At 61.7% G+C, this 56,192-nt stretch carries 55 protein-coding genes and 2 pseudogenes (1 of these 57 running past the window's edge); 24 read left to right on the top strand and 33 right to left on the bottom strand.

The genetic code is table 11. From position 1 onward, the window contains the following. The 9 genes and pseudogenes from rimM to HB675_RS00245 all read left to right on the top strand — a co-directional run. Window positions 1-125: the end of a ribosome maturation factor RimM gene (rimM, locus tag HB675_RS00285; protein ID WP_213875089.1), read on the top strand. Its footprint begins 415 nt before the window's first position; 125 of the gene's 540 nt are visible here — the last part of the coding sequence; its start codon lies off the left edge, out of view; the stop codon is at window positions 123-125. Between the two features lie 3 nt (window positions 126-128). Beyond that, complete coding sequence (gene trmD, locus HB675_RS00280) at window positions 129-881, top strand: tRNA (guanosine(37)-N1)-methyltransferase TrmD (protein ID WP_213875088.1); 753 nt, start codon at window positions 129-131, stop codon at window positions 879-881. 42 nt (window positions 882-923) lie between these two features. Further along, entirely contained in the window at window positions 924-1,274 is a 351-nt protein-coding gene (gene rplS / locus HB675_RS00275) for a 50S ribosomal protein L19 (protein WP_166568940.1), read from the top strand. Window positions 1,275-1,488: 214 nt separating this feature from the next. Continuing rightward, window positions 1,489-2,385: a site-specific tyrosine recombinase XerD gene (gene xerD, locus HB675_RS00270; RefSeq protein WP_213875087.1), complete on the top strand. Its 897-nt coding sequence runs from the start codon at window positions 1,489-1,491 to the stop codon at window positions 2,383-2,385. 116 nt (window positions 2,386-2,501) lie between these two features. Next, window positions 2,502-3,233, top strand: a complete 732-nt coding sequence (gene dsbC, locus HB675_RS00265; protein ID WP_213875086.1) for a bifunctional protein-disulfide isomerase/oxidoreductase DsbC — start codon at window positions 2,502-2,504, stop codon at window positions 3,231-3,233. Window positions 3,234-3,347: 114 nt separating this feature from the next. Then, on the top strand, window positions 3,348-4,652 hold the full coding sequence (locus HB675_RS00260) for a homoserine dehydrogenase (protein WP_213875085.1): 1,305 nt from the start codon (window positions 3,348-3,350) through the stop codon (window positions 4,650-4,652). 25 nt (window positions 4,653-4,677) lie between these two features. After that, window positions 4,678-6,087 carry a threonine synthase gene (gene thrC / locus HB675_RS00255; protein ID WP_213875084.1) on the top strand — a complete coding sequence of 470 codons (1,410 nt, stop codon included), beginning with the start codon at window positions 4,678-4,680 and terminating at the stop codon, window positions 6,085-6,087. A 108-nt stretch (window positions 6,088-6,195) separates the two neighbouring features. After that, window positions 6,196-6,927: a response regulator gene (locus tag HB675_RS00250; protein WP_213875083.1), complete on the top strand. Its 732-nt coding sequence runs from the start codon at window positions 6,196-6,198 to the stop codon at window positions 6,925-6,927. A gap of 70 nt (window positions 6,928-6,997) precedes the next feature. Then, window positions 6,998-7,372: pseudogene (locus HB675_RS00245) on the top strand (response regulator); the annotation flags it as partial. Between the two features lie 85 nt (window positions 7,373-7,457). Here HB675_RS00245 and HB675_RS00240 read toward each other — a convergent pair. Beyond that, window positions 7,458-8,117, bottom strand: coding sequence for a response regulator transcription factor (locus tag HB675_RS00240; RefSeq protein WP_256737438.1), 660 nt, complete (start codon window positions 8,115-8,117; stop codon window positions 7,458-7,460). 210 nt (window positions 8,118-8,327) lie between these two features. Here HB675_RS00240 and HB675_RS00235 point away from each other — a divergent pair, with 210 nt between their 5' ends. The 4 genes from HB675_RS00235 to HB675_RS00220 all read left to right on the top strand — a co-directional run bounded on the left by HB675_RS00235 (window position 8,328) and on the right by HB675_RS00220 (window position 12,316). Next, a complete protein-coding gene (locus HB675_RS00235) occupies window positions 8,328-8,615 on the top strand; it encodes a DUF3509 domain-containing protein (RefSeq protein WP_213875685.1) in 288 nt (95 codons plus the stop codon). Between the two features lie 214 nt (window positions 8,616-8,829). Continuing rightward, window positions 8,830-9,372 carry a YaeQ family protein gene (locus HB675_RS00230; RefSeq protein ID WP_213875081.1) on the top strand — a complete coding sequence of 181 codons (543 nt, stop codon included), beginning with the start codon at window positions 8,830-8,832 and terminating at the stop codon, window positions 9,370-9,372. A 55-nt stretch (window positions 9,373-9,427) separates the two neighbouring features. After that, window positions 9,428-11,137, top strand: a complete 1,710-nt coding sequence (gene recJ, locus HB675_RS00225; protein ID WP_213875080.1) for a single-stranded-DNA-specific exonuclease RecJ — start codon at window positions 9,428-9,430, stop codon at window positions 11,135-11,137. A gap of 72 nt (window positions 11,138-11,209) precedes the next feature. Further along, window positions 11,210-12,316 carry an NADH:flavin oxidoreductase/NADH oxidase gene (locus HB675_RS00220; RefSeq protein WP_213875079.1) on the top strand — a complete coding sequence of 369 codons (1,107 nt, stop codon included), beginning with the start codon at window positions 11,210-11,212 and terminating at the stop codon, window positions 12,314-12,316. A gap of 142 nt (window positions 12,317-12,458) precedes the next feature. Here the strand turns inward: HB675_RS00220 and metR are convergent, their stop codons facing one another. The 10 genes from metR to HB675_RS00170 all read right to left on the bottom strand — a co-directional run bounded on the left by metR (window position 12,459) and on the right by HB675_RS00170 (window position 25,331). Continuing rightward, the gene (metR, locus tag HB675_RS00215) at window positions 12,459-13,376 is read right to left on the bottom strand and encodes a LysR family transcriptional regulator (RefSeq protein WP_213875078.1); all 918 of its coding nucleotides are present in this window, start codon (window positions 13,374-13,376) and stop codon (window positions 12,459-12,461) included. A gap of 108 nt (window positions 13,377-13,484) precedes the next feature. Further along, on the bottom strand, window positions 13,485-14,810 hold the full coding sequence (locus HB675_RS00210) for a sigma-54 dependent transcriptional regulator (protein ID WP_213875077.1): 1,326 nt from the start codon (window positions 14,808-14,810) through the stop codon (window positions 13,485-13,487). Further along, window positions 14,807-16,684 carry an ATP-binding protein gene (locus tag HB675_RS00205; RefSeq protein WP_213875076.1) on the bottom strand — a complete coding sequence of 626 codons (1,878 nt, stop codon included), beginning with the start codon at window positions 16,682-16,684 and terminating at the stop codon, window positions 14,807-14,809. Before HB675_RS00205 ends, HB675_RS00210 begins: the two co-directional genes overlap by 4 nt. A gap of 60 nt (window positions 16,685-16,744) precedes the next feature. Then, on the bottom strand, window positions 16,745-17,479 hold the full coding sequence (locus HB675_RS00200; RefSeq protein ID WP_213875075.1) for an amino acid ABC transporter ATP-binding protein: 735 nt from the start codon (window positions 17,477-17,479) through the stop codon (window positions 16,745-16,747). Next, a complete protein-coding gene (locus tag HB675_RS00195) occupies window positions 17,476-18,144 on the bottom strand; it encodes an ABC transporter permease subunit (RefSeq protein ID WP_213875074.1) in 669 nt (222 codons plus the stop codon). Before HB675_RS00195 ends, HB675_RS00200 begins: the two co-directional genes overlap by 4 nt. Then, window positions 18,141-18,887 (bottom strand): amino acid ABC transporter permease, encoded by a 747-nt coding sequence (locus HB675_RS00190; RefSeq protein ID WP_213875073.1) that lies wholly within the window; start codon window positions 18,885-18,887, stop codon window positions 18,141-18,143. Before HB675_RS00190 ends, HB675_RS00195 begins: the two co-directional genes overlap by 4 nt. Window positions 18,888-18,967: 80 nt before the next feature. Next, window positions 18,968-19,882: a glutamate/aspartate ABC transporter substrate-binding protein gene (locus tag HB675_RS00185; RefSeq protein WP_213875684.1), complete on the bottom strand. Its 915-nt coding sequence runs from the start codon at window positions 19,880-19,882 to the stop codon at window positions 18,968-18,970. A gap of 269 nt (window positions 19,883-20,151) precedes the next feature. After that, complete coding sequence (glpD, locus tag HB675_RS00180) at window positions 20,152-21,690, bottom strand: glycerol-3-phosphate dehydrogenase (protein ID WP_213875072.1); 1,539 nt, start codon at window positions 21,688-21,690, stop codon at window positions 20,152-20,154. A gap of 329 nt (window positions 21,691-22,019) precedes the next feature. After that, entirely contained in the window at window positions 22,020-22,775 is a 756-nt protein-coding gene (locus tag HB675_RS00175; protein ID WP_213875071.1) for a DeoR family transcriptional regulator, read from the bottom strand. Window positions 22,776-22,910: 135 nt separating this feature from the next. After that, on the bottom strand, window positions 22,911-25,331 hold the full coding sequence (locus HB675_RS00170; protein WP_213875070.1) for a glucose/quinate/shikimate family membrane-bound PQQ-dependent dehydrogenase: 2,421 nt from the start codon (window positions 25,329-25,331) through the stop codon (window positions 22,911-22,913). A gap of 436 nt (window positions 25,332-25,767) precedes the next feature. Between HB675_RS00170 and HB675_RS00165 the strand changes: the two genes are divergently transcribed. Both HB675_RS00165 and HB675_RS00160 read left to right on the top strand, forming a co-directional pair. Next, window positions 25,768-25,992, top strand: coding sequence for a VF530 family DNA-binding protein (locus HB675_RS00165; protein ID WP_213875069.1), 225 nt, complete (start codon window positions 25,768-25,770; stop codon window positions 25,990-25,992). A gap of 36 nt (window positions 25,993-26,028) precedes the next feature. Continuing rightward, window positions 26,029-26,670, top strand: coding sequence for a Pr6Pr family membrane protein (locus HB675_RS00160; RefSeq protein WP_213875068.1), 642 nt, complete (start codon window positions 26,029-26,031; stop codon window positions 26,668-26,670). A gap of 72 nt (window positions 26,671-26,742) precedes the next feature. Here the strand turns inward: HB675_RS00160 and glpK are convergent, their stop codons facing one another. Continuing rightward, a complete protein-coding gene (glpK, locus tag HB675_RS00155) occupies window positions 26,743-28,248 on the bottom strand; it encodes a glycerol kinase GlpK (protein WP_213875067.1) in 1,506 nt (501 codons plus the stop codon). Window positions 28,249-28,302: 54 nt separating this feature from the next. Next, window positions 28,303-29,163: an MIP/aquaporin family protein gene (locus HB675_RS00150; protein ID WP_213875066.1), complete on the bottom strand. Its 861-nt coding sequence runs from the start codon at window positions 29,161-29,163 to the stop codon at window positions 28,303-28,305. Between the two features lie 313 nt (window positions 29,164-29,476). Between HB675_RS00150 and ybaK the strand changes: the two genes are divergently transcribed. Continuing rightward, window positions 29,477-29,947: a Cys-tRNA(Pro) deacylase gene (ybaK, locus tag HB675_RS00145; protein WP_213875065.1), complete on the top strand. Its 471-nt coding sequence runs from the start codon at window positions 29,477-29,479 to the stop codon at window positions 29,945-29,947. A gap of 22 nt (window positions 29,948-29,969) precedes the next feature. On the opposite strand, the gene argF is transcribed toward ybaK, so the two are convergent. Further along, window positions 29,970-30,890 (bottom strand): ornithine carbamoyltransferase, encoded by a 921-nt coding sequence (gene argF, locus HB675_RS00140; protein ID WP_213875064.1) that lies wholly within the window; start codon window positions 30,888-30,890, stop codon window positions 29,970-29,972. Between the two features lie 413 nt (window positions 30,891-31,303). On the opposite strand from argF, the gene HB675_RS00135 reads away from it, so the two are divergent. Further along, complete coding sequence (locus HB675_RS00135; protein ID WP_213875063.1) at window positions 31,304-31,597, top strand: hypothetical protein; 294 nt, start codon at window positions 31,304-31,306, stop codon at window positions 31,595-31,597. 121 nt (window positions 31,598-31,718) lie between these two features. Next, window positions 31,719-32,060 carry a Grx4 family monothiol glutaredoxin gene (gene grxD, locus HB675_RS00130; protein WP_213875062.1) on the top strand — a complete coding sequence of 114 codons (342 nt, stop codon included), beginning with the start codon at window positions 31,719-31,721 and terminating at the stop codon, window positions 32,058-32,060. Window positions 32,061-32,147: 87 nt separating this feature from the next. Here grxD and bfr read toward each other — a convergent pair whose 3' ends face one another. From bfr to pyrC, 4 genes are all read right to left on the bottom strand, one after another. Further along, entirely contained in the window at window positions 32,148-32,624 is a 477-nt protein-coding gene (gene bfr, locus HB675_RS00125) for a bacterioferritin (RefSeq protein WP_213875061.1), read from the bottom strand. Window positions 32,625-32,840: 216 nt separating this feature from the next. Then, window positions 32,841-33,059 (bottom strand): bacterioferritin-associated ferredoxin, encoded by a 219-nt coding sequence (locus HB675_RS00120; protein WP_213875060.1) that lies wholly within the window; start codon window positions 33,057-33,059, stop codon window positions 32,841-32,843. 111 nt (window positions 33,060-33,170) lie between these two features. Then, a complete protein-coding gene (rnt, locus tag HB675_RS00115) occupies window positions 33,171-33,851 on the bottom strand; it encodes a ribonuclease T (RefSeq protein WP_213875059.1) in 681 nt (226 codons plus the stop codon). Continuing rightward, entirely contained in the window at window positions 33,848-34,894 is a 1,047-nt protein-coding gene (pyrC, locus tag HB675_RS00110) for a dihydroorotase (protein ID WP_213875058.1), read from the bottom strand. The genes rnt and pyrC overlap by 4 nt, the downstream gene beginning before the upstream one ends. Before the next feature lie 129 nt (window positions 34,895-35,023). Between pyrC and HB675_RS00105 the strand changes: the two genes are divergently transcribed. Both HB675_RS00105 and HB675_RS00100 read left to right on the top strand, forming a co-directional pair. Continuing rightward, entirely contained in the window at window positions 35,024-36,025 is a 1,002-nt protein-coding gene (locus tag HB675_RS00105; RefSeq protein WP_213875057.1) for an OmpA family protein, read from the top strand. A 130-nt stretch (window positions 36,026-36,155) separates the two neighbouring features. After that, window positions 36,156-37,373 carry an argininosuccinate synthase gene (locus tag HB675_RS00100; RefSeq protein ID WP_213875056.1) on the top strand — a complete coding sequence of 406 codons (1,218 nt, stop codon included), beginning with the start codon at window positions 36,156-36,158 and terminating at the stop codon, window positions 37,371-37,373. 70 nt (window positions 37,374-37,443) lie between these two features. Here the strand turns inward: HB675_RS00100 and HB675_RS25760 are convergent, their stop codons facing one another. Continuing rightward, window positions 37,444-37,902: a hypothetical protein gene (locus HB675_RS25760; RefSeq protein ID WP_256737437.1), complete on the bottom strand. Its 459-nt coding sequence runs from the start codon at window positions 37,900-37,902 to the stop codon at window positions 37,444-37,446. A 435-nt stretch (window positions 37,903-38,337) separates the two neighbouring features. Here HB675_RS25760 and HB675_RS00090 point away from each other — a divergent pair, with 435 nt between their 5' ends. After that, window positions 38,338-38,961, top strand: a complete 624-nt coding sequence (locus tag HB675_RS00090; protein WP_213875055.1) for a response regulator transcription factor — start codon at window positions 38,338-38,340, stop codon at window positions 38,959-38,961. A gap of 23 nt (window positions 38,962-38,984) precedes the next feature. On the opposite strand, the gene HB675_RS00085 is transcribed toward HB675_RS00090, so the two are convergent. The 4 genes and pseudogenes from HB675_RS00085 to metG all read right to left on the bottom strand — a co-directional run bounded on the left by HB675_RS00085 (window position 38,985) and on the right by metG (window position 42,833). Continuing rightward, entirely contained in the window at window positions 38,985-39,164 is a 180-nt protein-coding gene (locus HB675_RS00085) for a hypothetical protein (protein ID WP_213875054.1), read from the bottom strand. Window positions 39,165-39,284: 120 nt separating this feature from the next. Next, entirely contained in the window at window positions 39,285-39,923 is a 639-nt protein-coding gene (gene nth / locus HB675_RS00080) for an endonuclease III (protein ID WP_213875053.1), read from the bottom strand. A gap of 24 nt (window positions 39,924-39,947) precedes the next feature. Then, a pseudogene (locus tag HB675_RS00075) lies at window positions 39,948-40,738 on the bottom strand (RnfABCDGE type electron transport complex subunit B); the annotation flags it as partial. A gap of 52 nt (window positions 40,739-40,790) precedes the next feature. Beyond that, window positions 40,791-42,833: a methionine--tRNA ligase gene (gene metG / locus HB675_RS00070; protein WP_213875051.1), complete on the bottom strand. Its 2,043-nt coding sequence runs from the start codon at window positions 42,831-42,833 to the stop codon at window positions 40,791-40,793. Between the two features lie 188 nt (window positions 42,834-43,021). On the opposite strand from metG, the gene apbC reads away from it, so the two are divergent. Next, a complete protein-coding gene (gene apbC / locus HB675_RS00065; RefSeq protein ID WP_213875050.1) occupies window positions 43,022-44,116 on the top strand; it encodes an iron-sulfur cluster carrier protein ApbC in 1,095 nt (364 codons plus the stop codon). Window positions 44,117-44,248: 132 nt separating this feature from the next. On the opposite strand, the gene HB675_RS00060 is transcribed toward apbC, so the two are convergent. After that, window positions 44,249-44,458 carry a cold-shock protein gene (locus HB675_RS00060; protein WP_213875049.1) on the bottom strand — a complete coding sequence of 70 codons (210 nt, stop codon included), beginning with the start codon at window positions 44,456-44,458 and terminating at the stop codon, window positions 44,249-44,251. Between the two features lie 325 nt (window positions 44,459-44,783). On the opposite strand from HB675_RS00060, the gene dcd reads away from it, so the two are divergent. Continuing rightward, on the top strand, window positions 44,784-45,350 hold the full coding sequence (gene dcd, locus HB675_RS00055) for a dCTP deaminase (protein ID WP_213875048.1): 567 nt from the start codon (window positions 44,784-44,786) through the stop codon (window positions 45,348-45,350). Between the two features lie 107 nt (window positions 45,351-45,457). Further along, on the top strand, window positions 45,458-45,670 hold the full coding sequence (locus HB675_RS00050; RefSeq protein WP_213875047.1) for a hypothetical protein: 213 nt from the start codon (window positions 45,458-45,460) through the stop codon (window positions 45,668-45,670). Window positions 45,671-45,679: 9 nt separating this feature from the next. On the opposite strand, the gene pdeM is transcribed toward HB675_RS00050, so the two are convergent. The 9 genes from pdeM to HB675_RS00005 form a co-directional block, all read right to left on the bottom strand. Then, a complete protein-coding gene (gene pdeM / locus HB675_RS00045) occupies window positions 45,680-46,342 on the bottom strand; it encodes a ligase-associated DNA damage response endonuclease PdeM (protein ID WP_213875046.1) in 663 nt (220 codons plus the stop codon). After that, a complete protein-coding gene (locus tag HB675_RS00040; protein WP_213875045.1) occupies window positions 46,339-48,822 on the bottom strand; it encodes a ligase-associated DNA damage response DEXH box helicase in 2,484 nt (827 codons plus the stop codon). The genes pdeM and HB675_RS00040 overlap by 4 nt, the downstream gene beginning before the upstream one ends. 109 nt (window positions 48,823-48,931) lie before the next feature. Further along, window positions 48,932-49,696, bottom strand: a complete 765-nt coding sequence (locus HB675_RS00035; protein ID WP_213875044.1) for an ATP-binding cassette domain-containing protein — start codon at window positions 49,694-49,696, stop codon at window positions 48,932-48,934. 13 nt (window positions 49,697-49,709) lie between these two features. After that, window positions 49,710-50,828 (bottom strand): succinylglutamate desuccinylase/aspartoacylase family protein, encoded by a 1,119-nt coding sequence (locus HB675_RS00030; protein ID WP_213875043.1) that lies wholly within the window; start codon window positions 50,826-50,828, stop codon window positions 49,710-49,712. Between the two features lie 7 nt (window positions 50,829-50,835). Next, window positions 50,836-51,546 carry an ABC transporter permease gene (locus tag HB675_RS00025; protein ID WP_213875042.1) on the bottom strand — a complete coding sequence of 237 codons (711 nt, stop codon included), beginning with the start codon at window positions 51,544-51,546 and terminating at the stop codon, window positions 50,836-50,838. Then, complete coding sequence (locus HB675_RS00020) at window positions 51,543-52,271, bottom strand: ABC transporter permease (RefSeq protein WP_213875041.1); 729 nt, start codon at window positions 52,269-52,271, stop codon at window positions 51,543-51,545. Before HB675_RS00020 ends, HB675_RS00025 begins: the two co-directional genes overlap by 4 nt. 67 nt (window positions 52,272-52,338) lie before the next feature. Next, a complete protein-coding gene (locus tag HB675_RS00015; RefSeq protein WP_213875040.1) occupies window positions 52,339-53,121 on the bottom strand; it encodes a transporter substrate-binding domain-containing protein in 783 nt (260 codons plus the stop codon). Between the two features lie 195 nt (window positions 53,122-53,316). Continuing rightward, window positions 53,317-54,975 carry an ATP-dependent DNA ligase gene (locus HB675_RS00010; RefSeq protein WP_213875039.1) on the bottom strand — a complete coding sequence of 553 codons (1,659 nt, stop codon included), beginning with the start codon at window positions 54,973-54,975 and terminating at the stop codon, window positions 53,317-53,319. Further along, entirely contained in the window at window positions 54,972-55,991 is a 1,020-nt protein-coding gene (locus HB675_RS00005) for a ligase-associated DNA damage response exonuclease (protein WP_213875038.1), read from the bottom strand. Before HB675_RS00005 ends, HB675_RS00010 begins: the two co-directional genes overlap by 4 nt. Between the last annotated feature and the right edge of the window lie 201 nt (window positions 55,992-56,192).

Raw genomic sequence — 56,192 nt, 5'->3', positions numbered from 1 at the left:
TGGTAAAGCCCTGCGTGGGCAGTCTGGATGACCGTGAACGCCTGTTGCCCTATACCGGGCAGTGCGTGTTGAAAGTCGACCTGGGTGCCGGCGAAATGAGGGTGGATTGGGACGCGGACTTCTAAGCGATGGCGAGCCTTCGCGTAGACGTGATCACCTTGTTCCCCGAGATGTTTTCGGCCATCAGCGAGTACGGCATTACCAGCCGCGCGGTGAAACAGGGGTTGTTGCAACTGACCTGCTGGAACCCGCGAGACTACACCAGCGATCGACACCATACGGTGGACGACCGGCCTTTTGGTGGTGGTCCCGGCATGGTCATGAAGATCAAGCCCCTGGAGGATGCTCTGGTTCAGGCCAGGCAGGCAGCAGGGGATGCGGCGAAGGTAATCTACCTGTCGCCACAAGGCCGCAAGCTGACTCAGCAGGCGGTGCAGCAACTGGCGAAGCAGGAGTCTCTGATTCTGATCGCCGGGCGCTATGAAGGCGTCGACGAGCGGTTCATTCAGGCTCATGTCGATGAAGAGTGGTCGATAGGTGACTATGTACTGTCTGGCGGCGAGCTGCCGGCAATGGTCCTGATCGATGCGGTTACACGACTGCTGCCCGGAGCGCTAGGGCATGCGGACTCCGCGGAGGAAGATTCCTTCACGGATGGGCTGCTGGATTGCCCGCATTACACCCGACCGGAGGTATATGCGGATCAGCGTGTTCCCGACGTGTTGCTAAGTGGCAATCACGCACACATCCGGCGATGGCGTTTGCAGCAGTCCCTTGGGCGGACCTACGAACGACGCGCCGATCTTCTGGAAGGCCGCTCGCTTTCTGGAGAAGAGAAAAAGCTGCTGGCCGACTACCTCGGGCAGCGGGACGATAGTTAACGTATCGATGGTAGATCAGACGATTTACCTTAGGAGCACAGCATGACCAACAAAATCATTCTGCAACTCGAAGCCGAGCAGATGACCAAAGAGATCCCGACCTTTGCCCCGGGCGACACCATTGTCGTTCAGGTGAAAGTGAAGGAAGGCGATCGTAGCCGTCTGCAGGCGTTCGAAGGCGTTGTCATCGCCAAGCGCAACCGTGGTATCAACAGTGCTTTCACTGTTCGCAAGATCTCCAACGGTGTTGGCGTCGAGCGTACCTTCCAGACCTACAGCCCGCAAATCGACAGCCTGGCCGTGAAACGTCGTGGTGACGTGCGTAAAGCCAAGCTGTACTACCTGCGTGACCTGTCCGGTAAAGCAGCACGTATCAAGGAAAAACTGGCCTGAGGCTAGTTTGACCGGCGATCACGGGGTCGCCATGCGTGATAAAAAGCAGCCTTCGGGCTGCTTTTTTGTGCCTGCCATTCAGGTTGGACAGACGTCGTGATTCTGCGGTGTGTGACAACCCCGCAGGACCGAGCTTTCTCGAGAACAGACACCGCGGCGCCTGCTTCCCGAGCGAGCTGCCGCTTTGCAACGCCACTGACAGGGGAGCCCTCCAATGCCCGCCAGCCCTCACCCCCTCATCGACCAGTTCCTTGACGCCCTCTGGCTGGAAAAAGGCCTGGCCGACAACAGTCGCGAGTCCTACCGCAGTGACCTGGAGTTGTTCAACGGCTGGCTGGGCGAGCGGGGCGGGGATCTGCCCAGTATTGGCCGAGAGGCCATCCTCGATCACTTGGCCTGGCGCGTCGATCAAGCCTACAAGCCCCGTTCGACGGCGCGTTTCCTGTCCGGTGCACGTGGTTTCTATCGCTATCTGCTCAGGGAAAAGCTCATCGGTGTCGACCCGACCCTACAGGTGGACATGCCGCAATTGGGCAGGCCGCTGCCCAAATCGCTGTCCGAGGCCGATGTCGAAGCCTTGCTGGACGCGCCCGACCTCGGCGAGCCTATCGGTCAGCGCGACCGTGCGATGCTTGAAGTGCTGTACGCCTGCGGTCTGCGGGTCACCGAGCTGGTCAGCCTGACGCTGGACCAGGTCAACCTGCGCCAGGGCGTGCTGCGGGTGATGGGCAAGGGCAGCAAGGAACGCCTGGTGCCGATGGGGCAAGAGGCCATCGTCTGGGTCGAACGATTTGTCCGCGATGGCCGCGACACGCTGTTGAATGGCCGGCCCAGCGATGTGCTGTTCCCCAGCCAGCGAGGAGAGCAGATGACCCGGCAGACGTTCTGGCACCGGATCAAGCATCAAGCCCAGGTGGCCGGCGTCCACAGTTCGTTATCGCCCCATACCTTGCGTCATGCCTTTGCCACGCACCTGCTCAACCATGGCGCCGATCTGCGCGTGGTGCAGATGCTGCTGGGCCACAGTGATCTTTCCACCACGCAGATCTACACTCACGTGGCGCGCGCCCGGCTCCAGGAGCTGCACGAGCGTCATCATCCGCGCGGATGAAAGTGGACAACTGGTGTAACGCTTCCCTGAGCCCAAAGGTCGGATGAGCAGGGCTGATGTGTTAGGCTTGCCCGATTTCTTTCCGTGTTTTTACCACGTCGCCCCCAGGAGTTCCCATGCGTGTGACCCGAATCCTCGTCGCTGCCGCCTTAGCGTTGGCCAGCACTTTTGCCATGGCCGATGATGCCGCCGAGCAGGCCATTCGCAAGACCCTTGCCACCCTCCAGCTCGACGTGCCGGTGGAAAGCATCGCCAGCAGCGAGCTCAACGGCCTCTACGAGGTCAAGCTCAAGGGCGGTCGTGTGCTGTACGCCAGCCCCGATGGCCAGTTCGTGATGCAGGGCTACCTGTTCCAGATCAAGGACGGCAAACCGGTCAACCTGACCGAAAAGGTCGAGCGCCAGTCCGTGGCCCAGACCATCAACGGCGTGCCGGCCGCCCAGATGGTGATCTTCCCTGCGGTGGGCGAAACCAAGTCGCACATCACTGTGTTCACCGACACCACCTGCCCGTACTGCCAGAAGTTGCACGGCGAAGTGGCCGAGCTGAACCGCATGGGTATCGAGGTGCGCTACCTGGCGTTCCCGCGTCAGGGCCTGGACTCGCCGGGTGACAAGGAACTCCAGGCAGTGTGGTGTTCCAAGGACCGCCGCAAGACTTTCGAAAGCATGATGTCCGGCAAGGATGTTGCCGCCGCCAAGTGCGACAACCCGGTCAACAGCCAGTTCGAACTGGGCCAGTCAATCGGCGTCAGCGGCACTCCGGCCATCGTTCTGCAGGATGGCCAGATGATTCCGGGTTACCAGCCTGCGCCACAAATTGCAAAACTGGCGCTCGCCGCTCAGTAATTTCGGTAAGATTGTCTGGCGGGCCAGGTGCCTGCCGTCAAAACGAAGCCGCAAGCTCATTTGCGGCTTTTTTCACGGCCGACTTCGCGTCGGCCGTTTCATGGGGAGTTCAGTGTGAAACCGGTCAAAGTAGGCATCTGTGGGTTGGGTACCGTCGGTGGTGGCACCTTTAACGTTCTGCAGCGCAACGCCGAGGAGATTGCCCGCCGTGCCGGGCGCGGAATCGAAGTGGCACAGATTGCGGTGCGCACGCCAAAGCCTCAGTTTGCAACGACCGGTATCAGCATTACCCACGATGTTTTCGCCGTGGCCAGCAACCCCGAGATCGAGATCGTCATCGAGTTGATGGGTGGCTACACCGTCGCGCGCGAGCTGGTGCTCAAGGCGATCGAGAATGGCAAGCACGTGGTCACCGCCAACAAGGCACTGATCGCCGTGCACGGCAACGAGATCTTCGCCAAGGCGCGGGAAAAGGGCGTGATCGTGGCGTTCGAAGCGGCCGTCGCCGGTGGCATTCCGGTGATCAAGGCCATCCGTGAGGGCCTGTCCGCCAACCGCATCAACTGGGTGGCCGGGATCATCAACGGCACCGGCAACTTCATCCTCACCGAGATGCGCGAGAAAGGCCGAACCTTCGAAGACGTCCTTGCCGAAGCCCAGGCGCTCGGTTATGCCGAAGCCGACCCGACCTTCGACGTCGAGGGTATCGACGCCGCGCACAAACTGACCATTCTGGCGTCGATCGCCTTTGGCATTCCGTTGCAGTTCGACAAGGCTTATACCGAAGGCATCACCAAACTGACCACTGCCGACGTCAACTATGCCGAAGCGCTGGGCTATCGTATCAAGCACCTGGGGGTGGCACGCAGCACGGCCCACGGCATCGAGCTGCGGGTACACCCGACGCTGATCCCGGCCGACCGCCTGATCGCCAACGTCAACGGCGTCATGAACGCGGTGATGGTCAACGGCGATGCTGCCGGTTCCACCCTGTTCTACGGCGCCGGCGCCGGCATGGAACCCACCGCCTCGTCCGTGGTGGCCGATCTGGTGGACGTGGTGCGGGCGATGACCTCCGACCCGGAAAACCGTGTCCCACACTTGGCGTTCCAGCCGGACTCGCTGTCGGCTCATCCGATTCTGCCGATCGAGCAGTGTGAAAGCGCCTACTACCTGCGCATCCAGGCCAAAGACCACCCGGGCGTCCTGGCCCAGGTGGCCAGCATCCTGTCCGAGCGCGGCATCAATATCGAGTCGATCATGCAGAAGGAAGTGGAGGAGCAGGACGGACTGGTGCCGCTGATTCTCCTGACGCACCGCGTGGTGGAAAAGCGCATGAACGATGCAATCACTGCCCTCGAAGCGCTCGAGGGCGTGGCAGGCAGCGTCGTGCGTATCCGCGTCGAACAACTGAACTGATCGGCCTGAGCCTGAGGAGTTAGCAATGCGTTATATCAGTACTCGCGGCCAGGCACCGGCCCTCGACTTCGAAGAAGTCCTGCTGGCCGGCCTGGCCAGCGATGGCGGCCTTTACGTGCCGGAAAACCTGCCACGTTTCACCCAGGAAGAGATTGCTTCCTGGGCCGGTCTGCCCTATCACGAGCTGGCCTTTCGGGTCATGCGTCCCTTCGTCACCGGCAGCATCCCGGACGCCGACTTCAAGAAGATCCTCGAAGAGACCTACGGTGTATTCGCCCACGCCTCGATCGCCCCGTTGCGCCAGCTCGACGGCAACGAGTGGGTGCTGGAGCTGTTTCATGGCCCGACCCTGGCGTTCAAGGATTTCGCTCTGCAATTGCTCGGCCGCCTGCTCGACTACGTGCTGGCCAAGCGCAAGCAGCGGGTGGTCATCATCGGTGCCACCAGCGGCGACACCGGTTCGGCCGCCATCGAAGGCTGCAAGCACTGCGACAACGTCGACATTTTCATCCTTCATCCACATAAGCGCGTCTCCGAAGTGCAACGCCGGCAGATGACCACCGTGACCGGTGCCAACGTGCATAACCTGGCCATCGAAGGCAACTTCGACGACTGCCAGGAAATGGTCAAGAACAGCTTTGCAGACCAGTCGTTCCTCAAGGGCACGCCACTGGTGGCGGTCAACTCGATCAACTGGGCGCGGATCATGGCCCAGATCGTCTACTATTTTCACGCTTCGCTGCAGCTGGGTGGCCCGGCCCGTTCGGTGTCTTTCTCGGTGCCCACCGGCAACTTCGGCGACATCTTCGCCGGTTACCTGGCGCGCAACATGGGCCTGCCGATCAATCAGCTGATTGTCGCCACCAACCGCAACGATATCCTGCATCGCTTCATGAGCGGCAACCAGTACGTGAAGGAAACCCTGCACGCCACCCTGTCGCCCTCCATGGACATCATGGTCTCGTCGAATTTCGAGCGCCTGTTGTTCGACCTGCACGGTCGCAATGGCGCAGCGATCGCCGGGCTTATGGCCGACTTCAAGCGCGGGGGCCGTTTCAGCGTCGAACAGGAGCGCTGGACCGAAGCGCGCAAGCTGTTCGACTCGCTGGCCGTCGACGACGAGCAGACGTGTGCGACCATCGCCCAAGTGTTCGAGCAGACTGGTGAAGTGCTCGACCCTCATACCGCCATCGGCGTACGTGCAGCCCGTGAATGCCGCCGCAGCCTGGACATTCCCATGGTGATTCTGGGGACCGCGCACCCGGTCAAGTTCCCTGACGCGGTCATCAAGGCCGGGGTAGGCAAAGCGCTGGACCTGCCGCCACACCTGACCGACCTGTTCGAGCGGGAAGAGAAATGCACGGTATTGCCCAACGACCTGAGCGCCATGCAGGCTTTCGTCGCACAGCACGGTAATCGTGGCGCTGCGCTCTGATCGTCATTTTCCTACAGAATACCAGCCCGTCATCCGACGGGCTTTTTTTGGCCTGCGTGACACACTTGTGCGCTCTTGATCCGAGGGCGGGGATGGCGCAATGGCCAGATGAACAGTGACCATGGCAATCGCCGTCAACGCCCGTTGCGCATACTGATCGTCGATGAGGTCGCTATCCAGCGCTCCGTGCTGGCCCGTCGTCTTGACTGCCTGGGCGGTGAAACCGTGGCCGTCGGCAGTGGAGCTGCGGCATTGCGGGCCTGGGCGGACGCTTCATTCGAGCTGTTGATCACCGATTGTCGTATGCCATTGATGGACGGCTATGCGTTGAGCGCCCTGCTGAGGCAGTTGGAGGCACGCCAGCAGCGAGCGCCGATGACGGTCCTGGGCTGCTCGGCCTGCTGGACCCCCGCAGACGAAGCGCTGGCTGCGCAGGCAGGCATGAACCGTCTGCTGCGCAAGCCGCTGGCTCCTCAGGTATTAGAGGCCATCACGGAGCCGAGTCTGGACCGCAACCGGCTGCGGCAGTTTAGCCGTGGCGATGCCCGCTTGCTGCGGCGACTGGAGGAGGAACTGGTGGCGGACCTGCGTCGAGAGTGGCGCTGTTTGCAGTCGCTGGCCGAGGAGGACCAGACGGCCTTGAGCGGCAGCTGTCACCGACTCAAGGGGATTGCCAGCCTGGTCGACGCCATGCCGCTGGCCAGAGCCTGTGCCCAGCCCGGGATGGATCAGGTCCCCCGAATGCGATTGGCCATCGAGCAGTTGCTGCTGGAATTGGCCAGGCACCATGTAGGAAACGCCCTTCAGTTCTTTCGGAAATTTCCTATTCCCGCGCCCTAGGTGGTTTATCTACAGTGTGCGCCACGCATGGCGTCCGGCTGTGCCCCCCCCTTTTCCGGAGGAACCGCCCATGCGCTCATTGAAAGTGCTGGTGCTCGAAGACAGTCCGTTTCAATTGATGGCTATCCACCAGATGCTCAATGCCAGCGGCGTTTTTGACGTGTTGACCGCAGAGAGCCTGGAAGCGGCCGAGGCCTCGCTGGCCAGTCGCGGGCCAGTGGACATCGCCATCTGTGACCTGCAGCTGGACCAGGGCGACGGCGTCGACCTGATCAACCACCTGGCAGGGCAAAAGCTCGCCCATGCCTTGATCGTTCTCAGCAGCACCGCGCGGCCGCGGCTGGATCAGGCGGCTCAATGCGCCCGGCAACAAGGGTTGCATGTGCTGGCGGCGCTGCAAAAACCGGCTTCGGCCAGCGTGCTGCACTGTCTATTGCAAGCCTATGTGGACACCGCCTGCCTGCCACGCGAGGCGCTGCCACTGGCCGAGGTCCGGGAGCTGGAGGACAGCCAGGCGTGGCGTTCGGCGCTCAAGTCTCGTGGTGCTCCTGGAGATAGATGAACAGTGCGGCATCGCTGGGGACGCCAAGCTTGCGCATGGCCGTGACTTTCTGAGCGCTGACCGTCTGTTTGCTACGATTGATGGCGGCCGCTATCTGTCCGACAGACAGGCCTGCGGCAAATAGTCGAGTGACTTCCAGCTCACGGGGCGACAGGGGCTCCTGTTCAAAGAGCCGGTTGATGCGGTTCTCGCCCGATGCCATCAAGACGTGGGTCACGGATCGGGCAATGAACAACTTGTTGCGCCGCAATTGATTGACGGCCATGGGCAGCTCTTCCACCAGACTGCCCTTGCCGATCAAGCCTCTCACGCCCGTATTGAGCATGGCACGGAAAAGGCCCGGGTTGAGCAACGAGGTCACCACCAGAATCGGCAGCCTTGGCCAGTAGCGTTGCACGTATTCCAATAGGCGCAGCCCGTCCGCCTGATTGGCCACGGGCATCATGAAGTCGGTCACCAGCAGGTCGCAGGGATGGCTGTGCAGCCATTCAGTGAGCTCCAGGGGGCCGCCGACCTCACCGGCGATCAGCAACTCGGGATCCTGTTCGATCAGGCTGCGCAGGCCCATACGAAAGATGGGGTGGTCATCAGCCAGGAGGATACGTACGGCGGGGCAGTCAGCAGTCAAGTTCGTGCTCGGCGATAGCGGGCGGGCAGCAATTTTCCGTTATCGAGCCCGATCCATCCATTGCAAACGCCATGACGTGGTGTAGTCCTTTTCGGCAAACTCAGGCATAAAAGGCGCTGAGGCACCTAGGCGTTCCTCAGGCGTCAGAACTTTTGGCAATCATCAAGGGTCATTGTCATGCACCTTTGAATTCGCAGAGTGGTGATCATGATGGAAAGCCTCAACCTGTTGCTCAGTCAAGCACTGACCCCATATGACGTCCACGTGAGCGCGGCCGCCGCCGATGGCAAATGCCTGGTGACGTTATGCAACGCCGCTGGCAGCCAGGTGCTGCAGCGTGCTTTCCACCAGAGTCAATTCAGCGACACGCGCGCCCTGATCGACGTTGCCGATGGCCTGCATCGGGATCTGCGCGTCGCCGAAGGCCGTCTTGAACCCTGCATGATTGCCGCGATGCGGAGCGTCAGTCAGAGCCCGACGTTTACCGCCGCCCTGTGATAACAGGGAACCATTGCCGAGGGAGGAGTTCTTAATCTGTAATGGCTGCGCGTGAACATTGTGCTCCGGTGTTCGTCGCCAGCCGTGCGGGCCCGCAGGGGCCTGGTTAACCCCGAGCGGACTCCCCACCGCTCGGGGTTTCTTTTTGTCTGCTATTGGCTCGCTCGTGCATCGGGTAGACTGTGCGACTTTCCTCGTTTCAAGAAGCCCGTCCATGGCCCAGCCGTCCACTACCTATAAATTCGAATTGAACCTGACCGATCTGGACCGTGGGGTATACGAAAGCGTCAAGCAGACGATCGCCCGCCACCCCTCGGAAACCGAAGAGCGCATGACCGTGCGTCTGCTGGCCTATGCCTTCTGGTACAACGAGCATCTGTCGTTCGGTCGCGGCCTCTCCGACGTCGACGAACCGGCCCTGTGGGAAAAAAGCCTGGATGACCGGGTGCTGCACTGGATCGAGGTCGGCCAGCCCGATGCCGATCGCCTGACCTGGTGTTCGCGTCGCACCGAGCGCACCAGCCTGCTGGCCTATGGCAGCTTGCGGGTCTGGCAGACCAAGGTGGTGGACGCCGTCAAGAACCTCAAGAACGTCAACATCGCCGCCGTGCCCCAAGAGGTCCTCGAGACCCTGGCCAAGGACATGCCGCGGGTGATCAAGTGGGACGTGATGGTCAGTGAAGGAACGATCTTCGTCACCGATGACCGTGGCCAGCACGAAGTCCAGCTCGAGTGGTTGCTGGGCGAACGCGGTTGAGCATCGCCGTCCTCGCCGCTTGAGCCTTTTCCCTCCAGGAGTCTGACCTCGCCCCATGCGTATCGAACCGCGTCCATTGCCCGATATCCTGCCGTTTCTCGGCGACATGCCACCTTTGCTGACGCGGCTGTATGCCGCCCGTGGTGTGGCCAGTGTCGTTGAACTGGACAAAAGCCTGGCGCGGTTGATCCCGTTTCGGCAGCTCAAGGGGATCGAGCAGGCGGTGGATCTGCTGGTACAGGCCATTGATCAGCGTCAACGTATCCTCATTGTCGGTGACTTCGATGCCGACGGCGCCACGGCCAGCACCGTCGGTGTGCTGGGCTTGCGGCTGCTGGGCGCGGCCCATGTGGATTACCTGGTGCCCAACCGGTTTGAATACGGCTACGGCCTGACGCCGGAAATCGTCGCGGTGGCCTTGCAGCGCGAGCCGCAGCTGTTGATGACGGTGGACAATGGCATTTCCAGCGTCGAAGGCGTCGCCGCAGCCAAGGCAGCCGGGCTCAAGGTGTTGGTCACCGACCACCACCTGCCGGGTCACGAGCTGCCTGCTGCCGACGCGATCGTCAACCCCAACCAGCCAGGCTGTGCTTTTCCGAGCAAGGCCCTGGCCGGGGTCGGCGTGATCTTCTACGTGCTGATGGCCCTGCGTGCGCGCCTGCGGGAGATGGGCCGTTATGCCCAGACGCCGCAGCCCAACATTGGTGAGCTGCTGGACCTCGTTGCCCTGGGCAGCGTGGCAGACGTGGTGCCACTGGATGCCAATAACCGCATCCTTGTCCATCAGGGCCTGGAGCGGATCCGGGCGGGCCGGGCCCGCCCGGGTATACGCGCGATCCTTGAAGTCGCCCGCCGTGAGGCCGCGCGGGTGACATCCACCGACCTGGGTTTCATCGTCGGTCCGCGGCTGAACGCCGCCGGGCGTCTGGACGACATGAGCCTGGGCATCGAATGCCTGTTGTGCACCGATGCGGCAATGGCACGGGACATGGCCGAGCAGCTCGACGGCCTGAACCAGGACCGCAAGTCCATCGAGCAAGGCATGCAGCGCGAAGCCCTGGCGCAGTTGAAAGACTTGTCGCTGGAGGCGATGCCCTTCGGTTTGTGCCTGTTCGATGCCGATTGGCATCAAGGGGTAATCGGGATTCTCGCGTCGCGGCTCAAGGAGCGCTATCACCGGCCCACCATCGCCTTCGCCGACGCCGGGGAGGGGATGCTCAAGGGCTCGGCCCGTTCGGTTCCCGGCTTTCATATTCGCGATGCCCTGGATGCAGTGGCGGCCCGGCACCCACAATTGATCAGCAAGTTCGGCGGTCACGCCATGGCGGCGGGGCTGTCGCTGCCCGAGGCCAACTTTCCGGCGTTTGCCGCGGCCTTCGATGAGGAAGTGCGTCGCCAGCTGCGTGAAGAAGACCTCACGGGGCGATTGCTCTCTGATGGTAGTCTGGCCATTGAGGAATTCCACCTTGAACTGGCCCGCGCCTTGCGCCACGCCGGGCCATGGGGCCAGCACTTTCCCGAGCCCCTGTTCCATGGCGTGTTCCAGCTGGTGGAACAGCGGGTGGTGGGCGAGCGCCACCTCAAGGTGGTGCTCAAGAGCGAGTGTGGTTCCATCAAGCTCGACGGCATCGCCTTTGGCGTAGACCGCGAGGTCTGGCCCGACCCCGGTGTGCGGTGGGTGGAGCTGGCCTACAAACTGGATCTCAATGAATTTCGCGGTCAAGAGACCGTGCAGTTGCTCATTGCCCACATCGAGGCGCGTTAGCGGGAACACCGCTCGGAGGCGCGCTGTCGACTAGGCTGTATTCACTGTCGTACACGCCCCAAGAGGTGCCCCATGAGTCTGTTGCTTGAACCTTACACCCTGCGCCAGCTGACCGTGCGCAACCGTATTGCCGTCTCGCCCATGTGCCAGTACTCAGCCGAAAACGGGCTGGCCAACGACTGGCACCTGGTGCATCTGGGCAGCCGCGCGGTTGGGGGAGCGGGGCTGGTGTTCACCGAGGCCGTCGCGGTCACCGCCGAAGGCCGTATCACTCCGCAAGACCTGGGGCTGTGGAGCGATGAGCAGATCGAACCGCTGCAGCGCATTACCCGCTTCATCACCGCCCAGGGCGCCGTGCCGGCCATTCAACTGGCCCACGCCGGCCGCAAGGGCAGTGCCTGGCGGCCGTGGTTGGGCAAGAGCGGTGCGATCCCCGTCAGCGAAGGGGGTTGGGTGCCGGTCGGCCCCTCGAAAATTGCGTTCGACCCTCATTACACTGTGCCTGCCGAACTGAGCGAAGCGCAGATCCAGGAAGTCATCCTGGCCTTTGTCGAGGCCGCACGGCGTGCCCTGACCGCCAACTTCAAGGTGGCCGAAGTCCACGCGGCCCACGGGTACCTGCTGCATCAGTTCCTGTCGCCCATCAGCAACCAGCGCCGCGATCAATACGGTGGCTCGTTCGAGAACCGCATTCGCCTGACGCTGCAAGTCAGCGAGGCCATCCGGACCGTTTGGCCGGAAGAACTGCCGGTGTTCGTGCGGGTATCGGCCACCGATTGGGTCGAAGACGGCTGGAACCCGGATGAAACCGTCGAGTTGGCCCGCCGCTTGAAAGCGTTGGGTATCGACCTGATCGACGTCTCGTCGGGCGGTACCGCTGCCCATGCCGAGATTCCCACCGGGCCTGGCTATCAGACGCGCTTTGCCGAGCGCGTGCGAAAAGAGTCGGGTATCGCCGCCGGCACCGTAGGGATGATCACCGATCCGGCTCAGGCCGAGCACATCCTGCGCACGGGTCAGGCGGATATCATCCTGCTGGCCCGCGAACTGTTGCGCGACCCGTACTGGCCGCTGCATGCGGATGACGACCTGGGCGGCCGTCTGGCGACCTGGCCGGCGCAGTACCAGCGCGCGACCCACCGTGATCAGCCGATTCATGAGTCCGATTTGCGCGATTGAGGCGCGGCAGATAATCGCCTGACGCTCCTCTGAAGTTCGCCCTGCGTGGGACTCCCAGGTCGCGTACCTGCGCTTCGTCCCGCCCCGCGCCCTGTAGGAGCAGGGCTTGCCCGTGATGGTCGTTACGCGGTGCCAAGGTTGTTCAGCGCACCGCGCTCACCCCATCCAGGGTCGAAAACGACGTGTCCTTGGCCGTCAGCAGAAAATCACGCATGTAGGGCGCATCCAGCATGTCCGTCCGCACGCCCGCGTAGAGCGTCGCAAACAGGCCTTTCTCCCCCAGGCGCTTGCCCTTCACGTAACCCCGGGCGCTGTACTCGTGCAGTGCCCAATGCGGCATGCCGCAGACGCCGCGGCCGCTTGCCACCAACTGCATCATCATCACCGTCAGCTCCGAGGTACGCACCTGCGCGGGCTCGATATCGGCCGGCTCCAGAAAGCGGGTGAAGATGTCCAGCCGATCCCGCTCCACCGGATAGGTGATCAGGGTTTCGCCAAGCAGGTCCTCGGGCACGATGAACGGCTTGTTGGCCAAGGCATGCTGATTGGCGACCGCCAGCATCGCTTCGTAGGTGAACAGGGGCACGTAGGTGATCCCCGCCAGCTCCAGTGGGTCGGACGTCACCACTAGGTCCAGGTCGCCGCGGGCCAAGGCCGGCAAGGGGGCGAAGGAGAAGCCCGAGGCCAGGTCCAGCTCCACTTCCGGCCAGGCGTCGCGGAACAGGTCGATGGTCGGCATCAGCCACTGAAAGCAGCTGTGGCACTCGATGGCCATGTGCAGCCGACCCGCAGTGCCGCCTGCCAGACGCGTGATGTCGCGCTCGGCACCTCGCAGCAGCGGCAAGGTGGCGTCGGCCAACTGCAGCAGGCGCAGGCCGGCACTGGTGAATCGAATGGGTTTAGTCTTGCGGATGAACAACGGCATGCCCAGTCGCTCTTCCAGTTCCTTGAACTGGTGGGACAGCGCCGATTGGGTCAGGTGCAGCCGCTCGGCAGCCTCCACCAGGCTATCGGCCTCGCGCAAGGCGTTGAGGGTTTTGAGGTGGCGAATTTCCAGCAAGTGAGTGCTCCCGCAGCCTTGGCCTAGGGCAACCAAGGTGAAAATATCTTGTGAAGAGTTTCAATGGCGTGAGTTTGTCTCATGTTGTGTGGGTTGTCGATATCGACATCAGGCCAGCCCGAATTTCTTCACCTTGTCGAACAGCGTGGTCTTGGCCATGCCCAGCTCCAGGCAGGCGCGACTCAGGTTGCCGTCGTTGCGTTGCAGTGCCTCGTTCAGCAGGTTGCGCTCGAAGGCCTCCACCGCTTCGGCGAAACCCAGGCTTTGGGCCGTCGCTGTGCCGCTGTGCTTGAATGCCGGCAAACCCAAGGCATGGCGCTCGGCGACGTTGCGCAGTTCGCGCACGTTGCCGGGCCAGTCGTGGCTCATCAGACGCGACAAGGTCTGGCTATCCAACATGGGCGTTTCGCGATCGAAACGCAGGGCCGCCAGCTGCAGGAAGTGTTGGAACAACTGCACGATGTCCTCACGCCGCTCGCGCAAGGGCGGCAGCTCCAAGGTCACCACGTTCAGGCGGTAATACAGGTCGCTGCGAAACTGGCCGTCGTGGCTGGACTGTTCCAGGTCGGCCTTGGTCGCCGCAATCACCCGGCAATCCACTTCGATGGACTGGTTGGAGCCCAGCCGTTCCAGGGTGCGCTCCTGAAGCACCCGCAGCAGTTTGATCTGCAGGTTCTGCGGCATGCTCTCCACTTCATCGAGGAACAGGGTGCCACGGTGAGCGTGCTCGATCTTGCCGACACGGCGCTTGCCTGCGCCGGTAAAAGCGTTGGCCTCATGGCCGAAGATTTCGCTTTCGAACAGGCTCTCCGGCAGGCCGCCGCAGTTGAGCGCCACGAAGGGATTGGGCTGGCGCCGGCTGAAGTCATGCAGGCAGCGGGCAACCAGCTCCTTGCCGGTCCCGGTTTCGCCTTCGATCAGCACGTTGGCCGAGGTGTCGGCGACGTTGGCGATCAACTCGCGCAAGTCCTGCACCGCTTGGGAGCGGCCGATGATGCGTTGTTCGAGGGACTGGCGCCCCGCCAGTTGCTGGCGCAGGGCGCTGACCTCAAGGGCCAGGGCTCGCTGCGCCAGGGCCCTGCGCACCACCTCGACCAAGCGCTCCGGGGCGAAGGGTTTTTCCATGAAATCATAGGCGCCGCTGCGCATGGCGCCGACTGCCATGGAGATGTCACCGTGCCCGGTGATCAGCACCACCGGCAACACCGGGTCGAGGGTCTTGAGCCGGGCCAGCAGTTGCAAGCCGTCCATGCCGGGCAGGCGGATGTCGCTGACGATGATGCCGGCAAAGTCGACGCCCACGCGCTGCAATGCCTGTTCGGCGCTCGCCACCCCCTCGCTGGCGATATCCTCCAGCGCCAATGCCTGTTGGCAACCCAGCAGAACATGGGGGTCGTCTTCGACGATCAGAACGGTCAATGCAGTGTTGTTCATGGCGTCTCGCGGGTCGCAGGTGGCAGGTTAAGGACAAACACGGTACCGCCGCCCTCGGGATGGTCGACAGTCAGTCGGCCACCCGCCGCTGCCGCGAGGCTGGCAGACAGTGTCAGGCCCAGCCCCAGCCCCTGATTGCCGGGTTTGGTGGTGAAAAAAGGTTCGAACAAATGCTGGCGCGCCTGGGGCTCGACGCCATGGCCGTTGTCCTCGACCCACACCTGGCTAACCTGGCTGTCTTGCCGAGCGCCGATCACGATCAGCGGCCGGGCCTGGTTCTGGACGGCATCCAGGGCATTGCCCAGCAGGTTGATGAGGATCTGTTCCAGACGTGTCGGGTCCATGGGCAGGCACAGGTCGGGGCAGTCACGTTGCAATTTCACTTTGGTCTCCAGTCGCGGCCCCAGTACCTGCAGGGTGGCCTCGATGGCACTGGTCAAGGAAGCCTGTCCCCGGTCCTCGCCGCGCCGGGCAAACGCGCGCAGGCTGGCGGTGATACGCCCCATGCGGTCAATCAGTTCGTTCATGGCCTGCAGGTTGGTGCTGGCGGTTTCCAGCGCGCCCCGCTCCAGAAAGCGCACCGTGTTGCCGGACAAGGTGCGCAAGGCGGCGAGCGGCTGGTTAAGCTCGTGCGCCACGCTGGTGGACATCTGTCCGATGGCTGCCAGCTTGCCCGCCTGAACCAGTTCGTCCTGGGTCCGGTGCAAGGTGTCTTCGGCCTGGCGGCGCTCGCGGATCTCTCCACGCAGGCGTTCGTTGCTGGCCCGCAGGTCGGCGGTGCGCTCGCCGATCCTGCGCTCGAGCTGATTGTTGGCCAGCTCCAAGGCCTCGCGGGCAGCCAGGCGTGTGGAAAGGACCTTGCGGCGTTCGTTCCAGGCGATCAGCCCGATGGCCAGCAAGGCGAAAGCCACAGTCGCCAGCACACCCTCGATGATCGATTCGCGGCGCAGGTCGGCCAAGGGCGTGAGCAAGGTCAAGTGCCAAGGGGTTTCCAGCAGAGGGCGGCTCTGGGACAGATAGCTCACGGCGGGAGTCCCAGGGCCTCCCGGCAGCGTCAGCGTCTCGACGCCTTCGGCCACCGGGCTGCGCGCCTCCGATGGCAGCTCGCTGAGGGGCGCCCAGTGATATTGCAGGCTGCGGGCCAGGCGCTCCTTGGTCTCTGCGCTCAGGGGCTGGGTCGATTTGAGGCGCCGCGCCGGGTCACTGGACAGGATGATGATACCGTTCTCGTCGCTGACGTAGGCCTCCAGACGGGCCTTTTGCCAGCGCTCTTCCAGAGCCTCCAGACGCACCTTGATCACTGCCACACCAATGACCCGGCCGTGCTCTTCCAGGCCGTGGGCCAGATAGTAGCCTGGCTCGCCGGTGGTGCTGCCGATGCCGTAGAAGCGTCCGGGCAGCCCGCGCACGGCGGCCTGGAAATAGGCACGGAAAGACAGGTCCTCGCCCAGGTAGCTGTCCTTGTCGCGCCAGTTGCTGGTGGCCAGAACGCGGCCCTCGGTGTCCAGCAGGTAAATGGCGCGGCTGCGGCTGCGGCGGTTGAGACCGTCGAGGTAATCGTTGACGGCCTGGCGATGGTCGTTGTCAGGGTGATGCAGCAACGCGGCCACCGAGCTTTCCAGCTCCAGCAGGCTGGGCAGATAGGTGAAGCGGTTGAGTTCGCTTTCCACCGCACGGGCATGCAGTTCGAGCTGGCGTTCCCCAGTCTCGGCCAGGGTGTGCAGGCCACTGCGCTCGCTGAGGACAAAGCCGACATAGCCCAGGCCCAGCATCAACAGGAGGATCAGCGGTGGCAGCGAAAGCTGGCGAATCAGGCGGGGTTTCACGTAGAGGGCCGGTGACTGCATGGGGTGGCGATCGGGCAGGCATTTCATCACACAGGCCTTGGTCGAGCCAGCGTACCGCGCCCAACGGGCGGGTACGCGGGACGGCTGTCAGTGCTGGAGGATGCGGGCCAGAAACTGCTGGGCACGCTCGGAGCGCGCGGTCACGTCACCGAAGAAGTCTTCCTTGGCGCAATCTTCGACAATGCGTCCCTGGTCCATGAAGATCACCCGGTCGGCGACCTTGCGCGCAAAACCCATCTCATGGGTGACGCACATCATGGTCATGCCCTCGTGCGCCAGTTGCACCATGACGTCCAGCACCTCGTTGACCATTTCCGGGTCCAGCGCCGAGGTCGGTTCGTCGAACAGCATCACCACCGGGTCCATGGCCAGCGCGCGGGCAATCGCCACCCGTTGCTGCTGGCCGCCGGACAGTTGGCCCGGATGCTTGTGGGCATGGGCGGCGAGGCCAACGCGGTCAAGCAGCTTCAAGCCTTTTTCGGTGGCTTCGGCCTTGCCCCGCCCCAGCACCTTGATCTGCGCGATGGTCAGGTTCTCGGTGATGGTCAGGTGGGGAAACAGCTCGAAGTGCTGAAACACCATGCCGACCCGCGAGCGTAATCTGGGCAGGTGGGTCTTGGGATCGGCGAGGGCGGTGCCGTCCACCACGATGTCGCCTTTCTGGAACGGTTCCAGCGCATTGACGCACTTGATCAGGGTCGACTTGCCCGAGCCGGACGGTCCGCAGACCACTACCACCTCGCCTTTGCGCACGTGGGTGCTGCATTCAGTCAACACCTGGAAGTCGCCATACCATTTGCTGATGTTTTTGATGGAGATCATAGGGCAAACCTTGTTTGCAGGTGCTTGACCAGCCGGGTGGCGGAGAAGCTGATGACGAAGTAGACCACCCCGGCAAACACCAGAAACTCGTTGGCCTGGCCAATGATGTCGCCGTTGGCGCGGGCGGAGTTGAGGAAGTCGACCAGGCCGACGGTGTACACCAGCGAGGTGTCCTGGAACAGGATGATGCTTTGCTGCAGCAGCAGCGGGGTCATCTTGCGAAACGCCTGGGGCAGGATGATCAGGCGCATGCTTTGGGCGTAGCTCATGCCCAGCGCCTGGGACGCACCCATCTGCCCGCGGGGGATGGATTGCACCCCGGCGCGCACGATTTCGCAGAAGTACGCGGCCTCGAACATCATGAAGGCCACCAGGCAGGAGGTGAATGCACCTACCGGGGTGTCCTGGCCGGTGGCCCAGCGCAGCACGAACGGCACCGCCAGGTAGAACCAGGTGATCACCAGCAGCAACGGAATGGAACGGAAGTAATTGACGTAGGCCCCGGCCAGGCGCGCCATCCATCGGCGGGAGGACAGGCGCATCAGCGCCAGCATGGTGCCCAGTGCCAGGCCGCCGAGCACCCCGAGCACCATGAGCTGCAAGGTGAGTTTCATGCCGTTCCACAGCGCGGGCAGCGCCGGGACAATGGAGCTGAAGTCCATCATTTACCCCCCGCGGACATCAGTCCGGGCACGGCGACTTTTTTCTCGACGATGCGCATCAACAGCATCAGGCTCATGTTCAAGGTGAAGTAGATCAGCGTGGCCAGGGTGAAGGCTTCGAACAGGTTGGCGGAGAATTCGGCGGTCTGTTTAGTCTGGGCCAGCAGCTCCATCAGGCCGATCAGCGAGGCCACCGAGGAGTTCTTGAAGACGTTGAGAAACTCCGAGGTCAGCGGCGGGATGACGACACGAAAGGCCTGTGGCAACAGGACGTGGCCATAGGTTTGCCAGAGGCCGAAGCCCATGGCCCGGGCGGCCGACTCCTGCCCACGGGGCAGGGCCTCGATGCCCGTGCGCACTTGCTCGCAGACCCGCGCGGCGGTAAACAGGCCCAGGCACACCACCACGCTGAGGAAGGCCGAGGTGGTGGGGTTGAGGTCCTGCTTGTACCACTCCTGGAGGTTGTCCGGCAGCAGGTCGGGCACCAGGAAGTACCAGATGAACAGTTGCACCAGCAGCGGTACGTTGCGAAAGATTTCCACATAGACGCTGGCAATCGCCGACAGCCAGCGGTTGGGCAGGGTGCGCATGACACCCAGCAACGAGCCCAGCAGCAGGGCAATGATCCAGGCGACGAGGGCAATGGCCACGGTCCAGCCCAGGCCACTGAGGTACCAGTCCAGGTAGATTTCGTTGCCGACGCCGGTGGACTTGAAGAAGACGCTCCAGTCCCAGTTGTAATTCATCGGGGCTTGCTCCGAACAGAGGTTCACAGACACGGGAAGCCACCCGGCGGCCATCAGGCGCCGGGTGGAAGGGACGGTGATCAGGACTTCTTGTCGGCGGCCGGCTGATCGCTCGGGGTGGCGATCAGGGCCTTGAATTCGCTGCTCATGGGGAACTGCAGGTTCAGGCCCTTGGGCGGGATAGGTTGCTGGAACCATTTGCCGTAGATCGTGTTGATCTGGCCGGAGGCAAAGGTGGCCTTGATGGCCTCGTCCACCGCCTGCTTGAACGGAGCATCCCCCTTGCGCACCATGCAGCCGTAGATTTCATAAGACTGCGGCGTGCCGGTCACCGCCCAGTCGCCAGGCTTCTTGGCCTTGGCCATTTCCCCGGCCAACAGGGCGTCGTCCATCATGAAGGCAACCGCGCGACCGCTCTCCAGCATCTGGAATGACTCGCCGTGGTCCTTGGCCGAGATGACGTTCATGCCCATCTTCTGGTCGGCATTCATGGACTTGAGCAGGCGTTCGGAGGTGGTGCCGGCGGTCGTCACGACGTTCTTGCCTTTGAGGTCGGCAAAGTCCTTGTAGGGGGAATCCTTTTTCGCCAGCAGCCGGGTGCCGATCTCGAAGATGCCCACCGAGAAGTCCACTTGCTGCTGACGCTCGGCGTTGTTAGTGGTGGAGCCGCACTCGAGGTCGACGGTACCGTTCTGCACCAGCGGGATACGGGTCTGGGAGGTGACCAGGTTGTATTTGACCCTGAGGTCGGGCAGGTCCAGGTCCTTTTTCAGGGCTTCGACAATCTGCAGTTGCAGGTCGTGGGAGTAGCCCACCGGTATGCCGCTGGCATCGGCCATGTAGGAGAACGGAATCGAGGCATCGCGATGGCCCAGGGTGATAACCCCGGAGTCCTTGATCTTTTTCAGGGTGCCGGTGAGTTCGGTGGCCAGTGCCGGTGTGGCGAACAGGGCGCTGGTGACGGCCACGGTCAACAGGGAGGAAAGAAAGCGCATCATGAAACCTCGTCATTGTTTTTTTTATCGAGCCCGAGTGGCTCTTGCACGTTGCTGTCAGCAGAGACAGCATGACCCGTGCCAACCCCTGATGATGCAGGTAACCGTCTGATTTTATTGACTAATTACTGGTCGGTTCGAGGGCGCGTTGCTCGTGCGTATTCGGTTTTCCGAATCGAAGAGGTCCATGCGTTCGGAAAACCGACCGCCCGCAACCAAGCAGCCCCCGAACGCTTTCGCGGTCGGGGGCTGTCGGCTATGCGCAGCGGTCAGGCCGCTTCAGTCTTGCTGCGGTCGCGGGCCTTGGTCTGCAAGTACTGCTCAAGGCGCAACTGCTCGGCCTCGGTGCTGAACAGCCCCAGCTTGGTCCGACGCCAGAGGATGTCTGTCGCCGTGCGCGCCCACTCCTGATCCCACAGGTAGTCAACCTCACGGGCATAAAGACCGGCGCCGATCATCTCGCCCAGGCCTTCAAGGCCGCTCACGCCTTCCAGCAATTTCCAGCTGCGGTTGCCGTAAGTGATGGACCAACGATCCGCCACCTCGGCAGGCAACCAGCTGTTGCGGCTGCGCAATTTCTCACTGAGCGAGCGCGGCGTGGTCATCTCTTCGCCGCCGGGCAGGGTGGCCGTGGCGGTCCAGCTGCCTTTCATGTTCGGGAAGAACGGCGCGAGTTGGGCCATGGCCGATTCGGCGAGCTTGCGGTAGGTGGTGAGCTTGCCGCCGAACACCGACAAAATAGGCGCCTCGCCCTGGCCGGCCGATAGCGACAGCGTGTAGTCACGGGTAATGGCCGACGGGTTGTCCGACTCGTCGTTGCACAGCGGGCGCACACCCGAATAGGTGCGCACCACGTCTTCACGGCCCAGCTGTTTCTTGAAGTGAGCGTTGACCACCTTGAGGATGTAGTCGGTTTCCCCTTCGGTAATTTCCACCTTGTTCGGGTCGCCTTTGTATTCGCGATCGGTGGTGCCGAGAATGGTGAAGCGATCCAGATACGGAATGGTGAACACGATACGCTGGTCTTCATTCTGCAGAATGTGCGCTTGCGGGCCCTCGTAAAGCTTGGGCACGATCAGATGGCTGCCCTGGATCAAGCGGATGCCGTAGGGCGAATCCAGCTTGAGGTCGTCACGAATGAATTTGGCCACCCACGGCCCGGCCGCATTGACCAACGCCTTGGCCTGGATCGAAAACAGCGTGCCGTCGGCGCGCTCCAGCTGCACCTGCCACTGGCCTTTGACCCGCTGAGCGTTGACGCAGCGAGTCAGGGTGTGGATGTGCGCACCGTGCTCGCGGGCTGACATGGCGTTGAGCACGACGAGGCGGGCGTCGTCCACCCAGCAGTCGGAGTATTCGAAACCACGGGTGATCTCGTTTTTCAGCGGGCTTTGCGGACCGAACTTGAGGCTGCGCGAGCCTGGCAGCTTTTCGCGCTTGCCCAGATGGTCATAGAGGAAGAGACCCGCGCGAATCATCCACGCCGGGCGCAGATGTGGCCGGTGAGGAAGGATGAAGCGCATGGGCTTGACGATGTGAGGTGCCTTGGCGAGGAGCACTTCGCGCTCGGCCAGCGCTTCACGCACCAGGCGAAACTCTTTGTGTTCGAGGTACCGCAGGCCGCCGTGGATCAGCTTGCTACTGTTGGAGGAGGTGTGGCTGGCCAGGTCATCCTTTTCGCAAAGGAACACCGACAGACCGCGCCCGGCCGCGTCCGCCGCAATGCCCACGCCATTGATACCACCGCCAATTACGGCAACGTCATAGACCTCGGCGAGTGGTGGGGTGGAACCGGTGGAATGGGGCATGTTGCCCTCCTGATCTTATAATCGATTACGAACATGAATGTTCACTTGCGAAAATAGTAGCGCATGAAAGCGCGCACGACCAGCCTCGGACGATTGAAAATACTCATCAGCCGACGAAATGTGAACATTAGCGAACATGAAAGCGCGCATAGCGGGTAACCAGCGGCGCCTGGGACGCGACCCGCGACCCCCAGGTGGGCGTCATGACTAAGCTTACTCTGCGAGAGCGAGCTTGCTCGGGATAAATGCGGCACGGTGTCTGTTCCCGAGCAAGCTCGGTTCTGCAGGGGCTTGCTCCAGGCCGAGGTCGCTCTATGGGCGCTGTCCTGCTAGACCACTTCCAGGCGGATCTTGTGCTGCACCAGCAACTGGCCCAGCGCTGCCACTGGGGCCTGATCGGTCACCAGGCAGTCGATCAGGGTGATGGGGCCCAGGCGGACCATGGCATTACGGCCGAATTTGCTGGAGTCAGCTGCGAGGATCACCTGCCGGGCATTGGCAATGATCGCCTGGGATACCCGCACTTCCTGGTAGTCGAAATCCAGCAGGCTGCCGTCTTCATCGATGCCGCTGATACCCACCAGGGCGAAGTCGACCTTGAACTGGGTGATGAAGTCGATACTGGCCTGGCCGACCACGCCACCGTCACGGCGCACGGTGCCGCCGGCCAGTTGTACATCGAAGTCATCCTTGCCGCTGAGGATCGACGCCACATGCAGGTTGTTGGTGATGATCTTCAGGTGATTATGGTTGAGCAGGGCACGGGCAATGGATTCGGTGGTGGTGCCTATATTAATGAAGAGCGAAGCGTGGTCGGGGATCTGCGCCGCCACTGCTTCGGCAATGCGTTGCTTTTCATCGCGCATCTGGTCGGCGCGCATCGCGTAGGCGGTGTTCTCGATGCTCGAGTCATAGGCTGCCCCGCCGTGGTAGCGACGCAGCAGGTTGGCTTCGGCCAACTGGTTGATGTCGCGGCGAATGGTCTGCGGGGTGACGACGAACAGCGTGGCCATCTCCTCGATACTGACGTACCCGCGTTCGCGGACCAGTTCGAGAATCTGTTGCTGGCGGGGAGGCAGGTTCATTGAAATTCCTTCGGGCTGCCAGGAGCAAATGCCCATCATGCCTGTGTTTGTCGAGATGTCCAATATGGCCGGTAGCGGCCATCCTGGGCACCAAAAAAAACGGCGCCCGAAGGCGCCGTTCCTCATTTCAACTCATCATTTGTCGAGCTTGTAGGCAATGATGTAGTCGCCCATCTTGGTACCCAACGAGCCGTGGCCGCCAGCGGTGACCAGCAGGTACTGCTGGCCATCCTTGCCGGTGTAGGTCATCGGGGTCGCCTGGCCGCCTGCTGGCAGACGGCTGGACCAGAGGATCTTGCCGTTCTTGACGTCGTAGGCACGCACGTACTGGTCGAGGGTACCGCTGAGGAAGCCAACGCCGCCCGCCGTTACCATGGAACCACCCATGCTCGGCACGCCGAGGTTCACACCGATCGGAATGGGCGAGCTGTCGCGGCTGGTGCCGTTCTTGTGCTTGTACAGGATCTTGCCCGTGGTCAAATCGACCGCCGACACATAACCCCAGGCTGGCGCCTGGCAAGGTACGCCGAATGGCGACATCAGAGGGTGCATGATCACGGCATACGGAGCGCCTTTGTTTGGTTGCACACCGCTGGTTTCGCTTTCACGCTTGCTGCCCGCAGCCACTTGGGCCTGTGGCACCAGCTTGGAGACAAAGGCCATGTAGTTCGGGCTGCTGAACAGGATTTGACGAACCGGGTCGACGGACACGGCGCCCCAGTTGAACACACCTACGTTACCCGGGTAGATGATGCTGCCCTGGGTCGACGGAGGGGTGTACTGGCCTTCATAACGCAGCGACTTGAACTGGATACGGCACAGCAGTTCGTCGACCGGAGTCACACCCCACATGGCTTTTTCGTTCAGTTCCGGCGGCAGCATGTTCAGGCGCGAACGGGCCTGGGTCGGCGCGCTGTGGTCGCCTTCAACAGCACCACCCGGCACCTTGACTTCGTCGATCGGGATGATCGGCGCGCCAGTGCGACGGTCCAGTACGTAGAGGCTGCCTTGCTTGGTCGGTTGAATCAGCGCTGGCTTGATGCCGTCAGCGGTCTTCATATCGATCAACGTCGGCTGGGCCGGTACGTCCATATCCCACAGGTCGTGGTGAGTGAACTGGTAGTTCCAGCGGACTTTACCGGTGTCGATGTCCAAGGCCACGGTGCCGGCGCTGAACTTCTCGGAACCGGGAGTACGGTCGGCGCCCCACTGATCAGGCATCTGGTTGCCGATTGGCAGGTAGACCATGCCCAGTTTCTCGTCGACGCTGGCCAGGGACCACATGTTCGGCGAGTTGCGGGTGTACAGCTTGCCGGCTGGCAATGGAGTGGTTTCGTCGGGGTTGCCGGCGTCCCAGTTCCAGACCAGGTGGCCGTCGTGGACATCGAATGCACGGATCACGCCAGACGGTTCGCTGGTGGATTCGTTGTCGGTCACGTGGCCGCCGATGATCACCAGGTTACGGGTGATGGCTGCCGGCGAGGTGGAGTAGTAGCCACCCGGGGTGAACGGACCTTCGCTGGTGCGCAGGTTGACCACACCTTTGTCGCCGAAGTCTTCGCAGACCTTGCCGGTGTCGGCATTCAGCGCGATCAGGCGGGCGTCAGCGGTGGGCAGGAAGATGCGGCGTGGGCATGCAGCGGCCACGGCCTTGCCAGCGTCCGACAGCGTGGCCGGGGTGCTCGGCACGTCGGTACGGCTGAAATTGGCTTCATCGTAGTACGACACACCACGGCAGGTCATGTGCGCCCAGCCGGTGAAGTCGTTGTCGTCAGGGCCCGTGATGTGCGGGTTATAACGCCAGATTTCCTTGCCGGTGTCCGGGTCCAGGGCCAGTACCTGGCTGTGGGAGGTGCAGGCATACAGCATGCCGTTGACCTTCAGCGGGGTGTCCTGGTTGGTGATCTCCACCGGATCTTTGGCGGTTTTCACGTCGCCAGTCTCGATACGCCAGGCTTCTTTGAGCTTGCCGATCGTGGCCGGGTTGATCTGGGTCAGCGGCGAATAACGTTCGCCGAACTCGGTGCGACCGTAGCTCTGCCAGTCGCCCTCAGGCTGGGCGGGCGCGGCGCTGGCGGTGCCGGCGCTGTCGCGGTCCAGTTGACCGTCGATCTCGCCTGGGTGGGTGAACTGCGAACCGACGGCGCAAGCACCGGCCAGGACCACAGCCACGGTCAGCAAGGCCGTGGCCTTGCCGGCGGGCTCACGGTCGACCAATGGGCGACGGAACCATGGCAGCAACAGCAACACGCCGAAGACGAACCACAACGAAAGACGGGGCACCAACTGCCACCAGTCCAGGCCGATTTCCCACAGCGACCAGACGGTACTGGCAAACAGGAAGATGGCGTACAGGCCCAGCGCCGAAGAACGGCCCAGCAGCAGCAGGATGCCGGTGATCGCAACGGCCAGGCCGCCGATCACGTAATAAAGGGAACCGCCGAGGCTCGCCAGTTTGATGCCCAGCCCAAGCAGGGCCAGGCCCAGCAGTAGCAGCACCACCCCGAGCAGGCTCGGTAGCAGGCGCGATCTGCTCGAAGCACCGTCAGTGCTCATATGGAGTTTCTCCGTTGTAGTTGAGTGCTAGAGCATGGGACTGGAAACAGTCCATGCTCGATTGGTATAAGAAGACTTTCGCAACACATTAGTTCTTCGCCCGGTTTCAAAGTAATGACTACGGGGATCGAGACAGCGCTGTCTTGAGCGGCAGGAAAAACTGAATGGGTTCAGCTAAGTTCGGCGGGAGGATATACGGCGTGCTTGAGCTTGGAAAGGCAACAAATCGACATGCACTATTGCGCAGGGTGCAATAGTGGCCAGTTGTATACGGTCCCAGCATGCCACGGGTGCTTTGCAATCAATTTCAATAATTGATGAAATTTCCTACATACAGGCGGGCAACCCTTCTGTTGTCATTCAACCCGCTCTTTTCGTCGCCGCCACGGTCGGCTAAGGTGCCCACACTTTTTCCCGCCACCACGAGAACGCAGCCGTGACTGAAACCTCCAACAACCCGTTGCACGGCGTGACGCTTGAACAGATCCTCAACGCCCTGGTGTCGCATTACACCTGGGAAGGTCTGGCCCAGCGAATCGATATCCGTTGCTTCAACAGCGACCCGAGCATCAAGTCCAGCCTGACCTTTCTGCGCAAGACACCGTGGGCGCGCGAAAAAGTCGAGCGGCTTTATATCAAGCTGCAGCGCACCAAGCGCTGAGCCGGCCGGGAAGCCACCGACTCAAGGAACCTCTGCATGCAAGGCCGCATCCGGCAACCGAACCACCACCTCACCTTGATCCTCGCCAGCATTGCCTGGTTTGCCCTGGCAGGACAGATGGCATTGGCGCTGCTTGGCCGCTGGAACAACGATGCCAGCCTGCTCGGCGGGCTGATCAATTTCTTCAGCTATTTTACGGTCACCACCAATACCTTGGTTGCCATGGTACTGACGAGTGCTCTGCAGCGAAGCGATAGCCGGCTAAGTCGATATTTTCGCCAACCCTCCGTTATCAGTGGGGTTGCCGTCAGTATTGTCGTGGTTGGCGTGTCCTACACCCTGCTGTTGCGCAACGTCTGGAACCCTCAAGGCTTTCAGTGGCTGGTCAACGAATTGTTGCACGACGTGATGCCAATCGCGTTCGTGGTCTGGTGGTGGCTGTCCGTGCCCAGCAGCGCGCTGCGTTGGCGTCATGCGTGGCTTTGGGCGCTTTATCCGCTGGTGTATTTTGGGTACGCGATGCTGCGCGGACATGTAATAGGCGTGTACCAATACCCGTTCATTGATGTCTCAAAGCTGGGCTTCGAGCGGGTGTTGATCAACAGTCTGGTGATTCTGGCGGGGTTTGTCGGCTTGTCGCTGGGGGTGATTGCGCTGGATCGGCGGCGGGGCGAGTAACGCTTTCGCGAGCGACGCGCGCGTCCACAGGGTGACCTCTGCAGGCGCGCGCGGCGGGTTCAGATCAATCGATCAATCCTGGGTTTCATGGGGTTCCCAGTCACGGGTGCGCTCCACGGCCTTCTTCCAGCCGGCGTAGAGTTTCTCCTTGCCGGCTTCGTCCAGTTGCGGTTCGAACTGGGCTTCGATCACGGCCTTGCCGCGCAGTTCATCCAGGCTCTTCCAGAAGCCGCAGGCCAGACCGGCCAGGTAGGCCGCACCCAGTGCAGTGGTTTCGCGCATTTTCGGACGCTCGACCTGAGTGCCGAGGATGTCGGCCTGGAACTGCATGAGGAAGTTGTTGGCCACCGCGCCGCCGTCCACTCGCAGCGAGCTGAGGCGTTCGCCGGAATCATTCTGCATGGCATCGAGTACATCGCGGGTCTGGTAGGCAATGGACTCCAGGGCCGCGCGGATGATGTGGTCCACCTTGACCCCGCGGGTCAGGCCGAACAAGGCACCCCGGGCATAGGGGTCCCAATAGGGCGCGCCCAGCCCCGTAAAGGCGGGTACCAGGTAGACGCCATTGCTGTTCTTGACCTTGCTGGCGAAGTATTCGGTGTCGAACGCGTCGTTGACCAGCTTGAGTTCATCACGCAACCACTGAATGGTCGAGCCCCCGTTGAACACCGCGCCTTCCAGGGCGTAGGCCACTTCTCCGCGCGGGCCACAGGCAATGGTGGTGAGCATGCCGTGCTTCGAATTGACCGCCTTGTCACCCGTGTTCATCAGCAGGAAGCAACCGGTGCCATAGGTATTCTTGGCCTGGCCGGGTTCCACGCACATCTGGCCAAACAGCGCCGCTTGCTGGTCACCGGCGATGCCGGCAATGGCGATGCCGCTCTTGGTATGACCATAGATTTCGGACGAGGACTTCACTTCGGGCAGCATCTCCCGAGGAATGTCCAGGGTCTCCAGCATCTTCGCGTCCCACTCCAGGGTGTGGATGTTGAAGAGCATGGTGCGCGAGGCATTGGTGTAGTCGGTGACGTGGACCTTGCCGCCAGTAAATTTCCAGATCAGCCAGGTGTCGACGGTGCCGAACATCAGCTCGCCACGGCGGGCGCGCTCACGGCTGCCTTCGACGTGGTCGAGAATCCACTTGAGCTTGGTCCCGGAGAAGTAGGGGTCAATGACCAGGCCGGTGGTTGCCTTGATGTACTCCTCCATCCCATCGCGCTTGAGTTGCTGGCAGATCTCGGTGCTGCGGCGGCACTGCCAGACTACGGCGTTGTAGATGGGGCGGCCGGTTTCCTTGTCCCACACCACGGTGGTTTCACGCTGGTTGGTGATACCGATAGCCGCCACTTGTGCGTGACTCAGGCCGGCCTGGGCGAGGACTTCGACCATGGTTGCGCTCTGAGTCGCAAAGATTTCCATCGGGTCGTGTTCGACCCAGCCCGGCTGCGGGTAGTGCTGAGTGAATTCGCGCTGCGACACACAGACTACGTTGGCGTCTTTGTCGAAAATGATCGCCCGAGAGCTGGTGGTGCCCTGGTCGAGGGCGATGATGTAGTTCTTGTTTTGAATATCGGTCATGACGGGGACCTTGCACTGTAAGAATGAGATGTCGATCGGGTATCTGCTTCAGGCTCAGGCCTGGGCCTTTTCCCGGCCGGTTTCAGAATCGGGTGCAACAGGGACAGCAGGGGTGACCACAGGTGCCGGCAGGTGCCGCGCGATCATGCCGCGGTAGAGGGCGGCACCCAGGCATGCACCGAGGATTGGCGCGACGATCGGGACGATGAAATAGGGAATATCACGACCGCCGGTGAAGGCGATGTCGCCCCAGCCGGCAAGGAATGTCATGAATTTTGGGCCGAGGTCGCGGGCAGGGTTCATGGCAAAGCCGGTCAACGGGCCCATCGAGGCGCCGATCACCGCGACCAGCAAGCCGATCAGCAGCGGCGCGAGGGCGCCACGGGGCAGACCGTTGTTATCGTCGGTCAGGGCCATGATGGTGCCCATCAGCACGGCGGTGATCACCAGTTCCACCATGAACGCCTGGCCGGTGGACAGCAATGCATTGGGGTAGGTAGAAAACACGCCGGCCAATTCCAGGCTTGCCTGGCTACCGCGGATCATGTGATGAGTTTGTTCGTAATCGAAAAACAGGCTGCTGTACAGGGTGTAGACCAGCGCTGCGCCGCAGAAGGCGCCGGCCATCTGCGCAATGATGTAGAACGGCAGTTTACGTTTTTCGAAGGTGCCAAAAATGCTCAAGGCGATGCTGACGGCGGGGCTCAAATGGGCACCGGAGACCCCGGCGGTAAGGTAGACAGCCAAGCTGACGCCCAGGCCCCAGATCACGCTGATTTCCCACTGGCCGAAGGAGGCACCCCCGACCTTGAGCGCTGCTACACACCCTGTACCAAAAAACAGAAACAGGAATGTCCCGAAAAACTCCGCGATGCATTGTCCGTACAGCGTTGGTTGTTGTGTTTGTGTGGTCATGAAGCTCTTCCCGTTTGTTCTTGTTTTTAAGACGCACTGGATGCGTTCGTTTTTTGCCGCACAGCGACAATGCTGCTGTGCGGGTGAAGCTGTTGCCTGATTTACCAAAAAAGCCGAATATTCGCAAACGAAAAAATATACTCAAGAAACGATGCTGTCAAAGGTCGAAAGTGAACTGTAAACCATAATCTGACCATTGGCGGTGCAAACGTCCGCAAAATCGCGATTTGTGCTGGCAGGCCTCGGTAGTTATTACGCTTTGTCCTAGAATGGGTTGTTGCTGCGATCCCCCGAGCCTGGCCTGGAGCCCTGCATGACACCCGCCCTTGACCTGTTGAAAAAAGTTCGCGCCGAACATCGAATCCATAGTTACGAACATGATCCGAAAGCGGCTTCCTATGGCCTGGAGGCCGCCGAGAAGCTGGGGCTGGAACCGTTGCAGGTGTTCAAGACGCTGCTGGCCTCCAGTGAAAAGGCCGAATTGCTGGTGGCGGTGGTGCCGGTGGCAGGCACCCTGGACCTCAAGGCGCTGGCGCAGGCAGCAGGGGTGAAGAAGTGCGAGATGGCCGACCCGGCCGCGGCGCAGCGGGCCACGGGGTATCTGCTGGGAGGGATCAGCCCGCTGGGCCAGAAGAAGCGCCTGCGGACTTTTATCGATCAGTCGGCCAGGCCATTGGCCAGTGTCTTTGTCAGTGCCGGGCGGCGCGGGCTGGAGGTCGAGCTGGCGCCCGCTGTGCTCGCCGAGCACACCCAGGCGCAGTTCGCCGACATCGGTCGGCCTTGATCAGGCATCGGTACACCGGGGTTCAGGCGGGCTGGTAGGCAGGGGCCACGAGGAATTCCAGCAGTGCTTTTTGCGCGTGCAGGCGGTTTTCTGCCTGGTCCCAGGCCACGGCGCGCGGATCATCCAGCACATCAAGGCTGATTTCCTCGCCACGGTGGGCGGGCAGACAGTGCATGAACAATACGTCCGGCGCTGACAGGTCGAGCAGTTCGCGAGTGACCTGGAAGGGCGCGAACAACGCCAGGCGCCGCGCGGTTTCCTCTTCCTGGCCCATGGAAGTCCAGACGTCGGTGCTGACCAGGTGTGCGCCTTTTACGGCTTCCCGAGGGTCGCGCATGACCGTCGCGCGATTACCGGCCAGGGCGAGGAACGCGGGGTTGGGTTCAAAGCCTTCCGGGCAGGCAATGCGCAGGTTGAAGTCGAACTGCACGGCCGCTTCCAGGTAGCTGTTGCACATGTTGTTGCCATCGCCGATCCAGGCCACGGTTTTGCCCTTGATGGCGCCACGGTGTTCGAGAAAGGTCTGCATGTCGGCCAGCAGTTGGCAGGGGTGCAGGTCATCGGACAGGCCGTTGATCACTGGTACCCGCGAGTGGGCTGCAAACTCGGTGAGGGTGCTGTGGGCGTAGGTGCGGATCATGACCGCATCGAGCATGCCCGACATGACTCGCGCGGAGTCGGCCACCGGTTCACCGCGGCCCAGCTGAGTGTCGCGGGTCGAGAGGAAAATGGCCTGGCCGCCGAGCTGGATCATGCCCGCCTCGAAGGACAGGCGGGTGCGAGTCGAGGACTTTTCGAAGATCATCCCCAGCACCCGGCCCTTGAGGGGCTCGAACAGCACGCCTCGGTCGCGCAAGGCCTTCAGCTCGATGCCTCGGCGGAGCAGGCTCGACAGCTGTTCCGGCGAATAATCCATCAGGGAGAGAAAGTGCCTTGCGCTCATCATTGACTACCTTTTGCAACAGACCGCAGAGACTCAACAACAACCGCTCCTGACGAAATGACGGGAAAAGGAGTGAGACCTGCGGCGAAAGCCGCACGGGGCGACGAATTAGGGAAGGCGCCATCCTATAATTAAATGTCGCGTGTTACCAATAGGGGGCTGATTATTAACCGTATCTCGTCGTAAATCAGCCATCAGGGGCCGCGTATGAACGGAAATATACAGCGCCGGCTGCTCAGCTTTTACCGCATTCGGTCGATATATTTGTACACTGACGTCGAGCGCCTTGGCAACGCGTCCGTTCAACGCCTGAACCGTCTGGCACGGGCCCACTGGTCGGCCGACGTGCGACCTGTCATGTGGCGGGCGGCTGGGGTATATATGTGTCCTGTGAAGCACAGGGAGTAGCAGGAATGGAATCTAAAGAACAGTGCCTGATGGAGTTGCTGGGCGCCACTGCCCGCACCCTCACGCACCTGACAGCCTCGATCACATCGATGTCGTTCGAGCTGTTGCGCAGCGAAGATGAGGTCACCCGGGCAGCCGGGCGGCGGATGATCGATCGTATGGCGACCATCAGTGGCGGTCTGGACGAGCACTGGCGTCTGATCGGCGAGCTGACGGGCGAGCACTTTGCCCAGGAAGAGATCGAGACGGTGCTGGAAATTCAGTTGCAGCCGCCGCCCCAGAGCGCGCCTGTGTCCTGAGAGGGCCGGTCGGACAGGGGTATTGACGGGAAGCCTGCAGGAGAGGTTGAGCACTGCGCTCGGGATTCCGTTACAATATCTCACCGTGCCGACAATGTCGGATAGTTCAGCCGAGGTGCCCATGGATATCATCGAAACGATTAAAGAGCAGATCGCCAACAATACCGTTCTGCTTTACATGAAAGGCTCGCCGAACGCGCCGCAGTGTGGCTTCTCTGCCAAAGCTGTGCAGTCGCTGATGGCCTGCGGCGAAAAGTTTGCCTACGTGGACATTCTGCAAAACCCGGAAATCCGCGCCAACCTGCCGAAATACGCCAACTGGCCAACCTTCCCGCAGCTGTGGGTCGGCGGCGAGTTGATTGGTGGCAGCGACATCATCACCGAGTTGTTTACAGCCGGTGAACTGCAGACCACCGTCAAGGCGGCTGTCGAGAAGGCTGCCGGCGAGAAAGCGGGCGCCTGACACCCGTTCGAGCCGGAAACGAAAAAGCCGCGAACCGAGTGGATCGGTTTGCGGCTTTTTTGTGTGCGTCTTGTGGGAACAGGCCCGTCAGTCTTCGACGCCCATCTGCGACTGCAGGTAGTTCTCGATCCCGACCTTGTCGATCAGGCTCAGTTGAGTTTCCAGCCAGTCGATGTGCTCTTCCTCGGATTCGAGGATGTCTTCCAGCAGCTCGCGGCTGCCGAAGTCGCCCACAGTTTCGCAATGCGCGATGGCGGCCTTGAGGTCCACCAGGGCTTTCTGCTCGATCTTCAGGTCGCACTCGAGCATCTCGCGAGTGTGTTCGCCGATCAGGATCTTGCCCAGCTCCTGGAGGTTAGGCAGTCCTTCCAGAAACAGGATGCGCTTGATCAGCTTGTCGGCGTGCTTCATCTCGTCGATGGATTCGTGATACTCGTGCTTGCCGAGCTTGTTCAGCCCCCAGTCTTCATACATGCGTGCGTGCAAGAAGTATTGGTTGATGGCGATCAGCTCGTTCCCGAGGATCCTGTTGAGATGCTGGATGACGCTGATGTCGCCTTTCATGTGGGCTGCCTGCCTGGATACGGTAAATGCAAAGTAGGCGGAGTTTGGCCCTGGCCGGGATTAGTGTCAAACCTAAGTAGTTGAATACGCTACGAAAATTAATCTGAATAAGAATGACTGAGTTCCGCGTTACCGCGCTAACTCATTGTTTCCAGAGATAAAAAAACCGGACACTGGGTCCGGTTTAATGAAATTCGGTCAAACAACTTTTTCGCGTCACGCGACGGTGAATTCTGCGGGGTAGGGCAGCGCGGCCTGAGTGGTTTGTAATTCAGTCAATGTCTCGCGAACCACCTGCTTGGCCAGGCACGCGCATTTACCGCAATTGGACGCCACGTTGAGCGTTTCCCGAACTTCCTTGTAGCTGCAGCAGCCTTCGTAAATCGCATCGCGGATTTGACCGTCGGTGACACCTTGGCAGAGGCAGACGTACATAAATTAAGACCATCGCGTTGAGGACCTGATGCGATGGATCTTAATGTTAATGAGAATGCTTGTCAAAAGTCTTCGCGGCTCGCTTGATGAACCGCGATGAACGGTCATCCATCATTCGTCGAAGTCTTCCCAGCCACCCATCTGTTTCCAGCGGTTGACGATGCCGCAGAACAGTTCTGCGGTTTTTTCCGTGTCATACCGCGCTGAGTGGGCTTCGCGTCCGTCAAAGTCGATCCCGGCGGCCTGGCAGGCCTTGGCCAGTACCGTCTGGCCGTAGGCGAGGCCGGCCAACGAGGCGGTGTCGAAGCTGGAGAACGGATGAAACGGGTTGCGTTTCATGTCCGTACGCGCCACGGCAGCGTTGAGGAAGCCCAGGTCGAAGCTGCTGTTGTGCCCGACCAGGATTGCGCGTTTGCAGCCATTGGCCTTGAGGGCCTTGCGCACGCCACGGAAAATATCGGTGAGCGCGGCTTCCTCGCTGACGGCCATGCGCAGCGGGTGATCGAGCTTGATGCCGGTAAATTCCAGGGCAGCCGCCTCGATATTGGCACCCTCGAAGGGCTCGACGCGGAAGAAATGCGTGTGTTCGGGGAACACGAAGCCTTGCTCATCCATGCCGATGGTCACGGCCGCGATTTCCAGCAGGGCGTCGGTGGCGCTGTTGAAGCCGCCGGTTTCGACGTCGATCACCACGGGCAGGTAACCACGAAAGCGCGCCGCCATGGGGTGGCGCGAGCCGCTGTTACCGGTGCTCGGGGCATCCTGGTCGTCGTCGTAAAGGTCCTCACTCACGCGTTTTTCTCCAGCAGACGCCAGCGCAGTTTTTCACCGGCGCGCAGCGGAATGACTGACTGCTCGCCGAAAGGCAGGCTGGTCGGGGCGGTCCATTCTTCACGAACCAGGGTGATGGTGTCGCGGTTGCCCGGCAGACCATAGAAGGCCGGACCGAAGACGCTGGCAAAGCCTTCCAGCTTGTCCAGTGCGTTGCGTTGTTCGAAGGCTTCGGCATACAGCTCGATGGCGGCAAAGGCGGTGTAGCAGCCCGCGCACCCGCAAGCGGCTTCCTTGGCATGCTGGGCGTGGGGCGCCGAATCGGTGCCGAGGAAAAACTTGCCGCTGCCGCTGGTGGCGGCATCCAGCAAGGCCACCTGGTGGGTGTTGCGCTTGAGGATCGGCAGGCAATAGAAATGCGGCCGAATCCCGCCCACCAGCATGTGGTTGCGGTTGTACAGCAGGTGCTGGGCGGTAATGGTCGCCGCCACGTTGGTGGGCGCCTGGGCCACGAACTGTGCTGCATCCGAGGTGGTAATATGTTCAAAGACGATCTTCAAGCCCGGGAAGCGCTCGACCAGTCGGGTCATGTGTTCGTCGATGAACAGCTTTTCGCGGTCGAACACATCGACCTCGCCACGGGTCACTTCGCCATGGATCAGCAATGGCATGCCGACCTCGGCCATGGTTTCAATGGCCGCCGTGATGTTGTCCAGGCTGGTGACGCCCGAGTCGGAGTGGGTGGTGGCGCCAGCCGGGTACATCTTGGCCGCATGGACAAAGCCGCTGGCCTTGGCTGCGCGGATGTCCTCCGGCTGCGTACGGTCGGTGAGGTACAGCGTCATCAGCGGCTCGAAGCGGCTGCCGGCCGGGCGTGCGGCAAGAATGCGCTCCCGGTAGGCGCCCGCTTCCTGGGCGTTGCGCACGGGGGGCACCAGGTTGGGCATGACAATGGCGCGGGCAAAGGTGCGGGCCACATCGGCGACGGTATGGGGCAGTACGGCACCGTCGCGAAGGTGGATGTGCCAGTCATCAGGGCGCAGGAGGGTCAGGCGGTCGGACATTGGGGATTCCAGGCGGTTCGAACTGCGGGGAATGCTACCGGAAAACGGGGTCAGCAGCACTCGCTATCAAGTTTTGCAAAGCCCGTCCGATACCCCAGAGGTACGTTGTAAAGACCTTTGGAGCCTCCCGTGCGCCAGCGATACCTTGCCTTGCTCAGTTTGTTTGCCAGCCTCCCGGCCATGGCCCTGAACTTCCAGACCCGTCTGGAGAAAGTTGAATGGTCGGTGGGCGGCGATCAGTTCGAATGCCGCCTGACTCAGCCCATCGCCGATTTCGGCGCGGGTGAATTCGTGCGCAAGGCGGGCGAGAAAGCGGTCTTTCGCATGACTTCCACCAGCAACATGCTGGGTGCGGGCACGGCCAGCCTGTTCGCTGCGGCGGCGCCTTGGCAGCCCGGACGTGGCGATGTCAGTCTGGGTTCGGTGCATCTGAGCAGTGGTGAAGTGATTTTTACCAGCTCGCAAAGTCAGGCCAGCGGCTTGCTCAGTGGTTTGCTGGAAGGCCGCAGCGTGGTCGTGCGCGGCGTCGGCAGCAACGGTGGGCCGGTGCAGGTGCGAATGATGCCGATCAAGTTCGCCAAGGCCTTCAGTGACTATGAAGCCTGCGGGACCAAGCTGCTGTCGGTCAGTTTCGATCAGGTGCGCATGACTCAGGTCGGCTTCCCGGGTGGCGGTATTGACCTTGACGCGGCGGGCAAACGCCAGCTGGACAGCATTCTGGCGTATATGAAGGCTGATCCTTCGGTCAATCGTATCGAACTGGACGGACACTCCGACAACAGTGGTAACCGTCTGACCAACCGCGACCTGTCACGGCGCCGTGCGCTGTCGGTGGTCGACTATCTCAAAGCCCATGGCGTTGCCGAAGAGCAGATCACTGTGCGCTTCCATGGCGAGCAGTTCCCCCTGGTGCCGAACACCAGCGCCGCCAACCGGGCGAAGAACCGCCGGGTCAATGTGCAACTGGAGCGGGGCGCCCCAGTGGATAAACCGGCCCCGTCAGCTCCGGCCCCGGCGGCTGCGCCTGCACTGACGCCGGCCGTACCCGCGGCCCCGGCAGGGACGGCAGCGGCCAAACCCGCCGCCCCGCCTGGCACTCCCGCCAGTACCCCCGCCAAGCCGGCCGGGTAATCTTGGCCGGGTGAAGACGGGCAGCCGTCCTTCACGTCGCTTTGTCGTCATCTGCTGTCGCGACACTGTAAATCCACGGGGGAGACCGGTAGAATCGACCGCTTTCCGTACAACCCCGTGGAGTGATGGCATGGCGGACGTAAACAAGGTCGTTCTGGCGTATTCCGGCGGCCTGGACACTTCGGTGATCCTCAAGTGGCTGCAGGATACATACAACTGTGAAGTGGTGACCTTCACCGCCGACCTGGGGCAGGGCGAGGAAGTCGAGCCTGCCCGTGCCAAGGCGCAAGCCATGGGCGTGAAGGAAATCTACATTGACGACCTGCGCGAAGAATTCGTGCGCGATTTCGTCTTCCCGATGTTCCGCGCCAACACCGTCTACGAAGGCGAGTACCTGCTGGGTACCTCCATCGCACGTCCGTTGATCGCCAAGCGCCTGATCGAAATCGCCAACGAAACCGGCGCCGATGCCATTTCCCATGGCGCCACCGGCAAGGGCAACGACCAGGTGCGTTTCGAGCTGGGGGCCTATGCGCTCAAGCCTGGCGTCAAGGTCATCGCCCCCTGGCGCGAGTGGGACCTGCTGTCCCGCGAAAAGCTCATGGACTATGCCGAAAAGCACGCGATCCCGATCGAGCGCCATGGCAAGAAGAAATCGCCTTACTCGATGGATGCCAACCTGCTGCACATCTCTTACGAGGGCGGTGTACTTGAAGACACCTGGACCGAGCATGAAGAGGACATGTGGCGTTGGACGGTTTCCCCGGAAAACGCCCCGAATGTTCCAACTTATCTCGAGCTGACCTACAGCAACGGCGATATCACGGCCATCGACGGCGTCACCATGAGCCCGGCCACTGTGCTGGCCACGCTCAACCGTATCGGCGGCGAGAACGGTATCGGCCGCCTCGACATCGTCGAGAATCGGTACGTGGGCATGAAGTCCCGCGGCTGTTACGAAACCCCGGGCGGCACCATCATGCTGCGCGCTCACCGCGCCATCGAATCCATCACCCTTGACCGCGAAGTTGCGCACCTCAAGGATGAGCTGATGCCCAAGTACGCCAGCCTGATCTACACCGGCTACTGGTGGAGCCCTGAGCGCCTGATGCTGCAACAGATGATCGATGCTTCCCAGGCTCACGTAAACGGTGTAGTGCGCCTGAAATTGTACAAGGGCAATGTGATCGTGACCGGTCGCAAGTCGGATGAATCCCTGTTCGACGCCAACATTGCTACCTTTGAAGAAGATGGCGGTGCATACAACCAGGCGGATGCGGCCGGGTTCATCAAGTTGAACGCCCTGCGCATGCGCATCGCCGCCAACAAGGGCCGCAAGCTGTTCTGATTGCAGGCTCCAAGGCAATAAAAAACCCGGCTCGCCGGGTTTTTTTTCGGGTTTATTATTTCAATTGTTTTCAGTGTTGTTCAATCTGGTTTTTTGTCAGTGCGGATATCAAGGCTTCACCAGCTGTTTCTCTATTCCAGGCAATGACTCGAGTCTTCAGATGGTGCAGGTGATCCAGTTTTTTTAATGGGGCGGCCAGGCTTTGGCGCGTCAGGTTACAAAAATATTGATCGCCTAACAGGATCACCACTGCGTTGTTCGCTGCCGGTGTGTCGGCACGCGGGTGGCAGGGGGCTGCGGATGAACTGGGCGTTTCAGGAGAGGGATAGAATGCCTTGCTGTTGAAGTTTAGCGTTACAAAAAATAACAGAGTCAGGAAAGGTGGGAAGCCTACCAGGAACCAGGTGTAGATATCCTGGCTGTCATCATTGAGAAAAGGCAGCGACGCCAGCGCCGAGGCCTCGATGATCGCTGCGAACAGCGCGATAATCGTTAGCGGGCTGGTAATGTTCACCAGGTTTCGGTCCATGGGGCAGCTCCCTCAGTAAAGGACGGCGATAGGGTCACACGATAAACCAAGCCGTTGTAAAAATGCCCAGCAATAATTATTTTTAATGTCGGGTTATTTTTTCAATTGAGGTTGTAAGAAAGTTTATCGCCCCCCGGTAGGATGTTTCTTTTGTTTTACATGTCGCCAATAAAATCCTGAAGTTCTAAAGTTTTGCAACACACTGACAGGCCTTGTAGGAAAAACCCTCATTGATCCCCTGTTGCGCTTATGTAATGCTTCTTCGCCGCGAGGTGTGCGCAAGCAGGTGTTATTGTTGCTTGATAAGTTAGTCTTTTCCAGAGCCTCTTCCAGGGAGTTACCTACTTTACTGTGCGCGCTATCAGCGTGGGCGTTGACAGGGGGCATGCCCTCTAGGCACCCCGAGAATCAGAATTGCGAGTATGTGAATGTGCCATGAATAAAGTACTGATCGTGGATGATCATCCTGTCGTCCGTCTGGCGGTACGTTTGCTGATGGAGCGCCACGGCTATGACGTGGTGGCGGAGACTGACAATGGCGCCGATGCCCTGCAACTGGTTCGTGAGCTCGAGCCTGACCTGATGATTCTTGAAATCGGTGTGCGCAAGCTCAACGGACTCGAGGTGATCCGCCGGTTGGGCAGCGCCGGGCTGCTGGTCAAGGTGCTGGTGCTGACCGACCATGCGCCCGGTCATTTTTCCATGCGCTGCATGCAGGCCGGTGCCGCTGGCTACGTGTGCAAGGAACAGGAATGCAGCGAGCTGCTGGGCGCCATCAAGGCCGTGTTGTCCGGATACAGCTATTTTCCCAACCAGGCCTTGCACTCGGTTCGTTCCAGCTTGGGCAACGCCAGCGAGACGGAGCTGGTCGGGCGCCTGTCCGGTCGCGAGATGATGGTGCTGCGCCAGCTCGCCAGGGGCAAAACCAACAAGGAAATCGCTGACAGCATGTTTCTCAGCAACAAGACGGTCAGCACCTACAAAACCAGGCTATTGGTCAAACTCAACGCGCGTTCCCTGGTTGACCTGATCGAGCTCGCCCAGCGCAACGAGCTCTGAGACTGTATCAGCCGATCTAGGTGTCAGAGGTCGAAGTCATAATCGGCCAGATCCCGCTGCAGACGGCGTTCTTCCAGCAGGTTGTCGATAGTCCGGCGTTTGCTCAGATTGGTTTTGGCCACCTCCACGGGGGCCTCGGCTTCGTCGTTATCCGCTGCGACAAAATCTTCGTCCACTTCCACTTCGTCTCTATCGTCGCTCATCGTTCAACTCCAGGCGTGCAGTGCCATTGGCCGACCTTATAGCGACATTCCCGATGCGGGTAAAAAAGTTTTTTTCAATCGCGACGATATAAAGTGCAATAGTTTCTCAATCGCAGGGGGTCAATCATCCGAAGTCTTGTGTTTGTAATCGCACAGGTCTTCGACGCGACAGCTGCCGCAGCGTGGCTTGCGGGCCTGGCATACGTAGCGGCCGTGCAGGATCAGCCAGTGGTGAGAATCAAGCAGGTAAGGGCGTGGCACGAACTTCATCAGGGCTTTTTCCACCTCGACGACGTTTTTTCCTGGCGCCAGTCCGGTTCGGTTGCTGACTCGAAAAATATGGGTATCCACCGCCATGGTCAACTGCCGGAACGCGGTATTGAGCACCACGTTGGCAGTCTTGCGGCCTACGCCGGGCAGGCCTTCGAGGGCTTCTCGGGTTTGTGGAACCTCGCCGTCATAGTGTTCGACCAGCAGACGGCACGTCTCGATCACGTTCTTGGCTTTGCTGTTGTACAGGCCGATCGTCTTGATGTACTCGGACAGGCCGTTCACGCCCAGGGCATGCATGGCCGCTGCGGTACTGGCCACAGGGAAGAGGCGGGCGGTCGCCTTGTTGACCCCGACATCGGTGGACTGGGCCGACAGAATCACGGCAATCAGCAATTCAAAGGGCGATGTGTAGGCCAGCTCGGTCTTTGGTTCCGGGTTGTCCTCGTGCCAGCGGCGGAACATTTCCAGGCGTTTGGCAGCGTTCATGGCGTCGGGGGCTCCAGGGCCGGTGGCGTCAAGCCGAGCAGCAGCGCTTCGGCTGTCTCGACTTCGCGATGCAATTGGCTGAGTAGCGCGTGCTGCTCGGCGGTGGGGGGGGAGCCGAAGGCCCGGATCGACTTGTTGAATTGAGCACGACTCATGGCGACGGCGATCTTCGCCTGTTTCAGGGCGCGGTCGGGCGCGACCGTCACGGCCGGTACCGGTGCCGTGGCCGTCACCCTCTCGACAACCGCGGGTGCTGCCCGGGCCGCCCGCTGGGCCTGCCGCAACTGCTCCTCACGGCGCAAGCGCTCGTTGCGCTGCTCGAAGCGTTGACGAGCGTGGTCGCGTTTGACCTTGCGGCGGGCCTTGGTTTGCGGATCATGGGCCAAGCCGCCCACCAACGGGATCACGTTGGCCGAGGGCAGTGGCAGCAGGTCGATGCAATCCACCGGGCAGGGGGCCACACACAGATCGCAGCCGGTGCATTCGTCGGTGAGGACGGTGTGCATCAGCCGTGCCGCGCCGACGATGGCGTCCACCGGGCAGGCCTGGATACATTTGGTGCAGCCGATGCATTCCGCTTCGCGGATGTAGGCAACGACTGCGGGCGCGCTGCCTCGCTCGGGGTCCAGGGCAATCACCGGCGTTTGCAGCAGGCGCGCCAAAGCCTCGATGGTCTCATCGCCGCCGGGTGGACATCTGTTGATGGGTTCCGCACCGCGGGCCAGCGCTGTGGCATAGGGGCGGCAACCGGGGTGACCGCATTTGCCGCATTGGGTCTGGGGCAGCAGGGCGTCGATACGCTGGATGAGGTTCATGTCGATACAGGCGACCTGGCCGTGCGAAAGGCACGGCCAGGTGGGTTGTGGGTCACTTGATACGCTGGCCAGGCCGGGCGCCGCTGTCCGGGCTGAGCAAGTAGATTTCCTCGCCGCCAGGGCCGGCAGCCATCACCATGCCCTCGGATATGCCAAAGCGCATCTTCCGAGGCTTGAGGTTGGCAATCATCATTGTCAGCCGTCCTTCGAGCGCTGCCGGTTCCGGGTAGGCGCTCTTGATGCCGGAAAAGACGTTGCGTTGCTCGTCGCCGATGTCCAGGGTCAAACGCAGGAGCTTGTCGGCACCCTCGACAGGTTCGGCCTTGACGATCAGCGCAACCCGCAGGTCCACGGCAGCGAACGCATCGAAGTCGATTTCGGCCGACAGCGGGTCCTTGGCCAACTCGCCATTGCCGACAGCGACCGGTGCCGCCTGGCTGGCGGCGAGGTCTTCGCGGGAGGCGTCGGTGATGGCTTGCACTTTCACCGGATCGATCCGCGTCATCAGCGGCTTGAAGGCGTTGAGCTGATGGTTGCCCAGTTGGGTCAGGTGATCAGCCCAGCGCAGCGGCGGCACATTGAGAAATGCCTCGGCATCTGCCGCCAGCAACGGCAACACTGGCTTGAGGAAAATCACCAACTGACGGAACAGGTTGATACCTGCCGCACATACGGCCTGGACGGCATCCTGCTGGCCGTCCTGCTTGGCCAGTGACCACGGCGCCTTGTCGGCGATCCAGGCGTTGGCGCGGTCGGCCAGGGCCATGATCTCGCGCATGGCGCGGGCGAAATCACGGTTTTCATAGGCCTCTGCGATGCTCGGCTCGGCGGCCAGGAAGGCTTCGGTCAGCTCCGGGGCGGCATCGCCGGCCACCAGCACGCCGTCATTGCCCTTGTGGATAAAACCGGCGCAACGGCTGGCAATGTTCACCACCTTGCCCACCAGGTCGGAGTTGACCTTCTGGATGAAGTCGTCGAGGTTCAGGTCGAGATCGTCCACCCCGCGCCCCAGCTTGGCGGCGTAGTAGTAGCGCAGGTATTCCGGTGACAGATGATCAAGGTAGGTGCGGGCCTTGATGAAGGTGCCACGGGATTTGGACATCTTCTGCCCGTTGACTGTCAGGTAGCCATGCACGTTGATGCCTGTGGGCGTGCGGTAGCCTGCGCCTTCGAGCATCGCCGGCCAGAACAGCGCGTGGAAGTTGACGATGTCCTTGCCGATGAAGTGGTACAGCTCGGCAGTGGAGTCCTTGCGCCAGAACGCATCGAAATCCAGTTCCGGACGCCGCGCGCAGAGGTTCTTGAAGCTGGCCATGTAGCCGATGGGCGCATCCAGCCACACGTAGAAATACTTGCCGGGTTCGCCGGGGATCTCGAAGCCGAAGTACGGCGCGTCACGGGAGATGTCCCATTCCTGCAGACCGCTGTCCAGCCACTCGGACAGCTTGTTGGCGACCGGTTCCTGCAGCGTGCCGCTGCGGGTCCAGGTTTCAAGCATCTGCTGGAAGTCCGGCAGCTTGAAGAAAAAGTGCTGGGAGTCCTTGAGCACCGGCGTGGCGCCGGAAATGGCTGATTTCGGGTCTTTGAGGTCGGTGGGGGCGTAGGTCGCGCCGCAGTGCTCGCAGTTGTCGCCATACTGGTCGACGGTGCCGCATTTGGGGCAGGTGCCCTTGATGAAGCGATCGGCCAGGAACATCTGCTTGTCCGGGTCGAAATACTGGGTGATCGAGCGCGTGGCGATATGCCCGGCATCGCGCAGCTTCAGGTAGATGGCGCTGGACAGCTCGCGGTTCTCTTCGGCGTGAGTGGAGTGGAAGTTGTCGAACTCCACCAGGAAGTCGGCAAAGTCGCCACTGTGTTCAGCCTGGACCTTGGCGATCAGCTGTTCCGGGGTGATGCCTTCCTTTTCCGCACGCAGCATGATGGCCGAGCCATGGGCATCATCGGCGCAGACGTAGATGCACTGGTTGCCACGATGCTTCTGGAAGCGCACCCACATGTCGGTCTGGATGTATTCGACCATGTGGCCAAGGTGGATTGATCCATTGGCATAGGGCAGGGCGCTGGTAACGAGAATCTGGCGTGGCTCGGACATGGGCTCGGCTACTTGAAGTCAAACGAAGACCGATCACTATAAAGGGCCGGGGCCGATTTTTCATCACCGGTGTTCATTCACTGCCGCTCGTGGGCTTTTATTGCACTCTGGGCGACGTTGCGTGCAACCGTCGCCTGCGGCCCTTACTATAGCCGCCTGTTTTGCTCAGTCTTTATCAGGGAGTAGCCATGAGCGCCGTCAATCGCGCAGCGGTGGAAGCCGTGCTTCGCCAATATACCGACCCCTACCTGAACCAGGATCCGGTCAGCGCCGGCTGTGTCCGCAGCATTGCGGTCGACGGCGCACAGGTGACCGTGGCCCTTGAGCTGGGCTATGCCGCCGGGCTGTTCAAGAACGGCTGGGCGCAAATGCTGCAACTGGCCATCGAGGGTCTGGAGGGCGTGGACAGCGCCAAGGTCGAGGTCACCTGCGTCATCGCTGCGCACAAGGCGCAGGCGCAGATCCCCGGCATGGCCAACGTCAAGAACGTGGTGGCCGTGGCCTCGGGCAAGGGCGGCGTGGGCAAGTCCACTACCGCCGCCAACCTGGCCTTGGCCCTGGCCCGGGAGGGCGCCCGTGTGGGTATTCTCGATGCCGATATCTATGGCCCCAGCCAGGGCGTGATGTTCGGGATCGCCGAGGGCACTCGGCCCAAGGTCAAGGATCAGAAGTGGTTCTTGCCGATCGAGGCCCATGGCGTCGAAGTCATGTCCATGGCCTTCCTCACCGATGACAACACGCCGATGGTGTGGCGCGGGCCGATGGTGTCCGGTGCCTTGCTGCAACTGATCACCCAGACCGCCTGGAACGACCTGGACTACCTGGTGATCGACATGCCCCCAGGCACCGGCGACATCCAACTGACCCTGGCGCAGAAAGTGCCGGTGGCGGGGGCGGTGATCGTCACCACGCCTCAGGACCTCGCCCTGCTGGATGCGCGTAAAGGCGTGGAAATGTTTCGCAAGGTCAACATTCCGGTGCTGGGTGTGGTGGAGAACATGGCCGTGCACATCTGCTCGAACTGCGGCCACGCCGAGCATCTGTTTGGTGAGGGCGGTGGGCAGAAGCTGGCGGCGCAATATGATGTGGAGCTGCTGGCCTCGCTGCCGCTGTCCATGCTGATTCGCGAACAGGCCGACAGTGGCAGGCCGACGGTCATTGCCGAACCGGACAGCCAGATTGCCATGGTCTACCAGGAATTGGCCCGGCACGTTGGCGCGCGTATTGTGTTGCAGGAAGCGGCTGCGGTGGCGATGCCGAGTATCACTGTCAGCGACGATTAACGCGCACCCCCTGCAGGACCGACCGGCCTCGTACGCGAGCCCTGTCGGTCCTGCAGGGGGGGCTTGCTTTCCTCAGGCACAAAAAAACCCGCCGGGTAAGGGCGGGCTTTTTCAGAAGCTGTTCAGCTCAAATCAAACGACTTGAACTTCTTCAGCTTGCATGCCTTTCTGGCCGCGGGTAGCGACGAAAGAGACCTGTTGGCCTTCTTTCAGGCTTTTGAAGCCGTCAGCTTGAATGGCTTTGAAGTGAACGAACAGGTCGTCACCGGATTGTGGGGTGATGAAGCCGAAGCCTTTTTCATCGTTGAACCACTTGACGGTACCGGTTTGGCGATTGGACATGGTGTATCTCCTTGGACAAAGTTAACTGCGGTTCAGGAAACGCCCTGGCCGAGACTGAGTGCAAAGAGCAGGAAAATTCGTGTAGATGTTGGACATCGGGTAGAGATTCTCAGTGACACAAGCAACACAGTGACGCCACCTTAAACCTTTTTTATAGAGGTGCCAATGGGTCTTTTCACGCTTCTTTGCAATTCTCGACCATAGGCGCCCTCCGGGGCTGCCAACTGCCCGGCAGGCGGCAAATTGCGCCCAGGCTTTGAAGAGCAGGGCGCAGGCCGGTAAGATGCCGGGCAGATTCAATCACCTCGTTATTCAGGACACCGCCATGAGCATCAAATCGGACAAGTGGATTCGCCGCATGGCGCAAGAGCACGGCATGATCGAACCTTTCATCGAGCGCCAGGTGCGCGGTGAAGGCGCCGACCGCGTCATCTCCTTCGGCGTGTCCAGCTACGGCTACGACGTGCGTTGCGCCGATGAATTCAAGGTGTTCACCAACATCAACTCGGCTACCGTCGACCCCAAGAATTTCGACGAGAAAAGCTTTGTCGACATCAAAAGCGACGTCTGCATCATCCCGCCGAACTCCTTCGCCCTGGCCCGCACCGTCGAATACTTCCGCATTCCGCGTAACGTGCTGACCATCTGCCTGGGCAAGAGTACCTACGCGCGCTGCGGCATCATCGTCAATGTCACGCCGCTGGAGCCGGAATGGGAAGGCCACGTGACCCTGGAGTTCTCCAATACCACCACCCTGCCGGCCAAGATCTACGCCAATGAAGGTGTGGCCCAGATGCTGTTCCTGGAATCCGACGAAGAGTGCGAGGTGTCCTACAAGGACCGTGGCGGCAAGTACCAGGGCCAGCGCGGCGTCACCCTGCCACGTACCTAAAGGACATGTCATGCAGCTGACGGGAATTTCGCCGAGCTTTCGTGCTCTACTCAAGTGAACGGTTTCGATCCGCGTCAGGTGGGTCGGACCAAGCTCTGGAGTGACTCATGAAATACAACCCGTCTTTCACCACGTCGAAAGCCGCTCAGTTCGAGCACAATCAGATCGGCCTGCTGGCTTGGGCGCTGATGGCGCTGCCGCATCCGAACATGGTTGGCGGCATCCCGGGCCAGCCCGGGCCAGACAGCCCCAACGAGCAACCCACCGAACCCGGTGAGCCGACAATTCCGGATCAGCCGCCACCCGCCCCGGTGGCCTGACAGGCTGCTCTAGGGGGTCCTGACCGGCCACACGCGCTGATCGCCGACGACGTAGATCTTTTCGCCGACCTCTGCCTGGACTTGATAACCACCGGTGAACGCACCGAACGCCGGCAACAGCGTGACCTGTGCGCCAAAGTGAAAGCACGGCAGGCGCAAACGCTGCCGACCCCGTCCCTGCAAGTGATAGACCGGATGCACGTGGCCGGCCAGTACGTGGGCTTGCGGGTGCGGCCGGGGTTCGTGCTGCAAGGCCAACGGCCCCAGCAGCAAGGGTTCACCCACTACCTCGAATTCCAGCTCGGCGGGCGGATCACCGGCGCGGCGGTCATGGTTGCCCCGAATCAGGGTGATGCGCAGCTGCGGATAACGCTGGCGCCACTCGCTCAATGCGGCCAGGGTGGTGGGCGAATGTGAGCCGGGCGCATGCAGAAAGTCGCCCAGAAAGATCAGCCAGCCCGCGTCGTAAGCGCTGAGCAAGCGATCGAGTACCATCAGGTTGGTGGCTGTGGTGCCATGGGGCACCGGTTGCCCCAGCTTGCGGTAGGCGGCGGCCTTGCCGAAGTGCGCATCGGCAATCAGCAGGGCTTTGTGCTGAGGCCAATAAATGGCTTTGTCCGCCAGCAACCACAATTCGACCCCTTGCAGGTACGCCACGTGATAAGGATTCAAGGTTCCTGCTCCGGACCCGCAGCCCGTTCCAGCTCGCCGACCATGCGGGCAATGCGATCGGCCAGTTTTTCCGAGGTCAGGCTTTCACGAAAGCGTTCCACCAGCAGCGGGAACGCCAAGGGCGAGGGTCGTTTGAGTGCGTGCAGGTCCAGGGTGCGCTCATTGAGGCGTTGCAGCGTCAACTGCAACCTGTCCACGTCCAGCTCCTGGCGCAATACTTCCTCTTGAGCCTGGGACAGCAACAGGTTGCCGGCGTCATATTGTCTGAACACGTTGAAGAACAGGCCGCTGGAGGCCTGCACCTGCCGCGTACTTTTCTGCGAACCAGGGTAGCCGCCGAACACCAGCCCCGAAATTCGCGCAATTTCGCGAAAGCGGCGCAGGGCGAGTTCTCCGGCGTTGAGCGAGGCGAGGACATCGGCCAGCAAATTCTCCGGGCTCAGCAGCGAGTGTGAAAGTGCCACGGCCCAATCGACGGCCGTGGCACTGAGCAGCTCGAAACCATAGTCATTCACGGCGATGGAGAAGGTCAGTGGCTGCTGCTGGCTCATCCGTGACGCGAGCAGGCTGGCCAGGCCCAAATGCACTTGGCGGCCGGCGAAGGGATAGAGAAACAGGTGCCAGCCCTCCCTCGACTTCAGGGTCTCGGCCAGCAAGGTTTGCTCGGTCGGCAGCGCCGACCACTGTTGCTGAATCTGCAGCAGCGGCTTGACCGCCTGCATGGCGGGGCTCTCGAATTCACCTCGGGCGGCGGCGCCCAGTTTTTCCACCAAGGCATCGGCCAGTTCGCTGGAAAGGGGCATACGCCCGCCGTTCCAGCGTGGTATGGCGGCTTTCTTGCCGGTGCTGCGTTTGACGTAGGCGGTCATGTTTTCCACCCGCACCAACTCCAGCTGACGCCCGGCAAACAGGAAGCCGTCGCCCGGGCGCAGGCGAGCGATGAAGTTTTCTTCCACGCTGCCCAACGTCCGACCGCCGCCCCCCTTGCTCCAGAATTTCAGCTGGATGCTGGCGTCGCTGACGATGGTGCCGATGCTCATGCGGTGGCGTCGCGCCAACCTGGCGTCCGGCACGCGCCACAGGCCCTGCTCGTCGGGCTCTACGCGGCGATAGTCCGGGTATGCCGTCAGGGATTCGCCGCCATGTCGGACGAAGGCCAGGGCCCATTGCCATTCCTCGTCCGTCAAATCGCGATAGGCCCAGGCGCTGCGCACTTCCGATAACAGCCGAGCAGGAACGAAACCGCCGCCCAAGGCCATGCTGACCAAGTGCTGCACCAGCACATCGAGGGGTTTGCAGGGCGACTCGCGGGGTTCGATACGCCGTTGTGCCACTGCATCATGAGCCGCAGCGGCCTCCACCAATTCCAGGCTGTGGGTCGGTACCAGGGTGATCCGCGAGGCCCGCCCCGGTGCATGCCCCGAGCGACCGGCGCGCTGCATCAGGCGGGCGATGCCCTTGGCCGAGCCGATCTGCAACACGCGCTCCACCGGCAGAAAATCCACTCCAAGGTCCAGGCTCGACGTGCAGACCACGGCCTTCAATTGACCCTGCTTGAGTGCGAGCTCCACCCAGTCGCGCACCTCGCGTGACAGCGAACTGTGGTGCAAGGCAATGATGCCGGCCCAGTCGTGACGGGCGTCGAGAATCGCCTGATACCAGATTTCTGCCTGGGAGCGGGTGTTGGTGAAGACCAGGCAACTGGCGCTGCTGTCGATCTGCTCGACCACGGCTTCGAGCATGCGCAAGCCCATGTGCCCGGCCCACGGAAAGCGCTCGATGGCGGCCGGCAAGAGGGTGTCGACTTCGATGGTCTTCGCTTCTGCGCCCTGCACCGTGACCCCTTGGCCGGCTCCCAGTAGCACGTCCTGCGCGTGCGCCTGATTGCCAAGAGTGGCGGAGATGCCCCAGACCATCAGTTCGGGGCTCCAGCGGCGCAAGCGGGCCAGCGCCAGCTGCAACTGGACGCCTCGCTTGTTGCCGATCAATTCATGCCACTCGTCCACCACCACCATGCGCAAGGTGGCCAATTCGTCGGCGGCATTTTCGCGGGCCAACAGCAGGGTCAGGCTTTCCGGGGTGGTGACAAGCGTGGTGGGCAGGCGCCGGGACTGGCGAGCGCGTTCGCTGCTGCCGGTGTCACCCGTGCGCATACCCAGGCTCCAGTCGATCTGCAGTTCGTCCAGCGGCGCTTGCAAGGCGCGAGCGGTGTCGGCGGCCAGGGCACGCATGGGCGTGATCCACAGCACGGTGATCGGCGGTTTGGGCGCTTTGCGTTTACCCGTGCTGACAGGGCCTGGCCTGGCCAATTGCTGCAGGGCGGCAAACCACAAGGCATAGGTCTTGCCGGCACCGGTGCTGGCATGCAGCATCCCCGACTCGCCTTTTTTGACGGCAGCCCAGACTTCTTTTTGAAAGGCGAACGGCTTCCAGTCGCGGGCGGCGAACCATTGCTGGGCGAAGGAGGGCGGGGAGGGCATGCGCGAGGACGATTTCCCGGGGATGGTCTTCCAGAGACCTTGACCGGGAAGGAGTAATTCAATCTTTGCACCACGTCGCCCGCGATGCAGGCGACACGTTCCAACAGGCTTACTTCAAGTTCCCGCTCAAGAACTGCCGCAACCGCTCGCTCTTGCAGTTACCCAGCACATCCGCCGGAGCGCCTTCTTCTTCCACCAGGCCTTTATGCAAAAACACCACCTGGCTGCTCACCTGCCGGGCAAAGCTCATCTCGTGAGTCACCATGATCATGGTCCGGCCTTCTTCGGCCAGGCCCTGGATCACCTTGAGCACCTCGCCCACCAATTCCGGGTCCAGCGCCGAAGTGGGTTCGTCGAACAGCATGACTTCCGGCTCCATGGCCAGGGCCCGGGCAATGGCCACGCGCTGCTGCTGGCCGCCCGACAGAAACGCCGGGTATTGATCGGCCACACGGGCTGGCAGCCCCACTTTGTCCAGGTAGCGACGGGCGCGCTCTTCGGCTTCCAGCTTGCTGACCCCAAGCACCCGGCGCGGTGCCATGGTGATATTTTCCAGCACGGTCATGTGGCTCCACAGGTTGAAGTGCTGGAACACCATGGCGAGGCGGGTGCGGATGCGCTGCAACTCATCGGCATCGGCCACGCGCATGCCGCCCGAGTCCTGGACCATGCGGATCTGCTTGCCGTCCAGGCTCATGGCGCCGTCGTTGGGCTGCTCGAGAAAGTTGATGCAGCGCAGGAAGGTACTCTTGCCCGAACCGCTGGCGCCGATCAGGCTGATCACGTCGCCGGTCCTGGCCTTGAGCGAGACACCTTTGAGTACCTGGTTGTCGCCATAGCTCTTGTGCAGGCCGTCGATGGTCAGTTTGTACATGGGGCGAAGGTCCTCAAGGCGAAAGAAGGTAGCCGCTGCGATGGGCCTCGGTGCCGGCAACATGGGCGATGACCATGCCGGCTGTCGCCATGCGTCGCAGCGAACGGGCATACAGCAGGCCCGCGAATTGGTTGTAGACCGGCGTGACCGCATCGGTCAGCGGGTCGATGATGTCGGCGATCAGTTGCCCGGCCTCCAGGTATTCCCCCGGCAGCGCGCAGTACACCAGCAATCCGCCCACCGGCGTGCCCACGGTTTCCACGGCCGCCAGCTCTGTCGCGGGGTAGAGCAATTCGGGCAGCGGGTGCAGCTCGCCCTCGATGGCGCCGAAATGCACCAGGTAATTGAGGATCGCCAACGAATCTCGCGTGGCCAAGGCATGGCTGACATCGCCCTGACCGCGCAGCTCCAAAGTCACCGAAAAGCACCCCAGCGGTATGTCGAAGCGCTCGCCCAGGCGCTGTTGCAGCTGCCACCAGACCAGGGAGAAACACTCATCGAATGATTGCCCGCCCGAATCAGTGGCCAGCAGGCTGGCCTGGCTGCCCAGGTAACGCGACAGCGGTTCCACCAGCGGCCAGGCCTCGGGTGTGGTGTACAGGTGTTCCACGGCTTCGAAGTCGCAATGCAGGTCCAGCACCATGTCGGCATCGCAGGCCAGCCGTTGCAGGGTCAGGCGCTGGGATTGCAGTTGCGTGGTCGGCAACTGCCGGGCCAGCGCATCGCGCAGGCTGCAGCGGATGATCTCGACGTTGGTCTGGGCATCGTCCCCGAGCAATGGCTCGACCTCAGCCGCCACTTCGGCGCTGACGTCGACGAACAGGCGGTTGAAGTTCTGCCCGCTCTCCAGCTCGTAGCGCCCCAGCGGGGTGTCCATCAGCACCTGTTCCAGGCCGATCGGGTTGGCCATTGGCACCACGACGATTTCACTGTTGAGCTTGCCGGCGGTTTCCAGCTCGGCCAGGCGTTGGCGCAGGTGGTGCGCCACCAGCATGCCCGGTAACTCATCGGCATGCAGCGACGCCTGAATGTAGACCTTGGCGCCGCTGTCCTGGGGACCGTAGTGAAAACTGTGGATTTGTCGCGCAGTGCCCGGCACGGGTGCGATCAGAGAATGAATACGTTGTTCCATGACAGCCTCAGTGCGCCGGACCCAGGAACGCCAGCCAGCGGCGTTCGGCCAACCGGAACAGGCCGACCACGGTGAAGGTGATGCACAGGTAGATGACGGCGGCGATGCCGTAGGATTGGAACGTCAGGAAGGTGGCCGAGTTGGCGTCGCGGGCGACCTTGAGGATGTCCGGGATGGTAGCGGTGAAGGCCACGGTGGTGGAGTGCAGCATCAGGATCACTTCGTTGCTGTAGAACGGCAGCGAACGGCGCAAGGCCGAAGGCATGATCACGTAGGCATAGAGCTTCCAGCCGCGCAGGCCGTACGCCTTGGCGGCCTCGACTTCACCGTGGTTCATGCTGCGGATGGCGCCGGCGAAGATCTCCGTGGTGTAGGCACAGGTGTTCAGGGCGAAAGCGAGGATGGTGCAGTTCATGGCGTCGCGAAAGAACGCATTGAGCACAGGCTGCTCGCGCACCGCAGCAATGCTGTAGATGCCGGTGTAGCAGATCAGCAACTGGATGTAGAGTGGTGTTCCGCGAAACAGGTAGGTGTAGAACTGCACCGGCCAGCGCACATAAGGCCGTGGCGACACCCGGGCAATGGACAGCGGGATGGACACGACGAACCCGAACAGCAGGGCCGCGCTCAGCAGCCACAGGGTCATGGCCAGCCCGGTGATGTTCTGGCCGTCGGAGTAAAGGAACGGGCGCCAGTAGTCCTGCAGGATTTCAATCATCGTACGGCCTCCCGGGTGCCAGCACTGTAGCGTCGTTCAAGCATGCGCAGCACGATGTTCGAGGCGCTGGTGATCAACAGATAAATGACGGCCGCCAGGACCAGAAAGTAGAACAGCTGATAGGTACTCTTGCCGGCATCCTGGGACGCCTTGACCAGGTCTGCCAGGCCGATGATCGACACCAGCGCCGTGGCCTTGAGGATCACCATCCAGTTATTGCCCAGGCCCGGCAGGGCGTAGCGCATCATTTGCGGGAAGATCACGTAGCGAAACCGCTGGGTCCGGCTCAGGCCATAGGCCGTGGCTGCTTCCAGCTGACCCTTGGACACGGCGAGGATGGCGCCGCGGAAGGTCTCGGTGAAATAGGCACCGTAGATGAAGCCTAAAGTGATCACGCCCGCGGCGAACGGGTCGATCTCGATGTAGTCCCAGCCCACCGCGTCGGTGAAGCTGTTCAGCCCGGTCTGCAGGCTATAGAAAATCAGCAGCATCAGCACCAGGTCCGGCACGCCGCGAATCAGGGTGGTGTACACCTGAGCCGGCATGCGCAGCAGTGCGACGCTGGATAATTTGGCACTGGCGCCCAGCAGGCCGAGCACAACGCTCACCAGCAGCGACAGGAAGGATAATTTGATGGTCATCCAGGTGCCTTGCAACAGCAGCGGGCCGAAACCCTTCAAGCTGAATGCGGCAAGCCCCAGGTGCTGCAAAAGGTCATCGAACATGAATCAGGCCTTTGCCGGTCAAAAAAACGCCCACGCTCTCGCGAGCCGTGGGCGTCGTTACGCGCTCTTACTTGCCGCTGTACAGGTTCAGGTCACCGAAGTGCTTCTTCTGGATCGTGTCGTAGGTACCGTCGGCGTGTAACGCTTTGATACCCTTGTCGAGCAGGGCTTTCAGGTCTTTGTTACCTTTGGAGATACCCACGGCGGTCTTGGCCGGCAACAGTGGATCGTCGATCGGCTTGCTGACTTCATAGTCAGCGCCTTGTGGCGACTTCAGGAAGCCCAGGTCGGCCTGGAGCATGTCTTGCACGGAAGCGTCGAGACGACCGGAGACCAGGTCGGCGTAAACCTGGTCCTGGTTGGCGTACGCCTGGGTCTTGACCCCGGCCTTGTCGAGCACGGCCTTGGCGTAGGCCTCTTGAATGGTGCCTTGTTCGTAGCCGACGGTCTTGCCTTTCAGGCTGGCGACGTCGGTAGTGATGCCTGCACCTTTCTTGAACACCAGCGCAGTCGGGCCGGAGAACAGTTCGCTGGAGAAGTCGATGACTTTCTCACGGGCTTCGGTCACGGTCATCGACGAAATCACGCCGTCGAACTTGTTGGCCTTGAGGCCGGGAATCATGCCGTCGAAATCGCTTTCGACCCATTTGCACTTGACCTTCAGCTCGGCGCAGATGGCGTTGCCCAGGTCGATATCAAAGCCTTGCAGGCTACCGTCAGCGGCTTTCGATTCGAAGGGAGCGTAGGATGGATCGACCCCAAAACGCAGTTCCTTGTAGTCCTTCGCCATGGCGCCTGCGGCGGAGAAAGCCAGGGCCAGCGCAGAAAGGGTCAGCAATGCTTTTTTCATTGTGCAGTCCTTAAAACCATTAGATGCGTGCAGGGCACGCGACGCTCGTTACCGGCAAATGCCAGACGCTATTTTGACAGCAATTTTCGCACCATAGTCCACAAACGATCGTTTAAATGGCTTGGGCGCATGCAGACGGGCTGGCCCCTGCGCACGAAAACGGTCACCCGTGAAACAGTGCTCCGTTATGGTGCGTCAGGCCAGCAGATCCTGCAGGGTGGCGAGACTGTCGGCTTCGTCGACGGATTTGTCCAGTCGCCAGCGCAACATGCGCGGAAAACGTACGGCAATGCCGCTTTTATGACGTTTTGACAGGGCAATGCCCTCGAAGCCCAGTTCGAAAACCAAGGTGGGAGTGACACTGCGCACCGGGCCGAACTTCTCGACGGTGGTCTTGCGGACGATGGCATCGACCTTGCGCATTTCTTCGTCAGTGAGACCTGAATAGGCCTTGGCGAACGGTACCAAGGTGCGCTGCGGGCTGCCGGGCGGGTTGTCCCAGACGGCGAACGTGTAGTCACTGTACAGGCTGGCACGGCGGCCGTGCCCGGCCTGGGCGTAGATGAGCACGGCATCGACGCTGAACGGGTCGACTTTCCATTTCCACCACACGCCCATGTCCTTGGTGCGGCCCACGCCGTACAGGGAGTCGCGGGCCTTGAGCATCATGCCCTCGACGCCGAGGCGGCGGGATGCCTCGCGTTGGGTGGCGAGGTCGGCCCAGGTTTCGCCGGTCAATACGGGCGACAGTTGCAGGCAGGGGGCGGCGGCCTGAAGGAGCACCTGTTCAAGCTGCTGGCGCCGTTCCTGTTGTGAGCGACTGCGCCAATCGTGGCCCTGCCATTCGAGCAAGTCATAGACGAGCACCGCCACCGGCACGTCCTCAAGGATTTTCTTGCCCAGGGTCTTGCGGCCGATACGCTGCTGGAGCAGGGCGAAAGGCTGCACAGAGGGCGCCGCGGCCTCGTCAGACGCTTTCCAGACGACGATCTCGCCATCGATCACGGTGCCGTCCGGCAAGGACTCGACCAGTGAGTGCAGCTCCGGGAAGCGTTCGCTGACCAGCTCCTCACCCCGGGACCAGATCCACAGACGTCCCTCGCGTTTGACCAATTGCGCGCGGATGCCGTCCCACTTCCACTCCACCTGCCAGTCTTCGACCGCGCCCAACAGAACGTCGAATTGATCGGCCGGCTGTTGCAGCGAATGGGCGAGGAAGAATTGATACGGCTGGCCGCCGCGCTGGGCGTGTTCGTCGGCCGACTCCGGGGCGATCAATTTGAGATACCGCTCGGCCGTGGGCTGATGGGACAGGTCGGTATAGCCGACCATGCGTTGGGCCACGCGCTTGCTGTCCAGATCGGCCATCTGCGCCAAGGCGCGGGTGACCAGCAGTTTCGACACGCCGACGCGAAAGCTGCCAGTAATGAGCTTCAGGCAGACCATCAGGCTTTGTTGATCCAGCTGCGCCCAGAGCGGCGGCAGACGTTCGCCCAGCGCCTCCGGCGACAGGCCGCGCAACGGCAACAGTAGTTCCTCCAGCCAGAACGCCAGCCCGGCGTCAGAGCTGTGGGGGTTCTCGGGCAGCAGCAGGGAGAATGTTTCGGCCATGTCGCCCACCGCCTGATAGCTCTCTTCGAACAGCCATTCGGGCAGGCCGGACAGCCGTACCGCCAGTTCGCGCAGCAGGCGCGACGGCACCAGTTGCCGAGGGCGGCCGCCGGCCAGAAAATAGACGGCCCAGGCGGCATCGGCTGGGGCAGCATGGACGAAATAGTCTTGCAGGGCGGCCAGCTTGGCGTTGCTGGAAGTGGTGGCGTCGAGGCGACTGTAGAGTTCGGCGAAGGCTTTCATGATGTCACCGTCTCCTCGCTGACGGCTTCTTCCTCATCGCCGTACTCGGTGATGAAGCCGGCGGCATCCAGACCCAATTCGCGCAGATAGCGCACCAGAATGGCTACGGAGCCATGGGTGACCATCACGCGCTCGGCGCCGGTTTGCTCGATGGCCCACAACAGGCCGGGCCAGTCGGCATGGTCGGAGAGAATGAAACCCCGGTCCACGCCACGGCGTCGGCGGCTACCCCGCAAACGCATCCAGCCGCTGGCGAAGGCGTCACTGTACTCGCCAAAACGACGCATCCAGGTGCTGCCGCCGGCGGCGGGCGGGGCGAGGACCAACGCCTGGCGCAAGGCCGGATCGGTCTTCTTGAAGTCCCCCGCATAGTGGGTCTCGGGAATGTAGATGCCGGCTTCGCGGTAGACCCGGTTCAGCGGCTCGACCGCGCCATGCACCAGAATCGGGCCGATGCTGGCATCGATGCCGTGGAGGATGCGCTGGGCCTTGCCGAACGAATAGGCAAACAACACGCTGGCCTTGCCAGCGGCAGCGTTGGCTCGCCACCACTGGTTGATCTCGGCGAAGATCTGCGCCTGGGGCTGCCAGCGATAGATCGGCAGGCCGAAGGTCGATTCGGTAATGAAGGTGTGGCAGCGCACGGGCTCGAACGGCTCACAGGTGCCGTCGGGCTCGACCTTGTAGTCCCCCGACGCGACCCAGACCTCGCCCTGGTATTCCAGGCGCACCTGGGCCGAACCGAGCACGTGGCCGGCGGGGTGGAAACTTAAGGTGACACCGTGATGTACCAGGCGCTCGCCGTAGGCCAGGGTCTGCAGGTTGATGTCCTGGCCCAGTCGGGAGCGCAGGATACCTTCGCCAGGCCTGGCTGCCAGGTAGTGCTGGTTGCCGGTGCGCGCGTGATCGCCATGGGCGTGGGTGATGACCGAGCGTTCCACGGGGCGCCATGGGTCGATATAGAAATCCCCGGCAGTGCAATACAGGCCTTCGGGCCGGGCGACGACAAGATCCATGGGTGGGACCGCTCAGGTGGGCTTGTCGGTTTTGAGGTGGGGGTGGGGGGAAACGTTCAGTGTGAATCCGGGATGTTGTCAGGCGCGACGGCAGGCCTCATCGCGAGCAAGCTTTGCTCCCACAGGGTTGGCTTGCGATCTCGGTCTGAAGATCGCCCTGTGGGAGACTTCATGGCTCAACACAACCGGCGTAGGAGCAGA

The organism is Pseudomonas sp. dw_358 (genome assembly GCF_018449655.1).
Classification (GTDB): domain Bacteria; phylum Pseudomonadota; class Gammaproteobacteria; order Pseudomonadales; family Pseudomonadaceae; genus Aquipseudomonas.
This window is presented reverse-complemented; position numbering and strand designations above follow the sequence as displayed.

Bases quoted from the DNA above. Each gene is read 5' to 3' on its own strand.
- trmD (WP_213875088.1), top strand. From the start codon at position 129: ATGGCGAGCCTTCGCGTAGACGTGATCACCTTGTTCCCCGAGATGTTT.
- rplS (WP_166568940.1), top strand. From the start codon at position 924: ATGACCAACAAAATCATTCTGCAACTCGAAGCCGAGCAGATGACCAAA.
- xerD (WP_213875087.1), top strand. From the start codon at position 1,489: ATGCCCGCCAGCCCTCACCCCCTCATCGACCAGTTCCTTGACGCCCTC.
- dsbC (WP_213875086.1), top strand. From the start codon at position 2,502: ATGCGTGTGACCCGAATCCTCGTCGCTGCCGCCTTAGCGTTGGCCAGC.
- thrC (WP_213875084.1), top strand. From the start codon at position 4,678: ATGCGTTATATCAGTACTCGCGGCCAGGCACCGGCCCTCGACTTCGAA.
- HB675_RS00250 (WP_213875083.1), top strand. From the start codon at position 6,196: ATGAACAGTGACCATGGCAATCGCCGTCAACGCCCGTTGCGCATACTG.
- HB675_RS00235 (WP_213875685.1), top strand. From the start codon at position 8,328: ATGGAAAGCCTCAACCTGTTGCTCAGTCAAGCACTGACCCCATATGAC.
- HB675_RS00230 (WP_213875081.1), top strand. From the start codon at position 8,830: ATGGCCCAGCCGTCCACTACCTATAAATTCGAATTGAACCTGACCGAT.
- recJ (WP_213875080.1), top strand. From the start codon at position 9,428: ATGCGTATCGAACCGCGTCCATTGCCCGATATCCTGCCGTTTCTCGGC.
- HB675_RS00220 (WP_213875079.1), top strand. From the start codon at position 11,210: ATGAGTCTGTTGCTTGAACCTTACACCCTGCGCCAGCTGACCGTGCGC.
- HB675_RS00210 (WP_213875077.1), bottom strand. From the start codon at position 14,810: ATGAACAACACTGCATTGACCGTTCTGATCGTCGAAGACGACCCCCAT.
- HB675_RS00205 (WP_213875076.1), bottom strand. From the start codon at position 16,684: ATGAAATGCCTGCCCGATCGCCACCCCATGCAGTCACCGGCCCTCTAC.
- HB675_RS00200 (WP_213875075.1), bottom strand. From the start codon at position 17,479: ATGATCTCCATCAAAAACATCAGCAAATGGTATGGCGACTTCCAGGTG.
- HB675_RS00195 (WP_213875074.1), bottom strand. From the start codon at position 18,144: ATGATGGACTTCAGCTCCATTGTCCCGGCGCTGCCCGCGCTGTGGAAC.
- HB675_RS00190 (WP_213875073.1), bottom strand. From the start codon at position 18,887: ATGAATTACAACTGGGACTGGAGCGTCTTCTTCAAGTCCACCGGCGTC.
- HB675_RS00185 (WP_213875684.1), bottom strand. From the start codon at position 19,882: ATGCGCTTTCTTTCCTCCCTGTTGACCGTGGCCGTCACCAGCGCCCTG.
- glpD (WP_213875072.1), bottom strand. From the start codon at position 21,690: ATGCCCCATTCCACCGGTTCCACCCCACCACTCGCCGAGGTCTATGAC.
- HB675_RS00175 (WP_213875071.1), bottom strand. From the start codon at position 22,775: ATGAACCTGCCTCCCCGCCAGCAACAGATTCTCGAACTGGTCCGCGAA.
- HB675_RS00170 (WP_213875070.1), bottom strand. From the start codon at position 25,331: ATGAGCACTGACGGTGCTTCGAGCAGATCGCGCCTGCTACCGAGCCTG.
- HB675_RS00160 (WP_213875068.1), top strand. From the start codon at position 26,029: ATGCAAGGCCGCATCCGGCAACCGAACCACCACCTCACCTTGATCCTC.
- glpK (WP_213875067.1), bottom strand. From the start codon at position 28,248: ATGACCGATATTCAAAACAAGAACTACATCATCGCCCTCGACCAGGGC.
- HB675_RS00150 (WP_213875066.1), bottom strand. From the start codon at position 29,163: ATGACCACACAAACACAACAACCAACGCTGTACGGACAATGCATCGCG.
- ybaK (WP_213875065.1), top strand. From the start codon at position 29,477: ATGACACCCGCCCTTGACCTGTTGAAAAAAGTTCGCGCCGAACATCGA.
- argF (WP_213875064.1), bottom strand. From the start codon at position 30,890: ATGAGCGCAAGGCACTTTCTCTCCCTGATGGATTATTCGCCGGAACAG.
- HB675_RS00135 (WP_213875063.1), top strand. From the start codon at position 31,304: ATGGAATCTAAAGAACAGTGCCTGATGGAGTTGCTGGGCGCCACTGCC.
- grxD (WP_213875062.1), top strand. From the start codon at position 31,719: ATGGATATCATCGAAACGATTAAAGAGCAGATCGCCAACAATACCGTT.
- bfr (WP_213875061.1), bottom strand. From the start codon at position 32,624: ATGAAAGGCGACATCAGCGTCATCCAGCATCTCAACAGGATCCTCGGG.
- HB675_RS00120 (WP_213875060.1), bottom strand. From the start codon at position 33,059: ATGTACGTCTGCCTCTGCCAAGGTGTCACCGACGGTCAAATCCGCGAT.
- pyrC (WP_213875058.1), bottom strand. From the start codon at position 34,894: ATGTCCGACCGCCTGACCCTCCTGCGCCCTGATGACTGGCACATCCAC.
- HB675_RS00100 (WP_213875056.1), top strand. From the start codon at position 36,156: ATGGCGGACGTAAACAAGGTCGTTCTGGCGTATTCCGGCGGCCTGGAC.
- HB675_RS25760 (WP_256737437.1), bottom strand. From the start codon at position 37,902: ATGGACCGAAACCTGGTGAACATTACCAGCCCGCTAACGATTATCGCG.
- HB675_RS00090 (WP_213875055.1), top strand. From the start codon at position 38,338: ATGAATAAAGTACTGATCGTGGATGATCATCCTGTCGTCCGTCTGGCG.
- HB675_RS00085 (WP_213875054.1), bottom strand. From the start codon at position 39,164: ATGAGCGACGATAGAGACGAAGTGGAAGTGGACGAAGATTTTGTCGCA.
- nth (WP_213875053.1), bottom strand. From the start codon at position 39,923: ATGAACGCTGCCAAACGCCTGGAAATGTTCCGCCGCTGGCACGAGGAC.
- metG (WP_213875051.1), bottom strand. From the start codon at position 42,833: ATGTCCGAGCCACGCCAGATTCTCGTTACCAGCGCCCTGCCCTATGCC.
- apbC (WP_213875050.1), top strand. From the start codon at position 43,022: ATGAGCGCCGTCAATCGCGCAGCGGTGGAAGCCGTGCTTCGCCAATAT.
- HB675_RS00060 (WP_213875049.1), bottom strand. From the start codon at position 44,458: ATGTCCAATCGCCAAACCGGTACCGTCAAGTGGTTCAACGATGAAAAA.
- dcd (WP_213875048.1), top strand. From the start codon at position 44,784: ATGAGCATCAAATCGGACAAGTGGATTCGCCGCATGGCGCAAGAGCAC.
- HB675_RS00050 (WP_213875047.1), top strand. From the start codon at position 45,458: ATGAAATACAACCCGTCTTTCACCACGTCGAAAGCCGCTCAGTTCGAG.
- HB675_RS00040 (WP_213875045.1), bottom strand. From the start codon at position 48,822: ATGCCCTCCCCGCCCTCCTTCGCCCAGCAATGGTTCGCCGCCCGCGAC.
- HB675_RS00035 (WP_213875044.1), bottom strand. From the start codon at position 49,696: ATGTACAAACTGACCATCGACGGCCTGCACAAGAGCTATGGCGACAAC.
- HB675_RS00030 (WP_213875043.1), bottom strand. From the start codon at position 50,828: ATGGAACAACGTATTCATTCTCTGATCGCACCCGTGCCGGGCACTGCG.
- HB675_RS00025 (WP_213875042.1), bottom strand. From the start codon at position 51,546: ATGATTGAAATCCTGCAGGACTACTGGCGCCCGTTCCTTTACTCCGAC.
- HB675_RS00020 (WP_213875041.1), bottom strand. From the start codon at position 52,271: ATGTTCGATGACCTTTTGCAGCACCTGGGGCTTGCCGCATTCAGCTTG.
- HB675_RS00015 (WP_213875040.1), bottom strand. From the start codon at position 53,121: ATGAAAAAAGCATTGCTGACCCTTTCTGCGCTGGCCCTGGCTTTCTCC.
- HB675_RS00010 (WP_213875039.1), bottom strand. From the start codon at position 54,975: ATGAAAGCCTTCGCCGAACTCTACAGTCGCCTCGACGCCACCACTTCC.
- HB675_RS00005 (WP_213875038.1), bottom strand. From the start codon at position 55,991: ATGGATCTTGTCGTCGCCCGGCCCGAAGGCCTGTATTGCACTGCCGGG.